Annotated in this window: 59 protein-coding genes (2 of these 59 cut by a window edge); 10 read left to right on the plus strand and 49 right to left on the minus strand. The window is 71.0% G+C overall.

All coding sequences use genetic code 11. The features are described from left to right. Positions 1–92, plus strand: the 3' portion of a protein-coding gene (locus ACZ7OH_RS09890; protein WP_470280500.1) for a carboxyl transferase domain-containing protein. 1240 nt of this gene lie to the left of the window's left edge; only the last 92 of its 1332 coding nucleotides appear in the window; its start codon lies beyond the left edge, outside the window; its stop codon occupies positions 90–92. 87 nt (positions 93–179) lie between these two features. Continuing rightward, a complete protein-coding gene (locus ACZ7OH_RS09895) occupies positions 180–1142 on the plus strand; it encodes a serine hydrolase (protein ID WP_470280867.1) in 963 nt (320 codons plus the stop codon). Positions 1143–1164: 22 nt separating this feature from the next. Here the strand turns inward: ACZ7OH_RS09895 and tsaE are convergent, their stop codons facing one another. From tsaE to glmS, 8 genes are read right to left on the minus strand one after another with little or no spacing between them, the layout of a single operon-like run. After that, on the minus strand, positions 1165–1626 hold the full coding sequence (tsaE, locus tag ACZ7OH_RS09900; protein ID WP_470280501.1) for a tRNA (adenosine(37)-N6)-threonylcarbamoyltransferase complex ATPase subunit type 1 TsaE: 462 nt from the start codon (positions 1624–1626) through the stop codon (positions 1165–1167). Further along, a complete protein-coding gene (locus ACZ7OH_RS09905; RefSeq protein ID WP_470280502.1) occupies positions 1623–2720 on the minus strand; it encodes an alpha/beta fold hydrolase in 1098 nt (365 codons plus the stop codon). Before ACZ7OH_RS09905 ends, tsaE begins: the two co-directional genes overlap by 4 nt. Next, positions 2717–3832, minus strand: a complete 1116-nt coding sequence (alr, locus tag ACZ7OH_RS09910; protein ID WP_470280503.1) for an alanine racemase — start codon at positions 3830–3832, stop codon at positions 2717–2719. Before alr ends, ACZ7OH_RS09905 begins: the two co-directional genes overlap by 4 nt. 28 nt (positions 3833–3860) lie before the next feature. Further along, the gene (locus tag ACZ7OH_RS09915) at positions 3861–4949 is read right to left on the minus strand and encodes an ABC transporter ATP-binding protein (RefSeq protein WP_470280504.1); all 1089 of its coding nucleotides are present in this window, start codon (positions 4947–4949) and stop codon (positions 3861–3863) included. 3 nt (positions 4950–4952) lie between these two features. Then, a complete protein-coding gene (xylB, locus tag ACZ7OH_RS09920) occupies positions 4953–6383 on the minus strand; it encodes a xylulokinase (RefSeq protein WP_470280505.1) in 1431 nt (476 codons plus the stop codon). After that, positions 6373–7209 carry a DeoR/GlpR family DNA-binding transcription regulator gene (locus tag ACZ7OH_RS09925; protein WP_470280506.1) on the minus strand — a complete coding sequence of 279 codons (837 nt, stop codon included), beginning with the start codon at positions 7207–7209 and terminating at the stop codon, positions 6373–6375. The genes xylB and ACZ7OH_RS09925 overlap by 11 nt, the downstream gene beginning before the upstream one ends. 56 nt (positions 7210–7265) lie before the next feature. Beyond that, positions 7266–8705, minus strand: coding sequence for an NAD(P)H-hydrate dehydratase (locus tag ACZ7OH_RS09930; RefSeq protein WP_470280507.1), 1440 nt, complete (start codon positions 8703–8705; stop codon positions 7266–7268). Positions 8706–8720: 15 nt separating this feature from the next. Next, complete coding sequence (gene glmS / locus ACZ7OH_RS09935) at positions 8721–10583, minus strand: glutamine--fructose-6-phosphate transaminase (isomerizing) (RefSeq protein ID WP_470280508.1); 1863 nt, start codon at positions 10581–10583, stop codon at positions 8721–8723. Between the two features lie 592 nt (positions 10584–11175). Here glmS and ACZ7OH_RS09940 point away from each other — a divergent pair. Then, positions 11176–12000, plus strand: a complete 825-nt coding sequence (locus ACZ7OH_RS09940; protein ID WP_470280509.1) for a dienelactone hydrolase family protein — start codon at positions 11176–11178, stop codon at positions 11998–12000. A 9-nt stretch (positions 12001–12009) separates the two neighbouring features. Here ACZ7OH_RS09940 and ACZ7OH_RS09945 read toward each other — a convergent pair whose 3' ends face one another. The 5 genes from ACZ7OH_RS09945 to ACZ7OH_RS09965 all read right to left on the minus strand — a co-directional run bounded on the left by ACZ7OH_RS09945 (position 12010) and on the right by ACZ7OH_RS09965 (position 17372). Beyond that, positions 12010–12525, minus strand: coding sequence for a hypothetical protein (locus ACZ7OH_RS09945; protein WP_470280510.1), 516 nt, complete (start codon positions 12523–12525; stop codon positions 12010–12012). 13 nt (positions 12526–12538) lie between these two features. After that, a complete protein-coding gene (locus ACZ7OH_RS09950; protein WP_470280511.1) occupies positions 12539–14971 on the minus strand; it encodes a WXG100 family type VII secretion target in 2433 nt (810 codons plus the stop codon). Continuing rightward, on the minus strand, positions 14971–15327 hold the full coding sequence (locus ACZ7OH_RS09955) for a hypothetical protein (RefSeq protein WP_470280512.1): 357 nt from the start codon (positions 15325–15327) through the stop codon (positions 14971–14973). The genes ACZ7OH_RS09950 and ACZ7OH_RS09955 overlap by 1 nt, the downstream gene beginning before the upstream one ends. A gap of 90 nt (positions 15328–15417) precedes the next feature. Beyond that, the gene (locus ACZ7OH_RS09960; RefSeq protein WP_470280513.1) at positions 15418–15696 is read right to left on the minus strand and encodes an acyl carrier protein; all 279 of its coding nucleotides are present in this window, start codon (positions 15694–15696) and stop codon (positions 15418–15420) included. A gap of 26 nt (positions 15697–15722) precedes the next feature. Further along, positions 15723–17372: a fatty acyl-AMP ligase gene (locus tag ACZ7OH_RS09965; RefSeq protein ID WP_470280514.1), complete on the minus strand. Its 1650-nt coding sequence runs from the start codon at positions 17370–17372 to the stop codon at positions 15723–15725. 14 nt (positions 17373–17386) lie between these two features. On the opposite strand from ACZ7OH_RS09965, the gene ACZ7OH_RS09970 reads away from it, so the two are divergent. Next, on the plus strand, positions 17387–18322 hold the full coding sequence (locus ACZ7OH_RS09970; RefSeq protein WP_470280515.1) for a cytochrome P450 family protein: 936 nt from the start codon (positions 17387–17389) through the stop codon (positions 18320–18322). Here ACZ7OH_RS09970 and glmM read toward each other — a convergent pair. The 3 genes from glmM to rplM all read right to left on the minus strand — a co-directional run bounded on the left by glmM (position 18308) and on the right by rplM (position 20800). After that, positions 18308–19642 carry a phosphoglucosamine mutase gene (gene glmM, locus ACZ7OH_RS09975; RefSeq protein WP_470280516.1) on the minus strand — a complete coding sequence of 445 codons (1335 nt, stop codon included), beginning with the start codon at positions 19640–19642 and terminating at the stop codon, positions 18308–18310. The two genes, ACZ7OH_RS09970 and glmM, sit on opposite strands and share 15 nt — an antisense overlap. A gap of 169 nt (positions 19643–19811) precedes the next feature. Continuing rightward, positions 19812–20333: a 30S ribosomal protein S9 gene (gene rpsI / locus ACZ7OH_RS09980; protein WP_364284751.1), complete on the minus strand. Its 522-nt coding sequence runs from the start codon at positions 20331–20333 to the stop codon at positions 19812–19814. 14 nt (positions 20334–20347) lie between these two features. Further along, positions 20348–20800 (minus strand): 50S ribosomal protein L13, encoded by a 453-nt coding sequence (gene rplM / locus ACZ7OH_RS09985; RefSeq protein WP_470280517.1) that lies wholly within the window; start codon positions 20798–20800, stop codon positions 20348–20350. A gap of 261 nt (positions 20801–21061) precedes the next feature. Between rplM and ACZ7OH_RS09990 the strand changes: the two genes are divergently transcribed. After that, positions 21062–21955: a hypothetical protein gene (locus ACZ7OH_RS09990; protein ID WP_470280518.1), complete on the plus strand. Its 894-nt coding sequence runs from the start codon at positions 21062–21064 to the stop codon at positions 21953–21955. A gap of 28 nt (positions 21956–21983) precedes the next feature. Further along, complete coding sequence (locus ACZ7OH_RS09995) at positions 21984–22667, plus strand: DUF4333 domain-containing protein (protein ID WP_470280519.1); 684 nt, start codon at positions 21984–21986, stop codon at positions 22665–22667. 181 nt (positions 22668–22848) lie between these two features. Here ACZ7OH_RS09995 and ACZ7OH_RS10000 read toward each other — a convergent pair whose 3' ends face one another. The 5 genes from ACZ7OH_RS10000 to eccCa form a co-directional block, all read right to left on the minus strand. Next, the gene (locus ACZ7OH_RS10000) at positions 22849–23139 is read right to left on the minus strand and encodes a WXG100 family type VII secretion target (RefSeq protein ID WP_470280520.1); all 291 of its coding nucleotides are present in this window, start codon (positions 23137–23139) and stop codon (positions 22849–22851) included. 56 nt (positions 23140–23195) lie between these two features. Further along, positions 23196–23522 carry a WXG100 family type VII secretion target gene (locus ACZ7OH_RS10005; protein WP_470280521.1) on the minus strand — a complete coding sequence of 109 codons (327 nt, stop codon included), beginning with the start codon at positions 23520–23522 and terminating at the stop codon, positions 23196–23198. Positions 23523–23775: 253 nt separating this feature from the next. Next, the gene (locus ACZ7OH_RS10010; protein WP_400900700.1) at positions 23776–24132 is read right to left on the minus strand and encodes a hypothetical protein; all 357 of its coding nucleotides are present in this window, start codon (positions 24130–24132) and stop codon (positions 23776–23778) included. An 18-nt stretch (positions 24133–24150) separates the two neighbouring features. Beyond that, positions 24151–26169 (minus strand): type VII secretion-associated protein, encoded by a 2019-nt coding sequence (locus ACZ7OH_RS10015; RefSeq protein WP_470280522.1) that lies wholly within the window; start codon positions 26167–26169, stop codon positions 24151–24153. Between the two features lie 109 nt (positions 26170–26278). Next, a complete protein-coding gene (eccCa, locus tag ACZ7OH_RS10020; protein WP_470280523.1) occupies positions 26279–30292 on the minus strand; it encodes a type VII secretion protein EccCa in 4014 nt (1337 codons plus the stop codon). Positions 30293–30595: 303 nt separating this feature from the next. On the opposite strand from eccCa, the gene eccD reads away from it, so the two are divergent. Further along, positions 30596–31960 (plus strand): type VII secretion integral membrane protein EccD, encoded by a 1365-nt coding sequence (gene eccD, locus ACZ7OH_RS10025; RefSeq protein ID WP_400900706.1) that lies wholly within the window; start codon positions 30596–30598, stop codon positions 31958–31960. A 20-nt stretch (positions 31961–31980) separates the two neighbouring features. Continuing rightward, positions 31981–33612 carry a S8 family serine peptidase gene (locus ACZ7OH_RS10030; protein ID WP_470280524.1) on the plus strand — a complete coding sequence of 544 codons (1632 nt, stop codon included), beginning with the start codon at positions 31981–31983 and terminating at the stop codon, positions 33610–33612. Between the two features lie 36 nt (positions 33613–33648). Here the strand turns inward: ACZ7OH_RS10030 and ACZ7OH_RS10035 are convergent, their stop codons facing one another. The 3 genes from ACZ7OH_RS10035 to eccB form a co-directional block, all read right to left on the minus strand. Next, complete coding sequence (locus ACZ7OH_RS10035) at positions 33649–34782, minus strand: WXG100 family type VII secretion target (protein ID WP_470280868.1); 1134 nt, start codon at positions 34780–34782, stop codon at positions 33649–33651. Further along, on the minus strand, positions 34782–35099 hold the full coding sequence (locus ACZ7OH_RS10040; RefSeq protein WP_400900710.1) for a hypothetical protein: 318 nt from the start codon (positions 35097–35099) through the stop codon (positions 34782–34784). The genes ACZ7OH_RS10035 and ACZ7OH_RS10040 overlap by 1 nt, the downstream gene beginning before the upstream one ends. A gap of 67 nt (positions 35100–35166) precedes the next feature. After that, on the minus strand, positions 35167–36807 hold the full coding sequence (gene eccB / locus ACZ7OH_RS10045) for a type VII secretion protein EccB (RefSeq protein WP_470280525.1): 1641 nt from the start codon (positions 36805–36807) through the stop codon (positions 35167–35169). A 612-nt stretch (positions 36808–37419) separates the two neighbouring features. Between eccB and eccE the strand changes: the two genes are divergently transcribed. Then, the gene (eccE, locus tag ACZ7OH_RS10050) at positions 37420–38655 is read left to right on the plus strand and encodes a type VII secretion protein EccE (protein ID WP_400900714.1); all 1236 of its coding nucleotides are present in this window, start codon (positions 37420–37422) and stop codon (positions 38653–38655) included. Next, the gene (locus tag ACZ7OH_RS10055) at positions 38652–39371 is read left to right on the plus strand and encodes a hypothetical protein (protein WP_086681370.1); all 720 of its coding nucleotides are present in this window, start codon (positions 38652–38654) and stop codon (positions 39369–39371) included. Before eccE ends, ACZ7OH_RS10055 begins: the two co-directional genes overlap by 4 nt. Positions 39372–39401: 30 nt before the next feature. Here ACZ7OH_RS10055 and truA read toward each other — a convergent pair whose 3' ends face one another. The 25 genes from truA to rplN all read right to left on the minus strand — a co-directional run. Beyond that, positions 39402–40247, minus strand: coding sequence for a tRNA pseudouridine(38-40) synthase TruA (gene truA, locus ACZ7OH_RS10060; RefSeq protein ID WP_470280869.1), 846 nt, complete (start codon positions 40245–40247; stop codon positions 39402–39404). Positions 40248–40320: 73 nt separating this feature from the next. Further along, on the minus strand, positions 40321–40869 hold the full coding sequence (gene rplQ, locus ACZ7OH_RS10065; RefSeq protein WP_400900716.1) for a 50S ribosomal protein L17: 549 nt from the start codon (positions 40867–40869) through the stop codon (positions 40321–40323). 41 nt (positions 40870–40910) lie between these two features. Next, entirely contained in the window at positions 40911–41981 is a 1071-nt protein-coding gene (locus ACZ7OH_RS10070) for a DNA-directed RNA polymerase subunit alpha (RefSeq protein WP_004558887.1), read from the minus strand. A 100-nt stretch (positions 41982–42081) separates the two neighbouring features. Beyond that, positions 42082–42687, minus strand: a complete 606-nt coding sequence (rpsD, locus tag ACZ7OH_RS10075; RefSeq protein ID WP_400900718.1) for a 30S ribosomal protein S4 — start codon at positions 42685–42687, stop codon at positions 42082–42084. A gap of 23 nt (positions 42688–42710) precedes the next feature. Continuing rightward, a complete protein-coding gene (gene rpsK / locus ACZ7OH_RS10080; RefSeq protein WP_004558885.1) occupies positions 42711–43118 on the minus strand; it encodes a 30S ribosomal protein S11 in 408 nt (135 codons plus the stop codon). A gap of 18 nt (positions 43119–43136) precedes the next feature. Beyond that, the gene (locus ACZ7OH_RS10085) at positions 43137–43322 is read right to left on the minus strand and encodes a hypothetical protein (protein WP_013222623.1); all 186 of its coding nucleotides are present in this window, start codon (positions 43320–43322) and stop codon (positions 43137–43139) included. Further along, positions 43319–43699, minus strand: coding sequence for a 30S ribosomal protein S13 (gene rpsM / locus ACZ7OH_RS10090; RefSeq protein WP_004558883.1), 381 nt, complete (start codon positions 43697–43699; stop codon positions 43319–43321). The genes ACZ7OH_RS10085 and rpsM overlap by 4 nt, the downstream gene beginning before the upstream one ends. Positions 43700–43908: 209 nt before the next feature. Next, complete coding sequence (rpmJ, locus tag ACZ7OH_RS10095; RefSeq protein WP_004558882.1) at positions 43909–44022, minus strand: 50S ribosomal protein L36; 114 nt, start codon at positions 44020–44022, stop codon at positions 43909–43911. A 33-nt stretch (positions 44023–44055) separates the two neighbouring features. Beyond that, on the minus strand, positions 44056–44277 hold the full coding sequence (gene infA, locus ACZ7OH_RS10100; protein ID WP_004558881.1) for a translation initiation factor IF-1: 222 nt from the start codon (positions 44275–44277) through the stop codon (positions 44056–44058). Positions 44278–44541: 264 nt separating this feature from the next. After that, positions 44542–45318, minus strand: a complete 777-nt coding sequence (gene map / locus ACZ7OH_RS10105) for a type I methionyl aminopeptidase (protein ID WP_470280526.1) — start codon at positions 45316–45318, stop codon at positions 44542–44544. Between the two features lie 44 nt (positions 45319–45362). Continuing rightward, positions 45363–45917 carry an adenylate kinase gene (locus ACZ7OH_RS10110; RefSeq protein WP_470280527.1) on the minus strand — a complete coding sequence of 185 codons (555 nt, stop codon included), beginning with the start codon at positions 45915–45917 and terminating at the stop codon, positions 45363–45365. Then, the gene (gene secY / locus ACZ7OH_RS10115) at positions 45914–47221 is read right to left on the minus strand and encodes a preprotein translocase subunit SecY (RefSeq protein WP_470280528.1); all 1308 of its coding nucleotides are present in this window, start codon (positions 47219–47221) and stop codon (positions 45914–45916) included. The genes ACZ7OH_RS10110 and secY overlap by 4 nt, the downstream gene beginning before the upstream one ends. A 255-nt stretch (positions 47222–47476) precedes the next feature. Beyond that, entirely contained in the window at positions 47477–48100 is a 624-nt protein-coding gene (locus tag ACZ7OH_RS10120) for a LysE family translocator (RefSeq protein ID WP_470280529.1), read from the minus strand. A 22-nt stretch (positions 48101–48122) separates the two neighbouring features. After that, positions 48123–49322, minus strand: coding sequence for a hypothetical protein (locus tag ACZ7OH_RS10125; protein ID WP_470280530.1), 1200 nt, complete (start codon positions 49320–49322; stop codon positions 48123–48125). 49 nt (positions 49323–49371) lie between these two features. Beyond that, positions 49372–49632, minus strand: coding sequence for a hypothetical protein (locus ACZ7OH_RS10130; protein WP_470280531.1), 261 nt, complete (start codon positions 49630–49632; stop codon positions 49372–49374). Between the two features lie 69 nt (positions 49633–49701). Beyond that, positions 49702–50148 carry a 50S ribosomal protein L15 gene (gene rplO / locus ACZ7OH_RS10135; RefSeq protein WP_372671240.1) on the minus strand — a complete coding sequence of 149 codons (447 nt, stop codon included), beginning with the start codon at positions 50146–50148 and terminating at the stop codon, positions 49702–49704. Next, positions 50145–50330 (minus strand): 50S ribosomal protein L30, encoded by a 186-nt coding sequence (gene rpmD, locus ACZ7OH_RS10140; protein WP_004558875.1) that lies wholly within the window; start codon positions 50328–50330, stop codon positions 50145–50147. The genes rplO and rpmD overlap by 4 nt, the downstream gene beginning before the upstream one ends. Before the next feature lies 1 nt (position 50331). Continuing rightward, entirely contained in the window at positions 50332–50976 is a 645-nt protein-coding gene (gene rpsE / locus ACZ7OH_RS10145; protein WP_086675494.1) for a 30S ribosomal protein S5, read from the minus strand. A gap of 34 nt (positions 50977–51010) precedes the next feature. Beyond that, positions 51011–51409 carry a 50S ribosomal protein L18 gene (gene rplR / locus ACZ7OH_RS10150; RefSeq protein ID WP_167379724.1) on the minus strand — a complete coding sequence of 133 codons (399 nt, stop codon included), beginning with the start codon at positions 51407–51409 and terminating at the stop codon, positions 51011–51013. A gap of 2 nt (positions 51410–51411) precedes the next feature. Continuing rightward, complete coding sequence (rplF, locus tag ACZ7OH_RS10155) at positions 51412–51951, minus strand: 50S ribosomal protein L6 (RefSeq protein WP_470280532.1); 540 nt, start codon at positions 51949–51951, stop codon at positions 51412–51414. A 16-nt stretch (positions 51952–51967) separates the two neighbouring features. Next, complete coding sequence (gene rpsH, locus ACZ7OH_RS10160) at positions 51968–52366, minus strand: 30S ribosomal protein S8 (RefSeq protein ID WP_400900735.1); 399 nt, start codon at positions 52364–52366, stop codon at positions 51968–51970. Between the two features lie 85 nt (positions 52367–52451). Then, entirely contained in the window at positions 52452–52637 is a 186-nt protein-coding gene (locus ACZ7OH_RS10165; RefSeq protein ID WP_004558870.1) for a type Z 30S ribosomal protein S14, read from the minus strand. Between the two features lie 4 nt (positions 52638–52641). Then, positions 52642–53205: a 50S ribosomal protein L5 gene (gene rplE / locus ACZ7OH_RS10170; protein ID WP_247015084.1), complete on the minus strand. Its 564-nt coding sequence runs from the start codon at positions 53203–53205 to the stop codon at positions 52642–52644. Further along, positions 53205–53519 (minus strand): 50S ribosomal protein L24, encoded by a 315-nt coding sequence (rplX, locus tag ACZ7OH_RS10175; protein ID WP_086675498.1) that lies wholly within the window; start codon positions 53517–53519, stop codon positions 53205–53207. The genes rplE and rplX overlap by 1 nt, the downstream gene beginning before the upstream one ends. Beyond that, positions 53519–53698 carry the final stretch of a 50S ribosomal protein L14 gene (rplN, locus tag ACZ7OH_RS10180; RefSeq protein WP_004558867.1) on the minus strand. The gene runs 189 nt beyond the window's last position, so only the last 180 of its 369 coding nucleotides appear in the window; its start codon lies off the right edge, out of view; it ends in the stop codon at positions 53519–53521. The genes rplX and rplN overlap by 1 nt, the downstream gene beginning before the upstream one ends.

The following is a 53698-nucleotide window of genomic DNA, read 5'->3' on the forward strand; positions in this document are numbered from 1 at the left end:
TGCCGGACATCGCCAACCAGCTGCACCTGCGACCCCAGGACCTGGTGGACCTGGGGGTGGCCCGCGCGGTCGTGAGTGAGAAACAGGGTTAGAACACTGTTTCTCACTCACGAGGGTTCATCCATTCGTGGTTGGATCTTGCGATGGGGTATCGACTCAACAGGCGAGCGGCGTTCGGCTTGGGGACCGCAGTCGTCGCCGGAAGCGTTCTGACCGGCTCTCCCGCGTTCGCGCAGGAAGCAGACATCGAGGCCAGCCCGGCCACACCGGACCGGGCCAGGCAGAAGGTGAAGCGCGTCTACGACACCGCGGCCGCTGAGGCAGGCGGCATCTGGAACTCCTACATCAGCGTGGCCGACCAGGCGGCCGTCGACGTGGCGTCCGACGAGATCGTCGAGGCGTACAGCGTCAACAAGGTGGCTGTCGCGGTCACCTTGATGGACAAGATCGACCGTGGCCTGCTCACGCTGGACCAGCAGGTCCAGGTGCCGGCGAGCATCGTCGTGCCGGGTGGTGACGGCATCATCATCCTGGACAAGGCGTACCCGAGCGCGTTCACGCTGGGCCACGTCCTGTCGCTGTTCCTCACGGTCTCGGACGACACGTGCGTCCGGCTGGTGGGGCTCGTCGTTCCGGCGGCCGAGATCAACCAGATCCTGGTGGCCAAGGGCTTCCCCAAGACCCAGGTCACGCCGGTGGCCAACCCGAACCGCTACTTCCTCGGCCAGACCACTCCGCGCGAGACCCACGACCTGCTGAAGGCGCTGGTCGCGGGCACCTTGCTGAGCCCGGCGTCGACGGACTACCTGCTGTCCATCCTGCGGTCGCAGGTGGCGTTCACCGACGGAATCCGCCGTGAGATGTCGTCCGCCGACCGGGCGAGGATCGCCACGAAGGCGGGCTGGCTGAACGACGGCCGCAACGAGGCGGGGATCATGTTCGACGCCGCCGGCAAGCCGGTGGTGATCTACTCGATGTTCGCGCACGGCCAGGCGAACCCGGAGGACTTCGGGGCTACGCACCCGGTCCGGCAGGCCAGCGCGAAGATGGGGCCGAAGTTCCTGCGCGCGGTCGACAAGATCGCGGGCGCCGGCACCAGGACCTTCCGGGCACCTGCCTACCAGCAGTACAACGGCGGCTGAGAGCGGCTACCTGGTGCGGGCGCTACGCCCGCACCAGGTCCGGAACCCGGTCGGCCCAGGTGCCGTGCGGTTCCAGCGTCACCTCGCGGACGTCGTCCTCGCGGCGGTCCAGGCGGACCACCAGGTAGTCGTCCGACAGCCGCTCCGCCGAGCCCTCGCCCCACTCGACCACGATCGCCGAGCGCTCCAGGTCCGTGTCCAGGTCCAGGTCGTCCAGCTGCGACAGGTCGCCGCCGAGGCGGTACGCGTCGACGTGCACCAACGGCACGCCAAGATCGCCCGCCGGGTGGACGCGGGCCAGCACGAACGTCGGGGAGCTGACGCGGCCGCCGACGCCGAGGCCGTCCGCGATGCCGCGGGTCAGCGTCGTCTTGCCCGCGCCGAGCGGCCCCGCGAGCAGCACCAGGTCACCCGCACGCAGGGAACGGCCGAGGACCCGTCCGAAGTCCATCGTTTCGTCGGGGGTCGGGAACACGAAACTCAACGCTGCCACCACCAGGTTCGCCGGGACGAGGATTCGCCGTCCGCACCGGAACAGCGTTGCAGGAGATCGATCAGATAGCTGTTCACCAGCTCGGGCTGCTCGAGCTGGACCATGTGGCCGGCGCCGCGGACGCGGACCAGCTCCGCGTCGGGCAGCTCGGCCGCGATCCGCTCGGCGTGCGAGAACGGCGTGAACCGGTCCGAATCGCCGCCGATGACCAGCACTTCCGCGTGCTTCAGCCCGGCCAGCGCGGCGTAGCGGTTGTGGCTGCCCAGGGTGTCGACGAAGTTAACGAGCCCGAGCACCGGCGTCACTTCCAGCATTTCGAGCATGAAGTCGACGAGCCGCGGCGCGACGTCGCGGCTGCCGAACGCCAGCCGCCGCACGGCCTGGCGCGTCAGCTGCCCGCCCGCCGCGCGGACGAACTCGACCAGCCCCGGCTGCCACCCGGCGAGACCGCCGGCGGCGCGCGTCAGCGGGTTGTACTTCGAGAGCAGCGAACGCGGCAACCCGCGTGCGCCCACTTCGCCCGCCGCGGTCGCGATGAAGGCGACGCCCTCGATCCGTTCTTCGAACAGTTCGGGGAACTCGGCGGCCAGCTCCATGATCACCATGCCGCCCATCGAGTGCCCCATCAGCACGATGGGCCCCTCCGGCACCACCGACCGCAGCACGACGTCGAGGTCGCGGGCCAGTTGCTCGATCGTCGAGTTCCCCGCGGACGCCGCGCCGGACAAGCCGTGGCCGCGGTGGTCGTAGTACACCTGACGCACGCGAGGCAGCCGAAGCGACTCGAGGTCACGGCGCTGGAAGTGCCAGCAACGCTTCGAAAGCGCGAAGCCGTGCACCCCCACGACGGTCAGTTCGGGCTTTCCGCCGTCCCCCGGGTCGATCTCCTCGACCGAAAGCGGCGTGCCGTCCTCGGCCGCGACCGTGGACGCACGGTCGGGCTTCAGCTCCCCCAGCGGCTCGTCCACGTACGGATCCTCACTGTGCCGCCGCTGCTGCGCGGCGACGATTGCGGCGGCGGCGGTCCCCGTGGCGAGGGCCCCGACCCCGCCGGCGATGGCCAGCAGTCGTCGTGAAGGTGTCACGAGCGGTCCCCCAGATACCGGCGCCGCACCCGCGGGCGGTACATCGAAGTGACGATCTCGTAGTCGATCGTGCCCAGCTTGTCGGCCCATTCGCGGGCGGTCGGCTCGCCCTGCGCACCCGCCCCGAACAGGACGACTTCGTCGCCCACAGACGGCTCGAAATCCCCGCAGTCGACGACGAGCTGGTCCATGCAGACCCGCCCGGCGACCGGCCGCCGCTGTCCGCCGAGCCAGACGTCCATCCGGCCGGACAGCGACCGCGGCACGCCGTCGGCGTACCCGGCCGGCACCAGCGCCAGGTTCGTGTCGCGCGGAGCCGTCCAGGTGTGCCCGTAGGACACCGACTCCCCGGCTTCGACGCGCTTGACGAGCGTGACCGCCGACCGGAACGTCATGGCCGGGCGCAGGTCTTCGGGCTGCGGCACCGGGTTCAGCCCGTACATCGCGATCCCGGGCCGGACGACGTCGAAGTGCAAGTCCGGCCGGGTGAGCAGGGCCGCGGAGTTCGCCAGGTGCCGCTTCGGGTCCAGCCCGGCCGCGCGGGCGGCGTCGTAGGCCTCGGCGAACCGCTTGGCCTGCAGGTCGGTCGCCGGGTGGTCCGGCTCGTCCGCGCACGCGAGGTGGGACCAGATGGCGACGACTTCGACCCGCGGTTCGGCGGCCGCCGCTTCGACCAGCTCGGCCCAGGCGGCCGGCGGGCAGCCGTTGCGCGAGAGCCCGGTGTCGATCTTGAGGTGCACACGCGCCCGGGTACCCGCGGGAGCGGCACCGGCGATGCGGCGTAGCTCACCCAGCGAGCTGGCCGCCAGGTCGACGCCGGCTTCGATGCCCGGTGCGAAGTCGACGTCCGGGCTGTCCAGCCAGCTGAACAGCCGGGTGGTGATCCCGGCCTCGCGCAGGGCGAGGGCTTCGCCGAGCGAGCAGGTGCCCAGCCAGGTGGCGCCGGCCTCGACCGCGGCGCGCGCCACCGGCAACGCGCCGTGGCCGTAGGCGTCGGCTTTGACCACGGCCATCACTTCGGAGCCGGGCGCGCGGGCGCCCAGCAGGGTGAGGTTGTGGCGGATCGCGTCGAGGTCGATGTCGACCTGGGCGCGGGGGAAACTGGAGGACATAACGCCTCCAGTTTCCCATGACCCGAGGTCAGGGCAGGCGCAGCCCGGACGTGGCGGAGAACACGTGCAGCTCGTCGGGGCGGATCCGCAGGTTGAGCGTGTCGCCCATGGCGGGGGGCGTGCGCGGGTCGACCCGGGCGACGACGTTGGACTTGTTGTCGGCCGCGTCGGTCTCGGCGAGCTTGCCGTAGACGTAGGCGTCCGAGCCGAGCTCCTCGACCAGGTCCACCTTGATCGGCAGGGTGCCTTCACCGGTGGCGACCTCGAGGGCCTCCGGCCGGAAGCCGAGGGTCACGGTGTCGCCGTCGGCCGCGGCGATGGTCTCGCGGGTCAGCGGCACCCGCGCGCCACCGACCTCGGCGCCGTCCGCCGTCAGCTTCGCGGTGACGAGGTTCATCGCCGGGGAGCCGATGAACCCGGCGACGAAAGCGTTTGCGGGCCGGTCGTACAGGGCGCGCGGGGTGTCGCACTGCTGCAGCAGGCCGTCCGACAGCACCGCGACGCGGTCGCCCATCGTCATGGCCTCGACCTGGTCGTGCGTGACGTACACCGTCGTGACGCCGAGGCGGCGCTGCAGCGCGGCGATCTGCGTACGCGTCGAGACGCGCAGCTTGGCGTCGAGGTTCGACAGCGGCTCGTCCATCAGGAAGACCTGCGGCTCCCGGACGATCGCGCGGCCCATCGCGACGCGCTGGCGCTGACCACCGGAGAGCGCCTTCGGCTTGCGGTCGAGGTAGTCCACGATGTCCAGCAGCTTCGCGGCCTCGAGGACCTTCTGCTTGATCTCGGACGCGGGGCGGCCGGCGATCTTCAGCGCGAAGCCCATGTTCTGGGCGACCGTCATGTGCGGGTACAGCGCGTAGTTCTGGAACACCATCGCGATGTCGCGCGAGCGCGGCGGCAGCTGCGTCACATCGCGGTCGCCGATCCAGACGGCGCCGTCGTCGATGTCCTCGAGGCCGGCGAGCATGCGCAGGCTGGTCGACTTGCCGCAGCCGGACGGGCCGACCAGCACCAGGAACTCGCCGTCGGCGATCTCCAGGTCCAGCGCGTCGACCGCGGGGCGCTCCGAACCCGGGTAGCGCCGGGTCGCCTTGTCGTAGGTGATGGAAGCCATCGGTCAGTCCTCTCCGAGATTCCGCCGGACCCCGTACGCCGCTTCGCGGGCTTCGAGGTGGCGCTGCTGGATCCGGTGGCCCTCGGCGCGCTGCGCCTCGGTCGGCTCGTCCAGCTCGAGCCGGAGCTTCTGGTTCTTCTGCCAGGACGGGGGTTCCGCGCTGGAAGCCAGGGCCCAGGCCGCCTGGCGCGCCGCCCCGATGGCGACGTACTCGGCGACTTCGGGCAGCTGCACGGGAAGGCCGAACACCAGCGGCGCGACCGCGCGAACGGCGGCCGACTGCGCGCCCCCGCCGATCAGCAGCACGCGCTGAACGTCGAGCCCGTGCGCGCGCACGGCGTCGAGGCCGGCGGCGAGGCCGCAGAGCATGCCTTCGACGGCGCTGCGCGCGAGGTTCTGCGGGGTCATGTTGTTCCTGGTCAGACCGCTCAGGGAGCCGGTCGCGCCGGGAAGGTTCGGCGTGCGCTCGCCGTCCAGGTAGGGCAGGAAGGTCAGGCCCCCGGCGCCCGGTTCGGCGGACAGGGCGAGCCGGTCGAACTCGCTGAGCGTCGCGCCGAGCATCGACGCCGTCGCGGTGAGGACGCGGGCGGCGTTGAGCGTGCAGGCCAGCGGGAGGAAGCGGCCGGTGGCGTCGGCGAACCCGGCGACCTCGCCGCTGACATCGGCCGCGCCGGTCTCGGCGACGCCGAACACGGTGCCGCTGGTGCCGAGCGAGACGACGGCGTCACCGGGCTTGAGCTCCAGCCCGAGCGCGGCGGCCATGTTGTCGCCGGTGCCCGCCGAGACGAGCACTCCATCCGAGGTGTGGCCGGCGGCGTCGGCCGGGCCGAGCACGGTCGGCAGCTCCGGCGTCCGGCCGCCGAAGGCGTGGCTCAGGACGTCGAGGCGGTAGGCGTTGTCGGACGGCGAGAAGTAGCCGGTGCCGGACGCGTCGCCGCGGTCGGTGACCGGGTCACCGCCGGTGAGCTTCCAGGTCAGCCAGTCGTGCGGGAGCAGCACGCGGGCGACGCGGTCGGCGAGCTCGGGCTCGTTGTCGGTCAGCCAGCGCAGCTTCGTGACGGTGAAGCTCGCGACCGGCACCGAGCCGACGGATTTGGCCCAGACCGACGGGCCGCCGAGCTCGTCGATGAGGTCGAGGGCCGAGCGCGCGGAGCGGGTGTCGTTCCACAGCAGCGCGGGCCGCACGACCTCGCCGTCGTCGTCGAGGGTGACCATGCCGTGCTGCTGACCGCCGACGCCGATGGCCTTGACGTCGTCGAGCAGGCCCTTCGTGGCCTCGCCGAAGGCAGCCCACCAAGCGGCGGGGTCGACCTCGGTGCCCTCCGGATGCGGCGCGCGGCCGGTGCGGACGATCTCGCCGGTTTCGGCGTCGCACACGACGACCTTGGTCGACTGCGTGGACGAGTCGATGCCGGCGACCAGCTCAGCTGTCATAGGGCTGCCCCTCTGCGACGTGTTCGACGATCTCGATCGTGGTGCCCGCGTTGAGCGCGGCCTCGATCTCCTCGGTGGGCGTGGCTTGGCCCGTGATCAGCAGGTCGTAGTCGCCGACGTCGCCGTGCGCGTAGGTGGCGGTCCGGCCGAACTTCGAGTGGTCGACGACGAGGACGTTCTGGTTCGCGACGCGGAGGGCGGCCTTCTTGAGCTCGGCGTAGTCGCGGTCGGGGTGGAAGAGCCGCCCGACCGCGACGGCGGTGACCGAGACGAACGACACGTCGGCGCGGATGGAGTCGAGCAGGTTGAGGACCTCGGGGCCGGCGCAGGAGTCGTACTCGGGCGAGTACCGGCCGCCGGCGAGCACGACGTCGTTCTTCGGGCCCAGCAGGCGCGCGGCGTGCAGCGAGTTGGTGACGACGGTGAGCGCGTCGATCTCGGCGAGGCGCTTGACCAGCGGCAGCAGGGTCGTGGAGTCGTCGACGAAGACGGTCTGCCCGGGCTGCACGTGGTTCGCGGCGGCTTCGCCCAGGGCGTCTTTCTCGCCGTGGTGGAGCGTGTCGCGGAAGCGGGCGGCGGTCTCGATGGTGAGGGCCGGGTAGGCCTCGACCTTGCCGCGCAGCTTGCGCAGGAGGCGGCGTTCGGCCAGGTCGTCGAGGTCGCGGTGCATGGTCATCAGGCTGACCTTGAACCGCGAGGTCAGGTCGTCGATGCGGGCTTCGCCGTGCTCGATGACGTGGTCGAGGATGTCCTGCCGCCGCTGTTCGACGACGGCATCGGACGGCCGGGTCTTCCGGTCTCCCGATGATGCTGTGCCGCCGCTCACACGGCATTCTTACCAGATTTATCGCCCGGAGTTAACAGAGAACTCGATAACTCTTCTCAGGACGTTAGAGAGCGGATCGACCGGATGGCCTCGGGGATCGCGTGGACCAGGCCGGATGCCGACGTCGGAGCGTTCTGGGCCGCGATCGCCCCGGCCAGCGAGTGCACGTGGGCCGCCATCGCCGCCGCCAGCCACGGGTCCAATCCCGCCGCCAGCAGGGACCCCACCAGGCCCGACAGCACGTCGCCCGAGCCCGCCGTCGCCAGCCAGGCGCCCCGGGGCGTGTTCACCGCTACCCGGCCGTCCGGGGCCGCGATCACCGTGACGTGCCCCTTCAGCAGCACCACCGCGTCGTACTTCTTCGCCGCTTCGCGCGCCGCCGTCACGCGGTCCGCGCCCGGCTTGCGGCCCATCAGCCGCTCGTACTCGCCCGCGTGCGGGGTCAGGACCAGCGGCGTGTCCGGGTCGCGCGCGTCCAGGACGTCCGGGGACTTCGCGATGATCGTCGTCGCGTCGGCGTCCGCGCACACCGGGACGCCCTGGCCCAGCACGTGCCGCAGGACGTCGCGACCCTCCGACCCCGTGCCGATGCCCGGCCCGACCGCCCACGCCTGGACGCGCCCGGCGTCCGCGACCGTGCCCGTCGCGATGATCTCCGGCCACTGCGCCCGGACGACGTCGGCCGCGTGGCCGGCGTAGCGGACCATGCCCGCCGTCGCGCGGACCGCCGAGCCCGCGGCCAGCACCGCCGCGCCCGGGTACGTCGCCGAGCCCGCAGCGATGCCCACGACACCCTGGGTGTACTTGTCGTCCTCGGGTCCCGGGATCGGCCAGGCCGCCGCGACGTCCACGATGTCGAGCCTTCGCAGGTCCGGCTCGGCCAGCTCGAGGCCGATGTCGACCAGGACGACTTCACCGCAGTGGGCGGGCGCGAGCGCGTGCACCGGCTTGAGCGCGCCGAACGTGACGGTTTTAGTCGCCTTCACCGCGGGGCCGTCGACCGCGCCGGTGTCCGGGTCGACGCCGCTGGGCAGGTCGACGGCGACGATCGGTGCCTCGACCAGTTCGACGAGCCTCGCCGCATCCGGACGCAAGCCGCCTTTGCCGGAGATCCCGACGATCCCGTCGACCACGACGTCAGCCCGTTTGATCCACTGTAGACTGTCCTCGGCGGACACTACGCGGCCACCGGCCCGCTTGAGCGCTGCCAGCCCCTTGGCGTGTGCCTTCTCGGGCTTGAGCAGGATCGCCGTGACGGCGACCCCGCGCTTCCGGAGGAAGGCTCCCGCCCAGAGCGCGTCGCCGCCGTTGTCCCCGGAGCCGACCAGGAGCACGACCCGGCGGCCGGAAACGCCGCCGGTGTGGTCTTCGAGCAGGTCGGCGATCTGCACCGCCAACCCGAACGACGCCCGGCGCATCAGCTCGCCTTCGGGCGTGACGGCGAACGCCCTGGCCTCCGCCTCGCGAATCCGTTCCGTGGTCCAGATTCCCTGCACGGCGAAGGCCTCCCGCTACTCGACAGTCACGGACTTCGCCAGGTTACGCGGCTTGTCGACGTCGTACCCGCGGGCGCGGGCGATCTCCGCGGCCAGCACCTGCAGCGGCACCGTGGACACCAGCGGCTGCAGCAGCGTCGGCACCGCGGGGACCTCGATGAGCTCGTCGGCGAACGGCCGGACGGTCTCGTCACCCTCTTCGGCGATCACGATCGTGCGGGCGCCGCGGGCCTGGATCTCGCTGATGTTCGAGACGAGCTTGGAGTGCAGCACCGCGCGGCCCTTGGGCGACGGCATCACGACGACGACCGGCAGGCCGTCCTCGATCAGCGCGATCGGGCCGTGCTTGAGCTCGCCGGCCGCGAAGCCCTCGGCGTGCATGTACGCGAGTTCCTTGAGCTTCAGCGCGCCTTCGAGGGCGACCGGGAAGCCGACGTGGCGGCCGAGGAACAGCACCGCCTTCGAGTCCGCGATCCGGCGGCCGAGGTCGCGCACCTGGTCCACAGTGGACAGTACCTTCTGGACGGCCGCGGGCATGGCCTCCAGCTCGGCGAACTCGCGGGCGACCTCGTCCGGGTACTTCGTGCCGCGGGCCTGCGCCAGCGCCAGGCCGACCAGGTAGTTCGCCGCGATCTGGGCGAGGAACGCCTTGGTCGACGCGACGCCGATTTCGGGCCCGGCGTGGGTGTAGAGCACCGCGTCGGACTCGCGCGGGATCTGCGCGCCGTTGGTGTTGCAGACGGCCAGGACGCGCGCCTTCTGCTCGCGCGCGTGCCGGACGGCTTCGAGCGTGTCCGCCGTCTCGCCGGACTGGGAGACGGCGACGACCAGCGTGTCCCGGTCGAGGACCGGGTCGCGGTAGCGGAACTCCGAGGCCAGCTCGACCTCGACCGGCAGCCGCGTCCAGTGCTCGATGGCGTACTTCGCGACCAGGCCGGAGTGGTAGGCCGACCCGCAGGCGACGACGAAGACCTTGTCGACGTCGCGCAGGTCCTGGTCGGAGATGCGCTGCTCGTCGAGGATGATGCGGCCGGACTCGAAGTGGCCGCGCAGCGTGTTGGCCAGCGCCTCCGGCTGCTCCTCGATCTCCTTGAGCATGAAGTACTCGTGGCCGCCCTTTTCGGCGGCGGAGAGGTCCCAGTCCACGGTGAACGGCTTGGCCTGGGCGGCGTCGCCGTGGAAGTCGGTGACCTCGTAGCCCTCGCGGGTGATGACGACGAGCTGGTCCTGGCCCAGTTCGACGGCCTCGCGGGTGTGCTCGATGAAGGCGGCGACGTCGGAGGCGACGAAGTGCTCGCCTTCCCCGACCCCGACGACCAGCGGCGACGACCGCCGCGCGGCGACGATGGTGTCCGGCTGGTCGGCGTGCGTCACGACCAGGGTGAAGGCGCCTTCGAGGCGCCGGCAGACGGCGGCGACGCTGGCGGGGAGGTCCCCCTTGGTGTCGCCCTCGGTGTAGGCGCGGGCGACGAGGTGCGCGGCGGTCTCGCTGTCGGTGTCGCTGGCCATCTCGACGCCGTCGGCTTCCAGCTCGGCGCGGAGGGTGGCGAAGTTTTCGATGATGCCGTTGTGCACGACGGCGACGCGCTGCGAGGCGTCCCGGTGCGGGTGCGAGTTGCGGTCGATCGGCGCGCCGTGGGTGGCCCAGCGGGTGTGGCCCATGCCGGCGGTACCGGTGAAGCTTTCGCGACCGACCTTGTCGAGCTCGGCCTCCAGGTTGGCCAGCCGGCCGGCCTTCCGCTCGACGGTCAGCGCGCCGGCGCCGTCGAGGACCGCGACACCGGCCGAGTCGTACCCGCGGTACTCCATGCGCCGGAGCCCACCGAGGACGACGTCCAGAGCCGGGCGGTGCCCGACATATCCCACGATTCCACACACGCTCTCCAGCCTAACGAGGGATGGTTGGCGGGTTGACGGGGTCCGGAAAGGTCTCTTGACCTGGGCGAATGGGGCGAGAGGTGGTCCGGACCAATGCTGGGTCACCCACACGTGTGTGCTCGTTGACCCGCCACCCCGACGCCCGATTGTGACTACGGACGGCAGCACCGCGTCAAGGCGGGAAAGATGCCTTGACCCGGCGTTGCCGTCCGTGTTCTGGCTTCGGATCGGGGTGGGGGGGGGGAGGGGGCTGGGTGGAGTGCCGGTTCTGCTCTCCGGCTTCCGGTCTCCTGACTCCGTGCCCGCCCCAGCGGGCGACGCCCGCCCAGCAGGTGAGCACCGCAGGGGGCGAGCACCGCAGCAGGCGGCTCGCGTCGCGGCGCGAGCTGCCGGTCTCCTGACTCCGTGCTCGCCCGAGCGGGCGACGCCTGCCCAGGCGGCGAGCACCGCAGGCGGCGAGCACCGCAGCGGGCGGCTCGCGTCGCGGCGCGCCGGGCGGTCGAGCCCACCGGCGCGCGAAAAGCTCCTCACCGCGGCGGCGCGCCGGGCGGCGGGCGCGCCTCACCAGCGGCCGGGCGCTAGGGTTCCGGGCATGGCCAGCAAGCCCAAGCAGCTGCTCGCGGAGTTGACGCACCCGGGTCCGCACGAGGTCCTGCGGGGCAACCTCGCCCTGGTCGGGCTGCCCGGCGTCGTCTACACACCACGCGCCGGGCTCGGGTTGCCCGCCATCGCCTTCGGGCACGGGTGGCTGCAGCCGCCCGATCGGTACCGGCAGCTGCTGCACCACCTCGCCAGCTGGGGCATCGTCGCCGCCGCGCCCGCCACCCAACGGGGGCCGCTCCCCTCGCACCGGCTGCTCGCCGCCGATCTGCTGACCACCCTCGACGTCGTCACCACCGTGCGGCTCGGGCCGGACGGCATCAGCGTCGACCCCGCCAAGCTCGGCCTCGCCGGGCACTCCACCGGGGGTGGCTCCGCCGTCCTCGCCGCGGCTCAGGACGCCCGGTCCGAAAACCCCCGGATCAAGGCCGTCGCGACCATCACCGCCGCCCAGACGATGCCGCCCGCCACCGAGGCGGCCAAGGCCATCACCGTCCCCGGCCTGCACCTCGCCGCCGAGGAGGACCTCGTCGCCCCCAAGGTCGGGCACGCCGAGGCCATCACCGACGCCTGGGGCGGCGAAGACGTCCAGCTGCGCACCCTCGGCAAGTCGACCCACCTGGGCGTCACCGAGGGCAAGCACTGGTCGCAGCTGATCATGCACGGCAAGCCGCACCGCAAGACCCAGCAGCTCACGCGGGCCCTGTTCACCGCGTTCTTCCTCACCCACCTGACCGGCACCGACAAGTACCGGCCCCTCCTCGAAGCGGACGTCAAGCGCGCCCCCATCGAGCGCGAGGAAGAACCCGCGCACTGACGCGGACGGTCAGTCGACCAGCCAGGAGTTGTTCGAGAAGTCGTCGTCGTCGAAGGACTCGACGCGGGCGTGGCGGCCCGTGCGGCGGGGTGCCGGCGGCGCGGGTTCCGCCGACGGCGGCGGCTCCGGCACGGCGCCGTGCGCCGGCTCGGGCCGCTCGGGCACCGACGGCGCGATCGGCGGAGGCGGCGGGGCCGCCTCGGGCCGCGGCTCCGGCCGCGCGTAGCTCGCGAACTCGTCGGCTGGGGCCGTTTCGTCGTCTTCGGGGCCGAACGACATCCGGTGGTCGCGGTCGGCGAGTGCCTTCTCGGTCAGCCAGCCGCCGGACTTCTGCTGCCGCTTGTTCAGCTCCTGCATGCGTTCGATGTAGCGCGCGTGCACCGCCGCGTCGCGCTTCAGCGTCTCCATCGCCGCGGCCTTGCCCTCTTCGACGTGCCGTTCGCGCAGCCCCCGCTGTTCCTGCTGTTCCCGGGTGGCCATGGCCAGCGCGTTCATCGCGGCCGCCAACCTGTCCGCAGCACTCATCGGCGCCTACCCCTCATCGCTCGTAGCTGATTGAACGGTCGCCGTCGTCGTCCAGCGATCCGCTGATCCGCCCGCCGGACCCGCGGGTCTCGAAGACCGCGCCTTCGACGCGGTACTGGCTCGGGCCGCGCTGCTGGTCGCCTCCACCGCCGCCGCCGGGTGTCCCGCCCATCATGCCGCCCATCATGCCCATGCCGGGCATCGAGCCGCCCGCCGAGGCGCCGCCCGCCGGCGCCATCGCGTGGTCCATCCCGGTGGGCGTGGCGCCGAGCCCGACGTCCGCCGAAGCCACCGGCGCGGTGGCCCCGGTGGCGGCACCCGGTTCGAGTGCGGTGCTCTCGCCCGTGATGGCGTTCCCGAACCCCGCCGTCGTGGTCGCGTCCGCGGCGCTGCCGCCACCGCCGGCCGCTGCAGTACCGCCGCCGCCCGCGGTCGCCTCGGCGGTCACGGCGCCGGCGTCCACGCCACCAGGCGCGGTGAACCCGCCGGTCGCGGCGGCGGTCGCCGGAGCCGGCTGACCGTCGGCGGTCGCCGGCATCGTGGTGACCTTCTCCGGCTTGCCGTCCAGGCCGACCGGACCGGCCTTGTCGCCGCCCTTGTCCGCCCCGGCGCCCTTGTCGTGACCGTCGGTCTTGTCGTGACCGCCGGCCGGGTCGTGGCCGCCGGTCTTGTCGTGACCGCCGGCCGGGTCGTGGCCGCCGGCCTTGGCGTCGCCGCTCTTCTCGTCGTCGAGGGTGTACTTGGTCGGCTCACCCTTGCCGTCGTCGACCGTCACCACAGTGGGCCCGTTGGGGCCGTCCGGCCGCTCGGCGGTGATCTTGAGGTTGCCGTCCTGGATGTGGATCTTGCCATCCGGGCCCGGGTGGTACGCGCCGTCCGGCCCCGGCTTGCCGTCCTTCGCGCCCTGCGGGCCGAAGTCGCCGTGCTTGCCGTCCTTGCCGTCGGCCCCGGCGGCGCCGTCCTTGGCCTCGCCGCCCTTCGGGTCGTCGAAGTCGAGCTTGTAGTCCTTCGGGTGCCCCTTGCCGTCGTCGACCTTGACGTCCATCTTGCCGTCGTGGTCGGGCTCGGTCATCGAGATCTTGTTGTCGCCCTTTTGGACCGTGACGCTCTCGTGGTCGACGTCCTTGATCGCCGCGCCGGTCTTGGGGTCGATCGGGTAGGGCTGTCCGGTGTCCGGGTTGACTTCCAGCGGCTTGCCGGTGATGGGGTTGGTGCCGTCACCGGGCTTGTGCTCCGGCTGGGTGGCCGGTGGCACGGAAGCCGACGGCGTCGTCGTACCGCCGCCGCCGGTGCCGCCCCCACCGGTGCCGCTGCCGCCACCGGTGCCCGTCCCGGTCCCCGTGCCCGTCCCGGTCCCCGTGCCGGTTCCAGTCCCTGTGCCGGTTCCGTTGCCGTTGCTGGGTTTCGGCGCGGCCGCCGGGTCGGGGAACGGGTTCGTGTAGTCGGCCATGAACCGCGTCAGGGTGTGGAAGTGCTGGTTGATCGTGTCGGTGGCGTTCTTGCACAGCGCGTTGAAAGCGTCGTGACGCCCCCCGAAATCGGCCGCGAAGCTACCTTTGAGCCACTGCTTCGCCGCGCCGATCGCGTATTCCTTGTTGTCGTCGTTGAGGCCCTTGTCGTCGTCCTCCAGCCGCTGCTGGAGGTTGTTGCCCGGGCACACCGAGTCCAGCCAGCCCGCGATGTCCTTCAGCTTGTCCTTCGAGTCGACCTTGCCGTTCGCGACCTCGACGACCTGCCGCGCGATGTACAGGGGTGCGGTGGCAACCGTGTCCGAACGCAGCTTCAGCACCTCGTCGACCTTGGTCTTCACCGCGGTGTAGATGTGCGTCATGGTTTCGGGCACGAGCTTCCCGATGCCCTCCATCTGCGTCAGCAGTTCCTGGGCGTCGGGCTGGATGCGCTGCTCGTACTTGACCTTGGCCGCCGTGGCGCCCTGGCCCTTCCAGTCGTGGAACAGCGTGCTCAGCGAGTTCGTGGCGTCGGTGCGGGTCTGGTCGACGACCCCGTGCGCCTTGGTCATGTCGTCGACCTCGTCGAGGAACTTCTGGAAGTCGATTTCCCGGTTCTCGTGGAACTTGTCCCGGATGTCCTTCTGGGGGTCGATGGGGCCCGGGCAGTCGGGCATCTTGTTCCAGATCTGGTCGGCCCACTGCGCGAAGAAGTCGAGCGCCGGGTTGCCGAGGTCGAGCACCTCGTCGGACTTCGTGACGCCGACACCGCCGGCCGCGGGAGGCGTCTGGGCCTGCAGATCCTTCTCCGCCTTCGCGGTGGCATCGCTCTGCGTCTTGTCGGCCTGCGCGTTCGAGTCGTGTTCGGCCTTGGCCTTGGCGTAGGCCTGCTCGGTGTTCCCGAACATGAACGAGCTCAGGAGGTCGTTCTTGGTGCCCGCGGTGACGTACGGGTCGTCGAGCATGGCCTGGATCTCGGCCTGGGTGGGCTTGGCCATCAGTTCGCCCCCGCCTTCTTCGCGGCCGCCGCCTGCTGCTCTTCGTTCGAGGAGTACGACGTCGCGGCCGTGCCGACGCCGCCGCCGAGCTGGGTCAGCTGGCCCGCGTACCCCTTCATCGCCGCGCCGATGCTGTCGATCCCGGCCTTGTATTCGTTGAAGTACTGGCCGTGGACGCGGCCGAAGGACTGCTGGGTCAACGGGGTGGGCGCCACCTTGCCCGCCTGGCCGGTGGTCTTCTCCGCGGCGCGTTCGAGCGCGGTCTGCGCCGTGAGCATCGCGTCTGAACTCGCCTGGTAGCCGCCGTCCGGCATGACCAGCGCCCCCTCCTCGTAGGTGAAACCCTTCGCCCGCACTGTCCCCAGTACGACGCACGCCGGCGCCCCGCGGTGCCGTCGCACATGCACACAAAATGTACCGAGCGGCCATCCGGGCCGCCCGGGCCTTCACCCGGTCCGCTGCCCCAGCCGCACCACGGGCCGGTCACCCTCGACGGTGTCCGCGAGCACCTCGGCGGCGTTGCGGACGTCGACCAGCCGGTCCAGCTCGTCGAGGTCGATTTCCAGCCCGAATTCGACCTCGACCTCCACCAGCAGCCGGACCCGCTGCCGTGAATCGACGCCCAGCTCGGCGAACGGCGTGTCCGCGTCGATGGTCGCGGGGTCGACGTCGAACACCCGGCACACGAGGGCGGTGATCCGGTCGAAGTACTCCGCGGCGGGCATCCACCGATTGTGACGCATGCGCGCACTCAGCGGGGCCGTTTGGCCCAAAAGCGGGTCCGGGCCGCCGACCGGGACACCTTCCCGCTGGAGGTCCGCGGCAACGCACCTGGCTTGACCAGCAGGAATTCGTGCAGGCGGAGGTCGTGACCGGTGGCGACGGCCCGCCTCGCCGCCCGCGCCACGTCGTCCTCGGCCACCCCGGCGCCCACGGCACCCCGGGCGCGTTCGGCGACGACCACCAGCTTCTCCCCCGCCGGGTCGTCCACGCCGAACGCGGCGATCCGGTCCGGTCCCAGCGTGGGGTGGGCCGCGGCGACCGTCTCTTCGATGTCCTGCGGGGTGTGGTTGCGTCCGTCCACGATGATCAGGTCGCGGATCCGCCCGGTGACGTAGAGCCGCTCGCCGTCCCAGCGCCCCAGGTCGCCGGTGCGCAGCCAGCCGTCCTCGCCGTCGAGCCGTCCGCCGAACACCTCGGCGGTCAGTTCGGGACGCCGCCAGTAGCCGTCGGCGACGTTGGGCCCGTGCACCCAGATCTCGCCGGTCTCGCCGTCCGGCACGGCGACACCGCGTCCGGGGTCGACGACGCGCACCCGCTGACCGCACGGCCGGCCCGCGGAGACCAGTTCGCGGCCGGCCACCTCCGTCGTGACCGGCCCGTGCCCGTCGCCGCCGGCGACGAAGACGGTCCCTTCGGCCAAGCCGTACGAGGGCCGGTACGCCCCGCGGGGAAACCCGTGGGGCTCGTACGCGGCGAGGAAAGCTTCGACGGTCGCCGCGCGCACGGGTTCGCTGCCGTTCAGCGCGACGTGCACACCGGAGAGGTCGAACTCACGGCGGCGGGCCTTGGGCACGGCTTCCACCAGCAGGTCGTAGGCGAAGTTCGGGGCGGCGGTGAGCGTCTTCGGGTACGCCGACATCATCGTCAGCCAGCGGGCCGGGCGGCGGACGAACTCCAGCGGCGCCAGGAACACCGACCGCCCGCCGCTGTGCACCGGCCCGCAGACCAGCTGGATCAGTCCCATGTCGTGGAAGAAGGGGATCCAGCCGACGCAGGTGACCGCGGAATCGACGGCATAGGCGGCGCACACCTGCCAGCAGGCGGCCGCCAGCGCGCGGTGGCTGATCACCACCCCGGCCGGGGACCGGGTGGTGCCGGAGGTGTACTGCAGGTAGGCCGGGTCTTCGGGGCGAACCGCGGCCGGCGGGAACTCCCCGGCCCCGGGCAGGGCGTCCACCGCGACGACCGCACGCGGCCGCGGCACCCCGGCCAGCTCGCGCACCTTCTCCAGCAGCGGCTCGGAGGTCAGCCAGACGGCGGCGTCGCAGTCGTTCAGCGCGCCGGTGAGCCGCTCGCGCTGCGCCCGCAGGTCCGGCGCCGACAGCGGGACGGCCACGGCACCGGCGTAGAGCGCGCCGAAGAACGCGACGACGTACGACAGGTCCTGCCGCGCGATGATCGCGACCCGCTCGCCCGGCGCCACCTGTTCGCGCAGCGCCGCGGCGACGGCGCGGACCCGCACCAGCAGCTCGGCCCAGGTCAGCGTGCGCTCGGCGAGCTCGGCCCCGCCGGAGCAGTCGAGCTGGGTGTAGGCCGGGCGCGGGTCGGCGGCGCGGCCGGCCAGCCGGAGCGTCAGCGGGGTCGCCAGCACGTCTTCGGGAACCTCGTCCGGCACCACGGCATCATACGGAGGTGGACGACTTCCTCGTAGTGGACGGGCGCGCGGACCGGGCCGCCGTGCTCCGCGACCCGCGGCTGAGCTCGAGCCCGGACACCTCGGTCCCCGCGAACCTGCTGTTCATGGACGGCGAGGACCACCGGCGGCTGCGGGAGGTCGTCAAGGAGGTCATCGGGCTCGTCGAGCCGCTGCCCGCCGAGGTCGGGGCCGGCATCGAAGAGATCGTGCGTGGGCTGGCGGACCGGGCCGAGTTCGACCTGGTCGCCGACTTCGGCCGGCCGGTGGCCGCGCTGGTCGCCGCCGCGGTGCTGGGCGCGGGGCCGTTCGACGACCGGTTCCTCACGGCGCTGTCGAAGACCACGGCCAACCTGAACGTGTGGTCGGGCGAGGCGTCGCCCGCCGGCGACGTCGCGGCGCTGCGCGTGGCGATGTTCTTCCTGAAGGCACCCGACACCGGCAGCGGCGGGCTCGCCCTGCTGCGCCGCGCGCACGCGGAGGGGCGGATCAGCGAAGACGAGCTGATGGTGACGCCGGTGATGCTCGCGCACGCGGCGTACGAGAACTCGATGAACTTCCTCGCGCTGGCCGGGCTGGGCCTGGTGACGACCCCGCGCGAAGACCTCGGCGCGGCCGGGGTGCGAGCCCTCGTCCAGGAGATCGCCCCGACTCGCTACGCGGCCCGGCGGGCGACGGCCGCCGCCGAGATCGCGGGCCGGCCGCTGGCGCCCGGCGAGAAGGTGGCCGTCCCGCTGGGCGACGGCCTGGCGTTCGGCCTCGGCCGGCACGCCTGCCCCGGGTCGCGGGTGGCGGTGGCGGAGGGCGAAATCGCCCTGCGCGCCCTCGCTCGAATCCTCACGCCGGACCACACCGTCACCGAAGTCGGGTGGAAGACCCACCCGGTGTTCCACGGCCTGGCGAAGGCCGTGGTCACCCGGTCAGGAAACCGCTGAGACGACGCCGGCCAGGCGGTCGGCGGCGGCTTGGGCCGTGGCTTGGGCCGTGGCCTCGACCATCACGCGGACCAGCTGCTCGGTGCCGGACGGGCGCAGCAGCACCCGGCCCTCCTCGCCCAGCTCGGCCTCGACCTCGCCGACGGCGTCGCGGACCTCGCTGGAGTCCGCCACCGCCGCCTTGTCGGCGACCGGGACGTTCACCAGGACCTGCGGCAGCCGGTTCATCACCGCGGCCAGGTCCGCCAGGGACTTGCCCGTCTCGGCCATCCGGCTCATCAGGCGCAGCGCGGTCAGCAGGCCGTCGCCGGTGGTCGCGTGGGCCGGCAGCACGACGTGGCCGGACTGCTCGCCGCCCAGCGCGTAGCCGCTCGCGCGCAGCTCCTCGAGGACGTACCGGTCGCCCACCGCCGTCGTGACGACGGTGACGCCGTGGGCCTTCATCGCCAGGTGCAGGCCGAGGTTGCTCATCACGGTCGCGACCAGCGTGTCCTTCACCAGCTCGCCGGCCTCGGCCAGCGCGAGGGCCAGCACGGCCATGATCTGGTCGCCGTCCACGAGCTCGCCCGCGGAGTCGACGGCCACGCAGCGGTCGGCGTCGCCGTCGTGGGCGATGCCCAGGTCGGCGCCGTGCGCGACGACCGCCTCGCGCAGCTTCTCGGGGTGGTTCGAGCCGCAGTGCTGGTTGATGTTGATGCCGTCGGGCTCCGCGTGCAGCGCGACGACCTCGGCGCCGGCGCGGCGGTAGACCTCGGGGGCGGCGGCCGACGACGCGCCGTTCGCGCAGTCGACGACGACCTTCAGCCCGGCGAGCGAGTGCGGCGTGGCGCCGAGCAGGTGGGTGGCGTAGCGGTCGAGGGCGTCGTCGACGTCGTGGACGCGGCCTACGCCGGCGCCGGTCGGGCGAACCTTGCCGTCCGCGAGGCCGGCCTCGATCTCGTCCTCGATGCCGTCGGGGAGCTTGTGCCCGCCCGAGGCGAAGAGCTTGATGCCGTTGTCGGGCATCGGGTTGTGCGACGCGGAGATCATCACGCCGAGGTCGGCCTCGAGCGAGCCGACCAGGTAGGCGACGGCGGGCGTCGGCAGGACGCCGACGCGCAGGACGTCGGCCCCGGCGGAGGTGAGGCCCGCGACAACCGCGGCCTCGAGCATCTCGCCGCTGGCGCGCGGGTCGCGGCCGACGACCGCGACCGGCCGGTGCGAGCGGTCGTGCGCGGCGAGCACGCGGGCGGCGCTGGCCGCCAGCGCCAGGGCCAGCTCCGGCGTCAGCTCGGCGTTGGCCAGGCCACGTACCCCGTCGGTACCGAACAGGCGTGCCATCGATCGACCTCCTTGTGGAATGACCACGACAACCTAGCGACGTGGGCGGACCGCTTTCCGCCACCCCCGAGTGTCGCTCCGCGCCGCGAAGACGAAACACCCCTGAAAACACCGGAGCGCCCATCCGATGGACGGATGGGCGCTCCGGTGGGTTGCGCCAGGGGCGCGATCAGCGCTTGCTGTACTGCGGGGCCTTGCGGGCCTTCTTGAGGCCGTACTTCTTCCGCTCCGTGGCGCGCGCGTCACGGGTCAGGAAGCCGGCCTTCTTGAGGGCCGGGCGGTCGTCGGCGTCGACCTCGATGAGCGCACGGGCGATCGCCAGGCGCAGCGCGCCCGCCTGACCCGAGACGCCGCCACCGTGCAGGTTGGCGAAGATGTCGAACGAGTCCGGCTTCTCGACCAGGACCAGCGGGTCCTTGATGAGCTGCTGGTGCACCTTGTTCGGGAAGTACTCCTCGAGGGTGCGGCCGTTGAGCTTGAACTGGCCGGTGCCCGGGACGACCCGCACGCGGACGACGGCCTCCTTGCGGCGGCCGACGGTCTGCGCGTTGCCGCCGGCGGCCCGCGACGGGCGCGGCGCGGCAGCGGACTCGCTGGTGGCGACCGGGGTCTCACTGGTCGCGACGGCGCCGGTCTCGGTCGCCTCGGTGGCCTCGACGACCTCGGGGGTCTCGGTCTCGGTGCTGGTCACAGACTGTTCCTCACTCACTGCGCGACCTGCGCGATCTTGGTGATCTCGCGCGCCTGCGGCTGCTGCGCGGCGTGCGGGTGCTGCGGGCCGGCATACACCTTCAGCTTCTTCGCCTGGGCGCGGCCGAGCTTGTTCTTCGGCAGCATGCCCTTGACGACCTTCTCGACGAGGTGCTCGGGCTTGGTGGCGAGCAGCTCGCCGAACGAGCGCTTCCGCAGACCGCCCGGGTAACCGCTGTGCCGGTAGGCGAACTTCTGCTCGCGCTTGTTACCGGTGAGCGCGACCTTCTCGGCGTTGACGATGATGACGAAGTCACCGGTGTCCACGTGCGGGGCGTAGGTCGGCTTGTGCTTGCCGCGCAGCAGCGTGGCGACCTCGGTCGCCAGCCTTCCGAGCACGACATCCTCGGCGTCGATCACGTGCCAGGCACGAGTGAGATCGCCGGGCTTGGGGCTGTACGTGGGCAAGGGTCTACCTCGTCGTCAACATTGCGTGTGGGTTCTGTGCGGGCCTAGCGCTTACGCGCCGCAGCGCACAACGACATGTAAAGATACCCGCACGCCCACCGCACCCGTGCATCGGGGTGGGTGGAGACGCCCGGCGGGACCTTCGACCGGCCCGGGCGCAGCAAGACTGTACCCGGTTTTCCCGCCGAAGTGCCCGCACGCGCCGCGCCGACACGCGAGGATGAGACGATCCGGGCGGCACCACTCGAGCGGGGGACGCGCATGAGCAGACGACCGACGGCGATCTTCGTCCTGGGCGCCGTCCTGGCCCTGGTCAGCGCCTGCGGCACGGCGAAGGCGGGCACCGCGCTGCCGAAGGGCGACGACGCGGCGGACTACGTCGGCGCGAAGTTCGAGCAGGTCATCGGCAAGCTCGGGAACGCCATCACCGACACGCGCGACGTCACCAACTCGCTGGACGCCTACTTCAAGTTCGACGACAAGTGGATCCACAGCACCGTGACGTCGGCGCGCACCGGCAGCCCGGAGAGCCGGGCGGTGCGGCACGGGTCGCAGAAGAACCCGGACGAGATCATCGACACGTACACGCCCGCCGACGGCTCGGTCGAGTACACCTACCTCGGCCCGATGTACGTCCAGAAGGGCGTCTCGCCGACGGCGTGGGTGTCGATGCCGAAGCCGGAGGCCGGCCTGGTCCAGCCGTGCGTCTGGGGCGGGGTGCTGACCCCGTGCCGGATGGCGGACTCGACCGTGGACGCCTACCAGGCCGACAAGCGCGCGGTCCGCGGGGCGAAGAGCCTCGGCGACGGGAAGACCGCGCTGACCGTCAACGTGCCGTTCGGCGTCTTCGTCAAGAACAAGGTCGAGATCCTGCCGCCGAGCATCACCGACCAGTTCGGGCCGGAGCTGAAGAAGGCCGTGGTGCCGAGCACGATCACGCTGAACCCGGACGGCAGCCTGGTCTCGTTCGTGATGGACGCCAAGTTCTCCGGCGACGGCCACAACATCGAGCTCAAGTACGACTTCCGGTTCACCGGCAAGGCGAGCCTGCAGGACATGCCGAAGCTGCCGGACGCGTCGCAGATCACGGTGCTGCCCGACCGGGCGGCGATGAACGACTTCTACCGCCGGCTCGGCGAAGCGCAGGGCCAGTGACCACCGCCACGACCCGAGGTGAGCACCGATGACCCAGCCACCCGACCCGCAGCAGCCGCAGTGGTGGCAGCCGCCGGCCCACCCGCCCGCCGGGTGGCAGGAGCAGCAGGCGACCGGCCCGCACGGCGGGCAGTGGCAGCAGAACGCCGACCCGGGCGCGGCTTCCGGTTCCTACACCGGCCAGTGGGCCCCCGCGCAGCAGCCGGGTGGTTCCGGGTCGTTCTCGGGACCGTGGCAGCCGGGACAGCCGGGCAGCGGTCCGTGGCAGCAGCCGGGCACGCCGGGTGGCGGCCAGGCGGCGCAGTTCCCGCCGCCCGCTCAGCAGCAGTACGGCGGCGGGTTCCAGCCGGCGCAGTACGGCGGCTTGGGCGCGTTCGCGGCGAAGCCGGAGAAGAAGCCGAAGTCGAAGAAGCCGGCGCTGATCGCCGGCGCGGTCGTCCTGGTGCTCGTCGTCGGCGGCGGGGCCGCGTGGCTCCTGGGCGCGTTCCGCGGGAACGTGCTCGAGCAACAGTCCCTTCAGGACGGTGTGGTCAAGGTCCTGAACGAGAGCTACGGCGAGCCGGACGTGACGAACGCGCAGTGCCCGGCGAACGAAGCCGCCGAGAACGGCACGACGTTCGACTGCACGGTGAAGATCGGCGGCCAGGACAAGAAGGTGACGGTCCGGGTGCTCAACGACCGCCCCGAGTACGAGGTCGGCGCACCGCACTGAGTTTTCCCTTGCCGCGCAAAAGAAAACGGCGGGCCCCGCACCGGAGTGCGGGCCCGCCGTGGTTTCCGCGGTTACCAATCCGACCGGAAGTAGGCCGGCCCCCGAGTGGCACGCAATCGCTGCATCGGAAGCCATCGGCCGTAGCTGTAGTCGGATTGGTAACGAACGGCGCAGTAGCGGCTCAGAAGAGGCCTTCGACCGCGTTGTCCGTCGACTGGTAGCCATCGGCGATCTGCGGCAGGGCGGCGGCGATCTGCGCCAGAACCTGCTTCAGGTCCTCGAACTTCTGGTCCCAGGTGCGCTGGGCCTGGTCGTACTGCTCCTTGGCGGAACCGGTCCAGGTGGTGACCAGCGGCTTGAGGTCGTCCTTCAGGCGGTCGAAGGCCTGCTGCAGCTCGCCACCGGTGCTGCGGCAGTCGTCCGCGGCCGCGTGGATGGTGGCGTAATTTACGACAATGCCGGGCTGAGACATCGGATGCTCCTTTGAGGGTCTGAAAAGTCCGTGAGTGGGAAGAGGTCGGTTCGGGGTCAGCCGAGCGCGTCGAAGCCCTTGTTGACGGCCGACAGGATCTCCTGCTGCTGCTGCTCGGACTTCTCGTACTTCGAGCCCGCCTCGCGGAGGAGGTCACCGATGCGCTGCAGGGCCTGGTTCATCTGGCGGGCGTCGTCGTCGAAGCGGCGCATGACGTTGTCGAACGCCTTCTGCGCGTCACCCTGCCAGCCGGCGCGGGTGGCCTCGATGCGGTCGCGCAGCGTGACGAGGTTGCTGTCCATGCCGGCGCGCACCTCGGTGACACGGCCTTCGGCCTCGGTGAACTGCTGAACTGTCCCCTGGAATCCGGAACCGGCGCTCATACCGGAACCCCCTTCTGAAGAGTGGTGGTTGGCCGTACCAAGCTTGTTCGTTGTACGGCCCTACGACGCAGACCCTGCCACGTCCGGTTCCCCCTTGTCGTGCTTTGCCCGCAAGTAGTTGCTTGCGTGAACGCTCCTCGCGGGAACCGATCGCGACGGGTATTCCGCGAACGCCTCGACCCGGCGACTCGTCACCCGGAAAAGCGTTCTCCACCAGCGTGGTTAGCACACGCACAGCAATCGGCGCCGGCGTTCAGCCGTCGCGTTTCATGATTCGCATCTGGGAAAAGTCTTCGTCCTCGTCACCCGTTCGAGGGGCACGAGCGGTGGATTGCGAACGCGAAGGAACCGAATCGGCGGGATCGGGAACCGCCGGAACCGACAACCCGCGGGCGCGGCGGAACCGTTCGGCGGCGGCGCGCAGCGTCCCGGGTGTGGGGTCGCCGGACTTCGCGCCGCGGCCGCCGCGCTTCAGCAGTTCGACGTTTTCGCTGTGGTGCCGGTGCGTGCGCGCCTTCGCGTTGCCGGCGACGCGCCGGGCGTGCGTCACCGCGTCTTCGCCGGTGCGCCGGAAGGCCGCCGCGGCGCTGTCGAACTCTTCGGACGGCACCGGGTGCCCCCCTTTCTCTCAGCCGACGATCTCGACCGTGCGCACGGCCTGCGTGCACGCGGCGGCGACCTGGTCGCGCAGTTGCGCCGTGGCGTACTGGCACCCGACGTGGACGCGGATCTTCCCCTTCGCCACGACGTACCAGTCGACCTGGAGGTCGGGGCGGTTCGGCTTGCTCTCGTGGTACCCGATCACGGTCTTGCCCGCGTAGGACAGGCTCGGGTTGAACCCGCTCCAGCGGTCGGTGTCGGTGTCCGCCGTGCGCTTCAGCTCGTCGGCGAGCTTCTGCGGGTTCGCCGTCGCGTCGTAGTCCATGACGTACTCCTGGGCGACCAGGAGGTCGTTGCCGTCACGGGACTCCTGCGGGTGGATGACGACCTGCTTGTCGGCAACCCGGTCGTCGGTCTGGACCCAGTCCTCCGGCGCGATGAACTTGAAGTCGTACTGCGAAAGCGTCCGGCCCGTCTCGGCCTGGGTCCCGGAGTCGCGGAACACGAAGATCCCGGTGACGACGAGCGCGGCCACGACGGCCACGGCGACGCCGACGATCCCCCAGAGCTTCCCGCGCCCCTTCTTCTCCGGCTGGGCGGGAGCGCCGCCGGGGCGGTTGGGGGTGGGGAGCCCTTGGGCGGGCTGGCCGGCGGCCGGGGTCCACGGCCGGGCCGCCGGCTGCCCGTGGGGCGGCGACGGCGGGGCCGCGCGGTTCGGGAACCCGGCGGCCCCGGGCGGCATGGCGGCGGCCGTGCGCGGCGGCGCCGGGCGCTGGTCCGAGGGGCGCGGGGCGACGTCGCCGGGTCGGACGACCTCGGTGCGCTGCGCCGCCGGGCTGTGGGCGCCGCCGGGCACCGCGCCCAGCCGCGCCATGGCTTCGCCGGGCAGCGCGCCCGTGCGGTCCGGGTCGACCAGCACCGCCCGCAGCGCGCCGCGCGCGACGACCGTCTCGGGCTGGTCGAGGCTCGTCGGCACGACGCCGGTGCGCTCGTGCACCAGCCGCGAGATCATCGGGATCCGGCTCGACCCGCCGACCAGGAAGATCGCCGTGAGCTGCTTCGGCCGCAGGCCGGCGTCGCCGATCGCCGCGACCGTCAGCTCCACCGCGCGGCCCAGCGGCGCCGCGATCAGCCGCTCGAGGTCTTCGCGCGTGACGTGCGCGTCGGCGAACGGCGGGGGCATCGGCACGTCGGTGTAGGCGTGGCGCGACAGCGTTTCCTTGGCGCCCCGCACGTCCTGGCGCAGCACGCGGCGGCGGCGCCGGTCGACCATCTCGCGCCCTTCGACGAGCTGCCGCCACGCGTCTTGGTCCGCGCCCGCGACGAGCGAGCCGACGTGCTCCAGCAGCGCCTGGTCGATGTCCGCGCCGCCGAACGCGGGGTCGCCCCGGGTGGCGAGCACCTGGAAGCCGCCGCGCTGCGGACGGCCGGCCCGGTCGCGCGCGGCGTCCGGCGGCAGCCGCCGCACCACGCTGACGTCGACCGTGCCGCCGCCGAGGTCGAGCACCGCGAGCGCGTCGCCGGGGCGGCCGCTGAACTCGACGGTGCGGTCGTTCGTCACGTCCTGCGGCGCGAACGTCGCCGCGTGGTAGACCGCCGCCGCGACCGGCTCGGGCACCAGCGCGACCTCGCGCGCCAGCCCGCCCGCGGCCTGCCGCAGCAGCCGGGTGCGGATGGCGCCCCAGTCCGCGGGGTGGGTCAGCACCAGCAGGTCGACCTCGGCCTCGCCGGCGAGCCGGCGCGCCTCGGCGACCGCGCGGCCCAGCACGGCGTGCACGACGTCGGTGACGCGCAGGACGCTGTCACCGAGCAGCAGGTCGCCTTCGTCGATCCGGCGCTTCGGATTCGGCTCGTACCGCGAGGGGTCGACGGCTGCCTGCCGCTCGGCCTCCTGGCCGACGAAGAGCGTGCCGTCCGCCGCGGCGAACACCGCCGAGGACATCAGCGGCTGGCCGTCGATCACCACGACCTGCGGGTCGCGCCCGTTCACCGAGGCGACGACGCAGGTGCTCGACGTCCCGAAGTCCACCGCAACCCGGACCGTCACCAGCAGCTCCCGAAGACAACACAGCAATGTTCCCCCGCGCCCGGCCGGCCAGGCGCGCCCTCGGGGAGGAACCTACCCACCTCGCCGAGAGCGCGTCCGGCCACCGTCGTCAGTCGGGGTTGATCCACGACACCTGGATGAGCTGCTTGCCGGCCTTGCGGGTCAGCAGGTTGCCCCGCCCCGGCGGCATCGCCGACGGCTTGATGTTGCCCACCAACGCGCCCTCGTCGCGGGAACCGTTCATCACCATGCCCGGCGCCGCGATCTCCTTCAGCTTGCCGATGATCGGGTCATACATCGCCTTCGACGCACCACCCGTGCGCCGCACCACCACCAGATGCAGACCCACGTCCTTCGCCTGGGGCAGGAAGTCGGAGATCTTCCGCAGCGGGTTATTGCTGGAGGTCGCGACCAGGTCGTAGTCGTCGACCAGGATGAACAACTCCGGCCCCTTCCACCACGACCGTGTCTTCAGCTGCTCCTGCGTCACGTCCGGGCCCGGCAGGCGCCGGGTCATCGAGTTGAAGACGTCGCCGACCATGCTCTCCAGCTGCGCCGCCGACACCGCATACCCCAGCAGCGAGTCGCCCTGCACATACCCGAGCATCGTGCGCCGGTAATCCACCAGCAGGATCAGCGCTTCCTTCGCGGTGAACCGCTCGGAAATACCGCGGGCGATCTGACGCAGCAGGTTCGTCTTCCCCGACTCGCCGTCGGCGAAGGCGTAGAAGTGCGGCTCGGCGTTGAAGTCCAGATAGATCGGCTGCAGATCCTCCTCGTTGACGCCGATCGGGATCAGCTTCGAATCCCGATGCGCGTCGAGCTGGAGCACCTCCTCATAGGTGATCATCTCCGGCAGCAGCCGCACCTGCGGCGCCACCCGGCCCCGCCACGCGGCCTTGATCTTCGCCACCGCGTCCGCCACCCCGGCCGCGATCGTCTCCGGGTCGCTGGAGCCGTCGATCCGCGGGAGACCGCCGAGCATGTGCAGCTTCTCCCGGGTCAACCCGCGGCCTGGGCGCCCGGTCGGGATGTTCACCGCGACGCGGCGGTCGATGTCGGACTCGGTCGGGTCACCGAGGCGCAGCTCGAACCGGGTGCCGATCATGTCCTTGATCGCCGGGCGGATGTCCGCCCACCGGTTGGCGGCGATCACCACGTGCACGCCGTAGGACAGACCCTGCGTCGCGATCCGGGTGATGGTGGTTTCCAGCTCTTCGAAGTCATCGCGCAACGCCCGCCAGTTGTCGACGATGAGGAACGCGTCGCCGAACGGGTCCTGATCCGCGCGGATCTCGCCGCGGCGTTTGCGGTTGCGGAACTCGGTCATCGAGTCGATCCCCATCGCCCCGAACCGGCCCTCCCGCTCCGTCAGCAGGGTGGTCAGCTCGGCCACGATCCGCCGCGCCTTGTCCGGCTCCCGACGCGCGACCGCGACGCCGCCGACGTGCGGGAGGTCGGCCAGCCCGGCCAGGGTGCCGCCACCGAGGTCCAGGCAGTAGAACTGCGCCTCCTCCGGCGTGTGCGTCAACGCCATCGACATGATCAGCGTCCGCAGCATCGTCGACTTCCCCGACTGCGGGCCGCCGACGATCACGCCGTGCCCGGCCGCGCCGGAGAAGTCCGCCCACAACGGGTCACGCCGCTGCTCATACGGCCGGTCGATGATCCCCAACGGCACCTGCAACCGGCCGTTGCCGAAAAACCCGACCGGGGACAGGCCCCGGTCATCGGTCGGGTTCAGGTTCGGCAACAGGGTGTCGAGGGAGTTGGGGTCCTTCAGCGGCGGCAGCCACACCTCGTGCGCGGGCGGGCCCTGCCCGATCAGCCGCGACACGATCACATCCAGCTCGGATGGTTCGACCGCCTCCTCCGACTGCGGGGGCGCAGCCACCGGGGCCGCTTCGATCTGCTCCGGTTCCGGTTCCTTCGGCAGCTCGACGAAGTCCGGGACGAACAGCTGCGGGCGTTTGTCCGCCCGCACCACCGTCGCCGCCGGACCCGCCGCCTGGATCCCCGCCGGCCGGTAAGGCCCGGAGACGTAGGAGGCCTTGAACCGCACCAGCGTCGAGGTGTCGTACTTCAGGTAGCCGCCGCCGGGGACCGAGGGCAGCTCGAACGCGTCCGGCACCCCGATCGCCGCCCGGGACTCCGCCGCGGAGAACGTCTTCAACCCGATCCGATACGACAGGTGCGAGTCCAGGCCGCGCAGCTTGCCTTCCTCCAGCCGCTGGGAGGCGAGCAGCATGTGCATCTGCAGCGACCGGCCCAGCCGGCCGATCGCGACGAACAAGTCGATGAAGTCCGGCTTCGCGGCCAGCAGCTCGGAAAACTCGTCACACACGATGAACAACGCCGGCAGCGGGTCGAGGTCGGCGCCGTTCTCGCGGGCTTTCTCGTACTCCCAGACGTTCTTGAAGTTGCCGCCGTTCTTCAACGCTTCCTGGCGGCGGTTCATCTCGCCGGCCAGCGCGTCCTTCATCCGGTCGACCAGGGTGACCTCGTCGGCGAGGTTGGTGATCACCGCCGACACGTGCGGGGCCTTGTCCAGCCCCAGGAACGTCGCACCACCCTTGAAGTCGACCAGGACGAAATTCAGCGTCGAGGACGAATGCGTGGCGAGCATGCCCAGCACCAGGGTGCGCAGGAACTCCGACTTACCGGACCCGGTCGCGCCGATGCACAACCCGTGCGGACCCATCCCTTCGGCGGCGGCTTCCTTGATGTCCAGCTCCACCGGCTGCCCGTATTCGCCGACGCCGAACGGGACGCGGTAGCGGTCCCGGATCGGACGCGGCCGCCACGCTTGCTGGACGTCGAAGGTCATCGGGTCGCCGGGGATGCCGAGCAGTTCCAGCAGCGACGGGTTGGACAGCAGCGGCTCTTCGTCGCCGACGTCCTGCCCGGCCGCGCCACCGACGCGGTAGGGCGAGATGAGCCGGGCCAGCGACTCGGTCTCGACCAGGCTGAGCGTGTCCGGGCGACCGAACCACTCCACACCGCCGGCGCTGCGCGCGCCGAGGCGGTCGGGTTCGACGACCAGCCGCAGGCCGCGGCGGGCGGCGAGGTTGCCGATGGAGTCGGACAGGTCGACCAGCGTGACGCCGACCAAGCCCTCCTCGAGGATGATCTGCTCTTCGCGGGTCACCTCGGCGTCGTCCACGATGATCACGACGTGCGGCTGGTCCGGCGCCGGGGTGGCGTTGCGGGAGAACCGCTGGCGGTCACGCAGTTCTTCGTCGAGCCAGTTTTCGATCTGGGCCAGCGAACCGGCCATCATGCGGAGCTGGCCGATGCCGTCCGACAGCGTCGGGTGCTGGGCGTGCGGCAGCCACTTCGCCCACTCCCACTCCTCCTTCGCCCGGCCCGCGGTGGCGATCGCGACCAGCACGTCGTCGGGGCTGTGGAAGGTGACCATCTGCGCGAGCATCGCGCGGGTGAGGCCGCGCGTCAGCGCCCGGTCGCCCTGCATGCTCACCGCGGCGAACCCGCGGAGGGTGATCTGGGTCGGCAGGTCCGGCACGATCGAGTGCGCGCGCACGAACCGGCGCAGCGCGAGGGTGGCGATCGGCTCCAGCTCGTCGACCGGCCCGGTCTGCGGCGGGACCAGCCGCGTCGCGAGGCGGTGCGAGCTGCGCCCGACGCGCAGGTGCAGGAAGTCCTGGTCGTTCTGGCGGCGTTCCCACATCCGGCGGCTGGCGGCCAGCGACCAGAGGGACTGGGGGTCGGGGTGCACCCACTCCAGGGCCGCGCGCTGGTCGACCATCGCCTCACGGGCCCGGTCGCGCATCTGGCCCAGGTAGCGGAGGTAGTCCTTGCGGTCTTCGTCCATCTCGGCGCGCTTGGCGCCGCCGCCCTTGCCCCCGCCGCCGGCCATCATCCCGAGCGTGCCGACGACCATCATGCCGCCCATGGCCATCATCATCGGGTTCCGGTTGCTGGCCTGGAACATGAAGACCATCATCCCGAGCGACGCGACGATCATGACGACCGGAAGCGCCTTCATGACGATGTTCCCGGGGATGACGCGCGGCACCTCGGGCGGCGGCTCGAGGTGCACCTCACCGCCCGGCGGACGCGGTGCCGCCAGCCGCGGCGACTTCTTGAACTGCAGCGTGCTCATCGAAGGACCCCTCATTCAAACTCGACGATGGCGGCCACCGCTTGGTGCGAACAACCTATCGAACGCCGCGGACGAATTCCGGCGGATGCCGGAAGACCTCATGAGCGCTGCCCCACCCTCGCCCGGCGAGTGTAGGGCCCACCACCGACAGTAACGCCGAGTTCCGCGAACCGACCTGCCGCTGCCGGTGATTTTCGGACGTTCGGTGATGCCCGCACCGGGGTTCGGTATAAGTTCCCCCGGGAGCAGTCTCGACCGAGCGGGGGCAGTGCAGTGGCTACGGGCACGACAGTTTTCAGCAGGGTGACGGTCGTCGCGCCGTCCACCCGGATCGACGTGGCGTTGCCCGCCGACGTCGCGGTGGCCGATCTCCTGCCGATGCTGCTGGACATGGCCAAGGAGTCGTCGCCGGACGGCGGGGCACGCCACGGTGGCTGGGCGCTCGCCAAGCTCGGGGACGCCCCGCTGGACCCGAGCCGGACGCTCGCCTCGCTCGGCGTCGTCGACGGGGAGCTCCTGCAGCTGCGCAAGCGCAACGAGAACCCGCCGCCGCCGCTGTACGACGACGTCGTCGACGCCATCGCCGAGTCCTCCCCCGACAGCTTCCGCCCCTGGACCAAGGAGACGGCGAACCGCTTCGGGCACATCGCGGGCGGGCTGGCGCTGGTCGCCGCCGCCATCGCGCTGTTCATGAGCGGCTCGCTCTACGGCGGCAACGCGCTCGGCGCGGCCATCGCGGGCGGCATCGGCGCGATCGCGTGCGTCGCGGTCGGCGCCACGCTCGCCAAGGCCTACGGCGCGGAAGCCACCGGCGTCCTGATCGCCGCGGCCGGCGGGCTGCCGCTGGCCTTCGTCAGCGGCTTCTACATCGTGCCCGGCCTCTCCATGCGGGCGAACCTGCTGCTCGGCGCGGTCCTCGTGATCATCGTCGCGTCGGTCTGCATCATGGTGATCGGCGCCGGCATCACGACGTTCATCGCCGCCGCGACCGCGGGCACCTTCGGCGCGCTGGCCTTCCTCTTCGGCACGCTCGTCGCGCACCCGGCGGCCGGCATCGCGGCCGGCACGGTCGCGGTCGCCCTCGCCTGCATCTCGATCCTGCCGCGCGCCACGATCTGGCTCGCGAAGCTGCCGCTGCCGCACGTCCCGAGCAACGCCGAAGAGCTGAAGGAAGACTCCGGCTTCCCGGACTACCGCGCGATCGAGCGCCGCACGGCGATCGCGCACAACTACATGACCGGCCTGATGATCGGCTGCGGCGCCACGGTCGCGGTGTCCGCGATCATCGCCGCCACCGCGCCCGGCGCGTTCGGGATCATCCTCGGCGTCGTCGCGACGCTCGTGCTGCTCCTGCGCGCCCGCGCGTACGCGAACGGCAGCCAAGCGATCGCCCTGCTGACCAACGGCCTCGTCGCGGCGACCGGGATCGGGATCGGCTGGCTCGTCACGGCCAGCGCGCAGAACCGCCTGCTCTACGTCTTCGGCGTGCTGATCCTGCTGGCCGCGGGCGCGCTCGTGGTCGGCGTGATCTTCCCGAACCAGCGCTTCTCGCCGCCGCTGCGGCGCACGGTCGAGATCATCGAAGCGATCTGCATCGCCTCCGTGCTCCCGCTCGCCCTGGGTGTGATGGACCTGTACACCACCCTGCGGCACCTGAACTTCAAGTGACCGGATCGGGTGAATCTCCGATGGCACCAGGACGCCGTTTCGGCACGACCCGGCGCACCACGACGGCCCTGATCGCCGGCACGCTCGGCATCCTGGCCCCGGTGGGCGCGACGATCCCGGTGTGGGCCCAGTCGGCCCCGGCCGACGGCTACGTCGCGACCCCGCCGCCGGTCGACATGACCAAGCTGCCCGCGGACACCCGGCAGCCGGACAAGAAGTACAAGCAGTCGAAGGGCTGCGTCCAGCGCAGCACGCTCGGCCAGAACATCGTCCTGAAGAACCGGCCGTGGGGCCAGGACTACCTGCAGATCTCGAAGGCGCAGGAGATCGTCAAGGCGGCCACCGGGAGCGCCGGGGGCAACATCCGGGTGGCGGTCGTCGACACCGGCGTCACCCAGCACCCGTGGTTCCAGGGCCGGGTCAAGCCCGGCGGCGAATACGTCTCGAAGGTGGCCGGGAAGGGCGACGGCCTCGAGGACTGCGACGGCCACGGCACCGAGGTCGCCGGCATCATCGCGGCCAAGCCGGACAACCCGGAGGTCGGGTTCGTCGGCGTCGCCCCGGACGCCACGATCGTGTCCTACCGGCAGCTGAGCGAGAACTACGAGCCCGACACGTCGACCTCGACCCCGAACCCGCCGCCCGGCACGTCGAGCGGAGCGCCGTCTTCGGGCACGCCCACCGGTTCGCAGTCTTCGCTGCCGCCGAGCACCCAGGGCGGTGGCGGCGGCTCCGGTCAAGGGGACGGCGACCGGACGTCCCCCGGGCAGTCGAACGGCGGGCGCCAGCTGGAGAAGGCCGGCACGGCGGGCACGCTGAAGACGCTCGCCGAGATCATCCACGGCATCGCCGAGCGGCACGAGGCCGACATCATCAACATGTCGGTCGACAACTGCCGCGCCGCCGACGGGCGCATCACCGACGGCGAGCAGCAGGTCCAGGCCGCCGCCAGCTACGCCGCGTCGCAGGGCATCGTGATCGTCGCCGCCGCGGGCAACGCGACGGACACCTGCCCGCAGAACGACCAGCCGGACGCGCGCAAGCCGAGGACGATCGTGACGCCGCCGTGGTTCGCCGACGACGTGCTGTCGGTCGGGGCGATCGACCAGACCGGCGGCGTGGCCCCGTTCAGCGTGCACGGCCCGTGGGTCGGCGTCGCGGCGCCGGGGACGCAGATCATCTCGCTCGACCCCGCCGAGAACTCCGACGGCCTGGCGAACCTGACGTTCGAGAGCGGCGACAAGGCCAGCGAAATCCAGGGCACGAGCTTCGCGGCGCCGTACGTGGCGGGCCTCGCGGCGCTGGTGAAGGCGAAGTACCCGAGCCTGGACGCGAAGGGCATCATCAACCGCATCAAGGAGACGGCCCAGCACCCGGCGGCCCCGGGCGGCCGGGACAACTTCGTCGGGTACGGCGTCATCGACCCGGTGGCCGCGCTGACCCAGAGCCTGCCGTCCGAGGTGGGCAAACAGGCGCCGATCCCCGCCCCGCAGATGGCCCAGCTCCCGCCGTCGAACGACAGCAACTCGACGCCGATGATCGTGGCGCTGGCCGGCACGGGCGGTGGCCTGGTGGCGTTGCTGATCACGCTGTTCGTGATGCGCACGATCCGCCGCAGCCGCCCGGCCGACACGGGCACCACCCGCCGCTGAACGCAGTCCGGCCCGCGTTTCGACGCGGGCCGGAGTTCACATCGCGGGTGGGGCCGGCGGTTTCTTCTGCTTCGGTGCGTTCTCGTCCTCGCCGATCACCGGCGGGGCCACCAAACCCGGCTCCCCCAGCAACTCCGCCGGTGTCGTCGTCGGACGCGTCTTGGACTGGCGACGGCCGCCGCCACCTCCGCCGCCGCCGAACGCGCCGAAGCCCATCATCGGCATCATCGGCATGCCCGACGCGTTGTGGTTGGCCGCGCTGTCCTGGGCCGGTGCCGGCTGGGGTGCCGCGTCCGCGGGCGGGGCAGCGTCCGGCTTTCCGACGCCCGTGTGCTTCGGCTCAGCCGGGTCCCCGCTCGCCGACGACGGCGTCGTCACCTCGTCGGAACCGGCGTCGGAACCTGCCGGGGAAGCAGCGGCAGTAGCCCCGGCAGCAGCCCCGGATTCCGTCTCCTGCAAGCGGAATCGCTCCTCCGGGTACCGGTGCGCGATCTCGATGCTGCGCGCGGTCGCGTCCGGGTCGTCGACGCCGTCGCAGAGCCGGTCGAACGCCTCGAGGACGTCCCGCGCGGTCTCGTACAACGCCTTCGCCGAATCCTGCGTCTCCCGCAGCTGCGCCCGCGCGCGCTTGGTGCCGCCACTGGGCAGCGTCATCGTCTCGGAGATCAGGTCCGCGGCGTCGACGAGAACTTCGGCGAGGTCGACGACGACGTGGCGAAGCGTGGTCACCAGCTCGTCGAGCGCGCCGGCGAGGACCGTCAACGCCTCCTGGAGGTCACCGCCCGCGGCGCCGATCTCGCGCATGTACGCGACGAAAGAGTCGGCGTCCCGGCCCGCCCAGCCCGCGTCGAGACGGCCTAGGCGGTCGTCGAGCCGCGCGGACACCTCGGCCGCCGCCGCGGCGGCCGAGCGCAGCCGCCCGGCTTCCGCGCCGAGGTCACCCCAGCGGCCGATCAGCGGGCGGAAGTACGTCTCGACGGGGTCGATCACGCCCAGCTGGTGCGCGACATCCGTCAGGTAGGCCAGGTACGGCTCGGCGGTGGCGGCGATCTCGTCGCCTTCCGCGTCCGGGGCGAACGCCACCGCGGGGGCGGTGGCCACCGGGGCGGCGGCCCGCTTCGCCAGCGGGTGCGGGATGGAGTCCGTGGAACCCTCCGGCTCGGCGAACATCATTCCGGCCTGCCCGCGCGCTCGATCAGCGCCGCCGCCTCCGCGTCCTGCCCGCTGTGGCGGACCGTGACGTGCCGCAGCGCCTCCGCGGCCGACTTCAGCGCCTCGGCGCCGTCGACCAGCTGACGCCGCAACGCGCCCGCCGCGCGGCCGTACGACTCACCGAGGCCGATTTGGGCCCCCAGAGCCCCGTAGGACTCGCCGGAGACGCCCTCGCCCCCGACGTCCGCCGCGGCCGCGTGCAGGTCGTCAGCGGCCTCCTCGGCCGTCCGGGCGTAGTCGGCGACGACCACGCCGTCCATCCTCAAGCCGGCCATGGCACCTCTCCGCTCAGCAGAAGACCCTTCGGGCGTGAGACGTCCGCCGCCGCCCGATGGTTCCGCCTCAGCCGCCCGCCTGCTGCGTCTGCGTCGGGAACGAGCCCGCGTTCGGGTCGATCGGCACGGAGTCGAACTGCTTGAGCACGTCCTGGGTGTTCAGCGACGAGCCGGTCGGGAGCAGGCCGATGATCGACTCGGGCGCGGGCTGCCGGTTGTTCAGCCCGATCGCGTCCGCGGTCGCGGCGTCCGGGACGCTGTAGCGCACTCCGCGGTCGGAGATCAGCTGGATCGCGCCCTTGCCGAAGCTGGCCTGGCCGGTGGCGGACTGCACCACCGCGGCGAAGCCCGGCTGCAGGTAGAAGCCGGTGATCGGCACGCGGTTCGGGCCCGGCGTGGTGACCTTGGTCGTGGCGAACTTGGCGCCGTGGCCGTTCTGGCCCGGCAGCTGGTTGTCGATGTACACCGACGTGTGGCCGTCGCGGTTGGCGCCGTCGCCGACCACCGACCAGCCGAGGCACGCGACCGGGGAGTTCTTGGTCGCGTCGAGGACCGTCGGCACCGAGCGCGGGAAGTCGTCGACCGGGATGTAGCCCTGGTCGCCGGTCCGCAGCACGCGGACGCCGGACAGCTTGTCGAGGCCGAGGATCCGCGGCTGGCTCGCACTGCCGTGCTTCGCGACGCGCATGACGTCGGCGACCGCCTGCGACACCTCCTGGATGCCGGTCGTGGTGATGGCCCAGTACTGGGCCTGCGCACCCGTGGGCTGCGTGGAGAAGACCTCGCCCGGGGCCAGCCCGTCGAGGTCGGCCGGGGGCGCGCCGTCCGGGATCCGCGGCGGGGCCAGCGGCGAGACCTCCGGGATCGCGTTCAGCAGGCCCTGGGTGATCTTCCGGGGCTTCTGGTTCAGCAGCTGCAAAGCCGTCAAGACGGCGTTGTGCGAGTCGCTGGTGTCGATCTCGGCGCGGACGGTGTTGGCGTTCGGGCGGTTCTGCGTGCTCGGCAGGCGGTAGATCAGGTAGGTCTTGCCGTTGTCGGCCGCCGCCAGCAACGCTTCCTTCTCCCCCAGCTCGGTGCCGAGGCCGCTCGGCGCGACGCCGCCGAAGACGTAGGTGTCGGTCTTGCCGATGTCCGGGTTCGGCTGCGTCGGGTCGAGCAGAACCTGGTCGCACACCGCCCAGTTGGGGGAAATGCGCTGGGAATCCGACGGCATCAGCTGCGGTCCGTCCGGAATTCCGGTCAGTTTTCCGCGCGGAATGTCCTTCAGCTGCTCATCGGAAACGACCGTGGGGTTCTTCACAGCCGCGGCGCTCGGCGCGGCCGGCGCCGGAGCCGCCGGCGCCGTGCCGGGGTTCCCCGCGCTCGGTTGCTTTTGCTGGGCCAGCAGGAGAAGCCGGGCCGACGCCAAGTTGAACGTCGGGACAAGGGTCTTCGGGTTCCCCATCACCACGTAGACCGTGCCGGACTGTTCGCCGATCACGATGTTCCCGGCCTCGGGCACCGACGGCGCCGGGCTGAGCAGCCCCCAGACGACGAACACGATCATGCCGAGCGCGCCCAGCACGACCCCGACGATGGTGGCCCTCGTGTGGGTGCGCATCGGGTCGTGCAGCATCACGGCGTCCCGCCGGACCAGCGCCGACTGCATCCGCCGTAGGACGAACTGATACGCCTGAACCTGAGACTTAGTCGTGGGTGTTGATGGCATTCTCGACCTACAGCTCTCCCCGTCGCGGTACGGTTCCGCAGGATAGCCGTACGGGGACCGTCTGGTGTGGGGTTTCTACCAACTCAAGCTAGTGTCGGGCACCCCGGGACCCGGCTTCCGGGTACGCAGCAAGCACGAGGGGAAGAGAAAGCGCGGATGTCCGTCACCAACCCTCCACGTCCGCCTGGCCCGCCCGGGCCCCCGCCGCCCGGCCGCCAGCCGGGCCCGCCGCCGCGTCCGGTGAGACCAGGTGGCCCCGGCGGTCCCGGAGGTGTCCCGGGCGGACCCGGTGGCGGCCCCGGCGGACCCGGCATGCCCCCGCGCGGCCCCGGCGGTCCCGTTCCCGTTCCTGGTGGGCCTGTCATACGGCCCGGCGGTCCTGGCGGCCCCACCGGTCCTGGCGGCCCCACCGGTCCTGGCGGCCCCACCGGTCCTGGCGGCCCCGGCGGACCTGGCGGCCCCGGCGGACCTGGCGGCCCCGGTGGCCCTGGTGGGCCCGGCGGTGGCGGTCCCGGTGGACCCGGCGGCCCCGGCGGTGGCGGTCCGGGTGGCCCCGGCGGTCCCCAGGGACCCGACGACGGCCCGGCCACTCCCGCGCCCAGCCCGGTGCGGATGGCTCCGCCCGCCCGGCGGCGCTCCTCGGGCGTCAACCTCGGCCCGCTGCCCGTGGCGAACCTCGTCGTGCTCGAGGTCGGCCTCGCGGTCGGGCTCGTGCTGCTCGCCATCGACATGTCGCTCAAGTGGGTCGGCGTCGGCATCGTCGGCTTCGCCCTCATCGTCGCGCTGCTGCGCTGGCGCGGCCGCTGGTTCACTCAGTGGATCGGCCTGACGCTGCGCTACTCCTTCCGGTCCCACGACCGCGTCGCCGAACCGCTGCCGCCGAGCACCGTCGAGGAGCTGGCCGCCGAAGAGACCACGGTGACCGGTCCCGACGACGCCCGTGTGAACCTGCTGCGCGTCGCGGTCCCGGACCTCGTCGTGGCGCACGGCGTCGACCACGAGCGCCAGCAGGTCGGCCTCGCCTGGAACGACGGCACCTGGACGGCGGTGCTGCTCGTCGAGCCGACGCCGGCGCTGATCACCCAGGCCGGTGGCGCGCCCAGCCTGCCCCTGTCGGCGCTCGCGCCCTGCCTCGAAGACCGCGGCGTGGTCCTCGACTCGATCCAGGTCATCTGGCACTGCTACCCGGGCAGCGCGGCGCTGCCGGCGGACTCGCCCGCGCTCAGCTCCTACATGGAGGTGCTCGGCCCGCTGCCCGCGGCGGCGCGGCGGACGACGTGGGTGGCGATCCGGCTCGACCCGAAGCGCTGCCCGGCCGCGATCCGCGAGCGCGGCGGCGGCGTCGTCGGCGCCCATCGCGCGCTGATCGGCGCGCTTTCGCGGGTGCGCAACGCGCTGGAGTCCCAGGGCGTGCCGACCCGGCCGCTCGACCCGGACGAGCTGCTGCGCGCGAGCATTTCGGCCGCGGAGCTCACCGCGGTCGCCGGTTCGCCGAGCAAGGTGACGCTGCAGGAGCGCTGGTCCGGCGTGACCGCGGCCGGCATCGGCCACGCGAGCTACGCGATCACCGGCTGGCCCAAGGGCAAGATCACCGGCAGCCTGAACGCGCTGACCAGCGTCCGCGCGCTGTCGGCGACGCTCGCGATGTCGATCTCCCCCGCGTCCGACGAAGGCAAGATCGGGTTGCGCGGGGTGGTCCGGCTGAGCGCGCGCAACCCGCGTGAGCTCGAAGCCGCCGACCAGCGGCTGCAGGGGCTGTCCGAGCGGCTGGACGTCGGCCTGACGCCGCTGCGTGGGCTGCAGGTTTCGGCGTTCGCGGCGACGCTGCCGATCGGAGGGACAGCATGAGTTCGCGGATGCGTGACGCCGGGCAGAACCTCGGGGTGGCGCCGGAGTTCACCGTGGACCCGGCGATGCTCGACGCGGTCAGCCCCTCGGGTGACCGCGGTGGCATCGTGCTCGGCTCGGGCCTCAAGGGCGAGCCGCTGACGATCTCGGCGCTGCGTTCGACGCCGACGCGCATCGTGCTGGTGGGCGGGCTGTACCTGGCCCGCCAGGTGGCGATGCGCGCGATGGCGGTCGGCGCGTGGGTCGTGGTCGCGACGGGACGCCCGACCGAGTGGCAGGTGCTGTCCCGCGCGGCCGGCACCCGCGACGGCCGGCCGTCGCCGCTGGTCCAGATCCGCCGGCTGTCCCCGGTCGAGCTGCCGCGGCCGTCGGAGGACGCGCCGCTGCTCGTCGTGACGGACGGCGGCCCGACCCCGCAGGACCTGTTCCCGCCGAGGTCGCCCTGGCAGACGACGGTCTACGTGCTGCCGTACCTGCACCCGCAGGCGGGCGCGACGGCCAACGCGGCGGACCTGGTGCTGATGCAGCGCCTCCCCGCGGGTCAGGCCGAGCTGGCGGCGCGGATCTGGCGCCTGCCGCCCCAGATGATGCGCCAGCTGACGACGTTGCAGGACGACCAGGTGGTGGCCCTCGGCCGCAACCTGTGGCGGCCGCTGCGCCTGGTGACGACGGGCAAGGAGCAGCAGCTCCTGGGCCCGGTCCGCCGCGGCGACTGACCCACCCCGTCGTGAGTGGTTATTCGGGCTCTAACCCGAATAACCACTCGACGGTGAAGTGCGGACGTTGCGGGTTTGGGCCGCGCGGGCCGCGAGTTCGGCGTCGGGCGGGTAGTCCACGCCCAGCAGCGTCAAGCCGTGCGCCGGGGCGACCGCGCTGTCGCGGATGCCGCTCTCCAGCACCTTCGCCGGCCACGTGTCGCTGCGGCGGCCGTCGCCGACCAGGAGCAGGACGCCGACCAGGCTGCGGACCATCGAATGGCAGAACGCGTCCGCCGATACGCGGACCTCCAGCAGGTGCTCGTCGACCCGCTCCCACTCCAGGCGCTGCAGCTCGCGGATCGTCGTGCCCGTGTCGCGCTGCTTGCAGTACGCGGCGAAGTCGTGCAGGCCCAGCAGTTCGGCGGCCGCGGCGTTCATCGCGTCCGTCGACAGTGGACGGTTCCAGGCCAGCGTGTCGTGGCGGCGCAACGGGTCCACACCCCAGGGCGCGTCCGAGACACGGTAGCGGTAGTGCCGGCGGATGGCCGAGAACCGCGCGTCGAAACCCTCGGGCGCGATCCGGGCACCCAGCACCCGGACGTCGCCCGGCAGGAGGCGGTTCCACCGGCCCGTCATGCGGGCCAGGTCCGGGATGCCCTCGGGGGACACGGGAATCCGCCCCGAGGGCGCGGAAAGGGGCACCACGTCGACGTGCACCACCTGGCCCGTCGCGTGCACCCCGGCGTCCGTGCGGCCCGCGACGACCACGGACTTGGGCACCGAGGCCCCCGGCGGCTGCCGCTGCAGGGCCTCCTCCAGCAGCGCCTGGACCGTCCGGCGGCCCGGCTGGCGAGCCCAGCCCGAGAAGTCCGTGCCGTCGTAGGAGACGTCCAGGCGCAGACGAACGAGCCCGCCCTCCCCAGCGGGAGTGGCGGGCTCGTCCGGTGTCGAATCTGCCGTCAGGACGTCAGTCCTTCTTGGCGTCCGCGTCGTCCGAAGCCGGGGCCTCGGTCTCCGCGGTGGTGTCCTCAGCCTTGGCCTCCTCGGCAGCGGCGGGGGCCTCCTCGGTCGAGGTGGTCTCCTCCGCGGCCGGAGCGGCGGGCTTCTCGTCCTTCGCGAACTTCGTCTTGCGAGCGCGCTCGGCTTCCGAAGTCACCGTCTTCTCGGCCACCAGCTCGATGACCGCCATCTTGGCGTTGTCGCCCTTGCGCGGCATCGTCTTGGTGATCCGGGTGTAGCCACCTTCGCGCTCGGCGAAGTGCGGGCCGATCTCCGCGAACAGCTTGTGGACGACGTCCTTGTCGCGGACGACGCGCTGCACCTGACGGCGGTTGTGCAGGTCGCCCCGCTTCGCCTTGGTGATCAGCTTCTCGGCCAGCGGGCGGACCCGCTTCGCCTTCGCCTCGGTGGTGGTGATCTTGCCGTGCTCGAACAGCTGCGTGGCCAAGTTGGCCAGGATCAGCCGCTCATGCGCGGACGACCCGCCGAGCCGGGCTCCCTTGGTAGGGGTGGGCATTGGTTCTCCTAGTTCAGCTCACAGCGTCCAGGCACACGGCCTCAGAGCTGCTCGGTCTCTGCGTAGTCCTGGCCATCGTCGTGGCCGTCCGAAATCCCGTCGGCGATGCCACCGACACCCTCCGACCAGCCTTCACCGTCGTAGCTGGCGGCCGCCGCGGTCGGGTCGAACCCGGGCGGGCTGTCCTTCAGCGCGAGGCCGAGGCCGACGAGCTTGAGCTTGACCTCGTCGATCGACTTGGCGCCGAAGTTGCGGATGTCGAGCAGGTCCGCCTCGCTGCGCGAGACGAGCTCGCCCACCGTGTGGATGCCTTCGCGCTTGAGGCAGTTGTACGACCGGACGGTGAGGTCCAGGTCCTCGATCGGCATCGCGTAGGCGGCGATGGTGTCCGCCTCCTGCGGCGACGGGCCGATCTCGATGCCCTCGGCGTCGACGTTCAGCTCGCGGGCGAGACCGAACAGCTCCACCAGCGTCTTGCCGGCCGACGCGACCGCGTCGCGCGGCGTGATCGACGGCTTGGTCTCGACGTCCAGGATCAGCTTGTCGAAGTCGGTGCGCTGCTCGACACGGGTGGCCTCGACCTTGTAGGTCACCTTGAGCACCGGCGAGTAGATCGAGTCGACCGGGATCCGGCCGATCTCCGCGCCCGCCTGCTTGTTCTGCAGGGCCGGAACGTAACCGCGGCCGCGCTCGACCACGAGCTCGATCTCGAGCTTGCCCTTGCCGTTCAGCGACGCGATGTGCAGATCCGGGTTGTGCACGGTGACACCCGCCGGCGGCACGATGTCGGCCGCCGTGACCTCACCCGGGCCCTGCTTGCGCAGGTACATGGTGACCGGCTCGTCCTCTTCCGAGGACACCACGAGCTCCTTGAGGTTCAGGATGATGTCGGTGACGTCTTCCTTCACCCCGGGAACGGTGGTGAACTCGTGCAGCACGCCGTCGATGCGGATGCTCGTCACGGCCGCGCCCGGGATGGACGACAGCAGCGTACGACGCAGCGAGTTGCCGAGCGTGTAGCCGAAGCCGGGCTCCAGCGGTTCGATGGTGAACCGGGAGCGGGTCTCGTTGACCGTCTCTTCGCCGAGAGCCGGCCGCTGGGAAATCAGCATTCCTTGTTTTCCTTTCCAGACGACGCCCGCCATATGACGTCGAAGGGATGGCGCGGCGGCGGCGCACCTGTCGCGCCGCCGCCTGTCCGACGGTGCCGGACTACTTCGAGTAAAGCTCGACGATCAGCTGTTCCTGGACCGGAACATCGATCTGCGCACGCTCCGGCAGCTGGTGGACCAGCACGCGGAGGTTGGACTGGACGACCTGCAGCCACGCCGGGATCGGGCGGTCGCCGAAGGACTCCTTCGCCACGACGAAGGGCAGCATCGAGAACGACTTCGGCCGCACGTCGATGATGTCCCACTTCGAGACCTGGAACGAGGGAACGTTGACCTTGACGCCGTTGACCAGGAAGTGGCCGTGGCTCACCAGCTGACGCGCCTGACGGCGGGTGCGGGCGATGCCGGCGCGGTAGATCACGTTGTCCAGGCGGGACTCGAGGATCTGCAGCAGGTTCTCACCGGTCTTGCCCGGACGCCGGACGGCTTCCTTGTAGTACCGGACGAACTGACGCTCGAGAACGCCGTAGGTGTAGCGAGCCTTCTGCTTCTCCTGCGACTGCAGGAGGTACTCGGACTCCTTGATGCGCCCGCGGCCGTGCTGGCCCGGCGGGTAGGGGCGACGCTCGAAAGCCTGGTCGCCGCCGATGAGGTCAACCTTGAGGCGACGCGAAATACGCGTCGCGGGGCCGGTGTAACGAGCCATTTCTTCTTACTCCTCCCCGTTCCTCAGACCCGGCGCCGCTTGGGCGGGCGGCAGCCGTTGTGAGGCTGCGGGGTCACGTCCTGGATGGTGCCGACCTCGAGGCCGGCCGCCTGCAGCGAGCGGATCGCCGTCTCGCGGCCCGAACCCGGGCCCTTCACGAAGACGTCGACCTTCTTCATGCCGTGCTCGGCGGCCTTGCGGGCAGCGTTCTCGGCGGCCATCTGCGCGGCGAACGGGGTGGACTTGCGGGAGCCCTTGAAGCCCACGTGACCACTCGACGCCCACGCGATCACGGCACCGGTCGGGTCCGTGATCGAGACGATGGTGTTGTTGAAGGTGCTCTTGATGTGCGCGTGACCGTGCGCGACATTCTTCTTTTCCTTGCGGCGGACCTTCTTGGCCCCGGCCGCAGTACGAGACTTCGGTGGCATGTTCTGAGGGTTCTCCTGTTAGCGCGCGTTCTCTTGGTGAGCGGCGACCGCTTCGGCCTGGCCGCGCCGGATGATCGATCCGGCGTCGGTGTACAGGTTGCGGAGCGCCATCGGGCGGGCGTAGAGCGCCTTGGGCGAGACACAAGCCGAGCCGCGGCGCTGAACGCCACCCATCTGCACGACCTTCTTGCCCTGGACGCTCACTTCTTGCCAGCCTTCTTCTTGCCGGCGACCGTCTTCTTCGGACCCTTGCGGGTACGGGCGTTGGTCTTCGTGCGCTGACCGCGGACGGGAAGTCCCCGGCGCCAGCGAAGGCCCTCGTAGCACCCGATCTCGATCTTCCGACGGATGTCGGCGTTCACCTCGCGGCGAAGGTCACCCTCAACCTTGAAGTTCTCTTCGATGTACGTACGCAGCTTCGCGAGGTCGTCATCGCTGAGGTCTTTGACGCGGGTGTCCGCGTTGAGCTCGGCAGCCTTGATGAGCTGCTTCGAGCGGGTACGGCCGATGCCGTAGATGTACGTAAGCGCGATCTCCAACCGCTTCTCGCGGGGGAGGTCTACGCCAGCGAGTCGTGCCATTGGCGCTGATGCTCCTTCGTAGGTTTCCTCTTCAGGTCTGCTCCCCGTCCGGTTCCGGGACCGACTCGCCTGTCGTGCCCTCGGCTTGCGCCTCGGGTGTCCCAGCCCCGGCCTGAAGTCCGGGGGTGAACCGGGCCATTCGCGTGGCCCGGCAGGTGCGGGGAGGTTGTGTAGCCGTCAATCCACTCTGCTCGAGTGCAGGTGGGCGATCAGCCCTGCCGCTGCTTGTGCCGCAGGTTCTCGCAGATCACCATGATCCGGCCGTGCCGGCGGATCACCTTGCACTTGTCGCAGATCTTCTTGACGCTCGGCTGGACCTTCACGTCTTCTGCTCTCCTAGTAGCTGCTCTTCGTGATCACTTGTAGCGGTAGACGATGCGACCACGAGAGAGGTCGTAGGGCGAGAGCTCCACGACAACCCTGTCCTCGGGCAGGATGCGGATGTAGTGCTGCCGCATCTTGCCGCTGATGTGTGCCAGGACCTTGTGACCGTTCTCCAACTCGACGCGGAACATCGCGTTGGGGAGCGGCTCGACTACGCGGCCTTCGACCTCGATGGCCCCGTCTTTCTTCGCCATGTCCTCCGCATTTCCTTGTCATCAACCGTCTGTCGCCACACCTGATCAACTCGAGCACTAGTGCTGGGTCGGGTGTTGCGTGGCACACTGGTGCCCGGCTCCCAAGAACGTGAATTCACGAGCGCGCAGGATCCGGGCACGATAAGTGCGCCGACTTGACAGTGTACGCATGTCGTGTCGCGACCCCCAAACCGGGGGTGACCATGCTAAAGGACCGTGCAGGTGGACGTGATCACGATCACCCCGAGTGGGTGAATGCGCAGGTCAGGCGTCTTCGGCGGCAGTGAGCACCCAGGGGCCGTCTTCGGTGATCGCCACCGTGTGCTCCCAGTGGGCCGCGCGGGAGCCGTCGGCCGTGACGACCGTCCAGCCGTCGTCCAGCTCGTGGGTCTCGCCGCCACCGCCGGTCAGCATCGGCTCGATCGCCAGCGCCATGCCGGCCTTCAGCCGCGGGCCCTTGCCCGGCTTGCCGACGTTCGGCAGGAACGGGTCCATGTGCATCTCGCGGCCGATGCCGTGGCCGCCGTACTCGACGATCATCCCGTACTCGATGCCGTCGTCGCGGCCCGCGCGTTCGGCGGCCGACTGGACGGCGTAGGAGATGTCGGTCAGCCGGGCGCCGGCGCGGACCGCCTCGATGCCGGCCCACATCGCCGCTTCGGTCGCCGCGGACAGCGCCAGGTCGGCGTCGGAGACGGCACCGATGGCCAGGGTGACGGCCGAGTCGCCGTGCCAGCCGTCGAGGATCGCGCCGCAGTCGACGGAGATGATGTCGCCGTCGGCCAGCACCTGCGTCTTCGCCGGGATGCCGTGGACGATCTGCTCGTTCACCGACGCGCAGATCGACGCCGGGAAGCCGTGGTAGCCCTTGAACGACGGCACCGCGCCGGCGTCCCGGATCGTCTGCTCGGCGAGCTCGTCGAGCTCGGCCGTGCTGACACCCGGTTTCGCGATGGCGCGGACCGCCGCGAGCGTGCGGGCGACGACGAGCCCCGCGGCCCGCATCGCCTGCAGCTCGTCCGGGGTCTTGACCTCGATCATGCGCCCACGGCGGAGCACTTGCAGAACACGCAATCCTCCGAGGTTCACGTGCGGTCGCGCAGCGCTTTCAGCACCCGGCCGGAGACCTCGTCCACGCTGCCGACGCCGTCGACGCTGACGAGGATGTCGGCGTAGTACTCCAGCAGCGGCGCGGTGTCCGACACGTAGATCTGCTGGCGGCGGCGGATGACGTCTTCGGTGTCGTCCGCGCGGCCACGGGACATGAGCCGCCCGACGACGACGTCCTCGGGCACCTGCAGCTGGATCACGGCGTCGAGCGAGACGTCGGCGTCGCCCAGGATCTCCCCGAGCACCTCGGCCTGCTTGGTGTTGCGGGGGAAGCCGTCGAGCAGGAAGCCGGCCTTCGCGTCCGGCTCCGCCAGCCGCTCGCGGACCATCTCGTTGGTCACCGAGTCGGGCACGAGCTCGCCGGAGTCGAGGTAGCGCTTGGCCTCCTGGCCCAGCGGGGTCTCCTGGCCGACGTGCGCGCGGAACAGCTCGCCCGTGGAGATGTGCGGGATGCGCAGCTGCTCCGACAGAGCCTCCGCCTGCGTACCTTTGCCCGCGCCGGGCGGACCCACGAGAACCAGCCGCGTCACTTCAAGAACCCTTCGTAGTTGCGCTGCATCAGCTGGCTTTCGATCTGCTTCACGGTGTCGAGCCCGACACCGACCATGATCAGCACAGCCGTGCCACCGAACGGGAAGTTCTGGTTGTTCCCGCTACCGGTCACCGACAGGAAGAAGTTCGGAAGGATCGCGATGATGCCCAGGTACAGCGAACCGGGGAGGGTGATCCGGCCCAGGACGTAGCTCAGGTACTCGGCCGTCGGGCGGCCCGGGCGGATGCCCGGGATGAACCCGCCGAACTTCTTCATCTCTTCCGCACGCTCGTCCACGTTGAACGTGATCGTGATGTAGAAGTACGTGAAGAAGATGATCAGGCCGAAGTACAGCGCGATGTGCACCCAGCTGGACTGGTTCACGATGTAGTTCTTGATGAAGACCTGCCAGCCGGAGTTGCTGTTCTGGTCGCCGACGAGGCGGCTGATCAGGTCCGGCAGGTACAGCAGGGACGACGCGAAGATGACCGGGATGACGCCGGCCTGGTTCACCTTGATCGGCAGGTAGGTCGACGTGCCGCCGTACATCCGGCGGCCGATCATGCGCTTGGCGTACTGCACCGGGATCCGGCGCTGCCCCTGCTCGACGAAGATGACGCTCGCGATGATCACGAGCCCGAAGATGCAGATCATCGTCAGCGCGATGCCACCGCCGTTGGACAGGATGTTCCCGCCCTCGACCGGGATGCGCGCGGCGATGTTCAGGAAGATCAGGACGGACATGCCGTTGCCGACGCCGCGTTCGGTGATCAGCTCGCCGAGCCACATCATGACGGCGGTGCCCGCGGTCATGGTGATGACGATGATCGCCAGCGAGTAGACGCTGTTGTCCGGGATGATCGGCGACTGGCAGTCCGGGAAGAGCTGCTTGCGGTCCGCGAGCGCGACCACGCCGGTGGCCTGCAGGATCGCCAGCGCGACCGTCAGGTACCGGGTGTACTGGGTCAGCTTGCCCTGGCCGGACTGGCCTTCCTTCTTCAGCTCCTCGAACCGCGGGATGACCACGGTCAGCAGCTGGATGATGATGCTCGCCGTGATGTACGGCATGATGCCGGTCGAGAAGAGCGACAGCTGCAGCAGCGCACCGCCGCTGAACAGGTTCAGCAGCTGGTAGACGCCTTCCTGCTGCGCCTGGGAACTACAGGCCTGGACCGCCCCGTAGGAGATCCCGGGTGCCGGAATGGTCGCACCGATTCGGTAGACCGCGACGATGGCTAGCGTGAACAGGATCTTCTTGCGTAGATCCGGCGTCGCGAGAGCCGAGCGGAAGGCGCTGAACACGCGGGGGACCTCCTCGGCGTCGTCGGCCGTCCTCAACCGACGATCGGCTTGGCCGGCACGGTGGCCGGCGGGAACACACAGCACTACTGGCACGCAAGCCAGGAACGCTTCGGGGCACACTCGTCCCGAAGCGTGTCGCCGACTCTAACAGCTTCACAGCGCGTGTCCGCAGTCCGTGTGCGTTTTCCGTACCAAGGTTGCTCCGGCGGGTTGATCCACATCGCCGTCTTGGCCGTATTCCTTGACAGATCGGGCTCAGGCGTTGGACGTCGCGAGCACGCCGGCGAGGCCGACGAGGACCACGCCGGTCCCCCGGTCCACGGTGCGCCGGGTCCGCCGCGTCAGCTCGATCGACTTCAGGCCGGCGCCGACGCCGACGTAGACCGAACCGGCCAGGAACTCGGCCAGCAGGTAGACCGCGCCGAGCAGCGCGATCTGCGCCGGAAAGGGCCCGTGACCTGCGTCGATGAACTGCGGGACGAACGCGGTGAAGATGAGGATGGCCTTGGGGTTGGTGAGCGCGACGCCGAACTCCTTGCGCGTCACGCGCCAGGCGGACGCGGGTCGCGTGTCCGGTTCGGGGACGTCCGTTTCGCCCCGGAATGTCGACCACAGCAGGCGCACGCCGAGGTAGAGCAGGTAGGCGGCACCGGCCCACTTGATGATCGTCAACGCGGTCTCGGACGCGGCCAGCAGCTGCCCCAGCCCGGCCGCGACGGCGGTGATCAACAGGGTGAAGGCGGCCAGCCGGCCGGCCAGCCCGGCGAGGCCGCGGCGGACACCGTGCGTCATCCCGTGGTGAAGACCGAGCAGGTTGTTCGCGCCGGGCGTAAGCGCGATGAGGACAGAAGCCCCGAAGAAGACCAGTAGCCACGACACGTCTTTACGGTAACGGCCGGGGTCAACCGGGTTCTTCGGGCGGGAGGACGGTGATGGCGACGCCGCTCGGCGGGGTCGGGGTGTCGGCGTAGGCGAGGGTCGGGTCGGCCCAGCTCCTGCCCGGCAGCGCGGCGACGACCGCCGCGACGGCGGCCGAGGCGGTGGCGGCGATCAGCAGCCACATGCCGGCGGTGGTGGTGACCTCGAGGTCCATGCCATCGGCCATGGCGGACCACCCGAGCCCGCTCATCCCGACGGTGAGGACGACCCCGCCGGTGAAGAAGGCCCCGGCACCGATGAGCCACCGCCCGCGGCGAGGCCGCGCGAAGGCGGTGAAAGCGGCGACGGCGAGCAGGACGACGGCGAGGATCACCGGGATGCCGAGGGGCGAGGAGGCCTGGTCGGCGGCTTCTTGCCCGGGGATTTCGATCCGGCTGCCCCAGGCGGTCTGGGTGACGGTGAGCTGGGCGTCGAAGTACCGCTGCCGGACGTTGACGTGCTGCTGGAGGCGGAAGAGCGGCAGGAAGAGCCCCCCGGCGGCCATGAGCGCGGCCGCGGCGGTGAGGGCCGGTGGGAGGAAGCGCCGGAGCCTGGAGGTGCCGGCAGGTGCTTCGGGGGCGGCGGGTGGCTGCGGCGCGGGTATGGGGGTCGCGCCGGGTAGGTGGGCGACCGGGAACGGCAGCGGTGTGGCCGGTGGGGGTGCTTGCGGGGCTTGGGTGGGGAAGGCGCTCGGCGGGGCTGCGGCTTGTGCGGGGAACGCGAGCGGATTCGCACTCGGCGGGGTGGCGGACTGGGCCGGGAAGTCCAGCGGATTCGCGCCCGGCGGAGCCGCGGCCTGCGCAGACGAGGCGAGCAGATCCCCGCTCAGCGGGACCGAAGCTTGCGCCGGGAAGGCGAGCGGATCCCCGTTCGGCGGGGCCGTCGCCTGCGCGGGAAAGTCGAGCGGATTCGCGCCCGGCGGAGCCACGGCTTGCGCCGGGAAGTCGAGCGGATCCCCGGTGGACGGGGCTGGACCCTGCGCCGGGAAGGCGAGCAGATCCCCGCTCGGCGGGGCCGGTGTCTCCACCGGGAAGTCGAGCGGATCCCCCGCCGGCTCGACCTCCACCGGGAAGCTCAGCGGCGACCCCGCTCCCGGCTCCACGCCCGCGACCTTCGGCGCCTCCACCGGGAAGCTCAACGGCGACTCGGGCGGCTCGGGCGGCTCCTGCGACGGTCTGTCCACCCCTCCGATCCTCCGTCCGGACCCGCACCGCGGCAAGGAACCTGTCCGGTCAGTCCGCTTCGGGCGGGAGCACCGTGATCACCACTCCCGACGGCGGCGTCGGCGTGTCCGCGTACGCCGCCTCCGGGGTCCGCCCACGCCCGGCGCCCCGCTGGCTCAGCGCCGCCCCCGCCGCCAGCAGGGCCCACGTCCCGGCCGGGGCGTGGTCGAGACCCGGGAACGAGTAGTCGATCCGCCAAGCCCGCAGCGTCGTTCGCGCGATCCGCGAAGGTTCCAGCCCCACGAGCGCTGGTGCCACGAAAGCCCGCACGGGTAACCCCCTCGGAAACGCCGAAGGCCCGCCTGGCGAACCAGACGGGCCTTCGAACGAGAAACCAGCTCAGTTGGTGGTGGCGGAGCCACCAGCCGCTTCGAGCTTCTCCTTGGCGGAGCCGGAGAACGCGTCGGCGGTGACGTTCAGCTTGACGCCGTTCACGTCGCCGTTGCCGAGGACCTTCACCAGCTTGCCCTTGCGGACGAGACCGCCCTTGACGAGCTCGTCGGCACCGATGGTGCCGCCGTCCGGGAAGACGCGGGCGATGTCGCCCACGTTCACCGGCTGGTACTCGGTGCGGAAGCGGTTCTTGAAGCCACGCAGCTTCGGCAGCCGCATGTGGATGGGCATCTGCCCACCCTCGAACCCGGCGGGCACGTTCTTCCGGGCCTTGGTGCCCTTCGTACCGCGACCGGCCGTCTTGCCCTTCGAACCCTCACCACGACCGACGCGCATCTTCTCGCGCTTGGCGCCCGGAGCCGGACGCAGGTGGTGGATCTTGATGGCCGTCATGCCTGGACCTCCTCGACCTCCACCAGGTGGCGGACGGTGTGGATCAGCCCGCGCACCTGGGGGGTGTCTTCACGCACGACGCTCTGGCGGATCTTGCGCAGCCCGAGGGTGCGCAGCGACTCGCGGTGAGCGTGCTTCGTGCCGATCTTGCTCTTGACCTGGGTGACCTTGAGCTGAGCCATGTCAGACCCCCTGGCCCGCGCGCTGGCGCAGCATCCGGGCCGGGGCGACGTCCTCGAGCGGGAGACCGCGGCGGGCCGCGACCTCTTCGGGACGCTGCAGACCCTTCAGGGCCGCCACGGTCGCGTGCACGATGTTGATCGCGTTGTCGGAGCCGAGCGACTTCGACAGCACGTCGTGGACGCCCGCGCACTCCAGCACCGCGCGCACCGGGCCACCGGCGATGACGCCGGTACCGGCGGACGCCGGACGGAGCAGCACGACACCGGCGGCCTCCTCACCCGTGATCGGGTGGGGAATGGTGCCGCCGACGCGGGGAACGCGGAAGAAGTTCTTCTTCGCTTCCTCGACGCCCTTGGCGATGGCCGCGGGAACTTCCTTGGCCTTGCCGTAGCCGACGCCGACCTGACCGTCGCCGTCGCCGACGACCACCAGGGCGGTGAAGCTGAAGCGACGACCACCCTTGACGACCTTGGCGACGCGGTTGATCGTCACGACCTTCTCGAGGTGCGGGGTCTTGTCCTGGGCCGCCCCGCCACGACCGCTGTCGCGCCGGTCACGGCGGTCGCGACGGTCACCGCGGTCGTTGCCGCCCTGCCCGCCGGGTCCACCCTGGCCGCCGCCGAATTGCCGTGTACGTCCCGGCATCAGGCTTTCCTTCCGTTAACAAGCTTCTGCATCGTCAGAACTCCAACCCCGCCTCGCGGGCGGCGTCGGCGAGCGCGGCGATGCGGCCGTGGTAGGCGTTGCCGCCACGGTCGAACACCACAGCCGAGATCCCGGCGTTCTTGGCACGCGCGGCGACGAGCTCCCCGACCTTGGCGGCCTTGGCCTTCTTGTCGCCGTCGAGCGCCCGGACGTCCGCCTCGAGGGTGGACGCCGACGCCAGCGTGTGGCCGGCCAGGTCGTCGATGACCTGCACGGCGATGTGCCGCGAGGACCGCTTGACGACCAGGCGCGGACGCTGGTCCGTGCCCGAGACCTTCTTGCGGAGGCGGAAGTGCCGACGGGCCTTCGCGACGCGGCGGCGGGTCGAGATGTCCTTGCCCACCGGCTTGCGCTTCGTAGTCGTGTCGCTCATGATCACTTACCCGTCTTTCCGACCTTGCGGCGGATCTTCTCGCCCTCGTACCGCAGGCCCTTGCCCTTGTACGGGTCCGGGCGCCGCAGCCGGCGGATGACCGCCGAGATCTGGCCGACCTTCTGCTTGTCGATGCCGGAGACCGAGAACCGGGTCGGGCTCTCCACCTTGAAGGTGATGCCGTCCGGAGCCTCGATCTTCACCGGGTGGCTGTAGCCGAGGGCGAACTCGAGGTCCGAGCCCTTGGCCTGCACGCGGTAACCGACACCGTGGATCTCGAGCTTCTTCTCGTAGCCCGAGGTCACACCCACGACCAGGTTGTTCACCAGGGTGCGGGTGAGGCCGTGCAGAGCCTTGCTGGTGCGCTCGTCGTCCGGGCGCTTGACCAGCAGGGTGCCGTCGTCGTCGCGCTCGACCGAGATCGGCTCGGCGACGGTGTGCTCCAGGGTCCCCTTGGGGCCCTTGACGCTGATGTGCTGACCGTTGATGGTCACCTCGACCCCGGAAGGGACGGCGACCGGCAGCTTTCCGATGCGTGACATGCCTGTACCCCTTCCCTTACCAGACGTAGGCGAGGACTTCGCCGCCCACGCTGTTGCGCTTGGCCTGCCGGTCGGTCTGCAGGCCACCGGACGTCGAAATGATCGCGATGCCCAGGCCGCCGAGCACGGACGGCAGTTCGTTCGATTTGGCGTAGATCCGCAGACCGGGCTTGGAGACGCGCCGCAGGCCGGCGATGCTCCGCTCACGGTTGGGGCCGTACTTGAGCTCGACGACCAGGTTCTTGTGCTTCTCGCCCGGCTCGTCGTGGTAACCCGCGATGTAGCCCTCGCGCTTGAGGATCTCGGCGATGTTCGCCTTGAGCTTCGAGTGCGGGAGCTTGACCTCGTCGTGGTACGCCGAGTTCGCGTTGCGCAGACGTGTCAAGAAGTCTGCGATGGGGTCGGTCATCGTCATGGTGACCTGTCAACCTTTCTCGCCCTGGTTCCCCGCCCCCGAAGGGGCGGGGCCTGTGGCGAACTGGAGTTATAGAAAGAAGCTCTTACCAGCTGGACTTGCGGACGCCGGGCAGCTCACCCGCGTGCGCCATCTCGCGAAGGCAGATCCGGCAGAGCCCGAACTTGCGGAACACGGCGTGCGGGCGGCCGCACCGCTGGCAGCGGGTGTAGGCGCGCACGGCGAACTTCGGCTTCTTCGCGGCCTTGTGGACCAGTGCTTTCTTGGCCATCGGCTCAGTTCTCCTTGAACGGGAAGCCGAGCTTGCGCAGCAGCGCCCGGCCCTCGTCGTCGTTCGTAGCGGTCGTGACGACGGTGACGTCCATGCCGCGGGGGCGGTCGATGGAGTCGGGGTCGATCTCGTGGAACATCGACTGCTCGTTGAGACCGAAGGTGTAGTTGCCGTGGCCGTCGAACTGCTTCGGCGAAAGCCCGCGGAAGTCGCGGATACGCGGCAGCGCGATGGTCAGCAGCCGGTCGAGGAACTCCCACATGCGGTCGCCGCGCAGCGTGACGCGCGCGCCGATCGGCTGGCCCTCGCGCAGCTTGAACTGCGCGATGGACTTGCGAGCCTTCCGGACCTCGGGCTTCTGGCCCGTGATCAGCGCGAGGTCCTTGACCGCGCCCTCGATCAGCTTGCTGTCACGGGCGGCGTCACCGACGCCCATGTTCACGACGACCTTCACCACGCCCGGGATCTGGTGGACGTTGGCGAAGGAGAACTCCGCCTGCAGCTGGCCCTTGATCTCTTCGCGGTAGCGCACCTTGAGGCGGGGCGCGACCTTCTCTGCGGTGGTCATCAGATGTCCTTACCGTTCCGGCGCGAGATCCGGACCTTCTTGCCGTCCTCGCCGATGCGGTAACCCACCCGGGACGGCTTGCCGTCCGAGTCGACGACCATCACGTTGGAGACGTGGATCGGGGCCTCCTGCGTGACGATGCCACCGGACTGCGCACCGCGCTGGGTCTGGGTGATCCGCGTGTGCTTCTTGATCCGGTTCACGCCCTCGACCAGCACGCGGTCGCGCTCGGGGTAAGCCTGGATGACCTTGCCCTTGGCGCCCTTGTCCTTGCCGGCGATGACGACGACCGTGTCGCCCTTCTTCACCTTCATCACAGCACCTCCGGCGCGAGCGAAATGATCTTCATGAACTTTCGGTCGCGCAGCTCGCGGCCCACCGGGCCGAAGATGCGGGTGCCCCGGGGCTCGTTGTCGTTCTTGATGAGCACGGCGGCGTTCTCGTCGAACCGGATGTAGGAACCGTCCGGACGACGGCGCTCCTTGACCGTGCG

It is taken from the genome of Amycolatopsis sp. NPDC114478 (genome assembly GCF_055633805.1).

What these genes read in the sequence shown, in the direction of transcription:
- rplX (WP_086675498.1), bottom strand. Translation starts at nt 53,519, where the DNA reads ATGAAGGTGAAGAAGGGCGACACGGTCGTCGTCATCGCCGGCAAGGAC.
- ACZ7OH_RS10005 (WP_470280521.1), bottom strand. Translation starts at nt 23,522, where the DNA reads ATGAGCGCCGGTTCCGGATTCCAGGGGACAGTTCAGCAGTTCACCGAG.
- map (WP_470280526.1), bottom strand. Translation starts at nt 45,318, where the DNA reads ATGATCGAGGTCAAGACCCCGGACGAGCTGCAGGCGATGCGGGCCGCG.
- ACZ7OH_RS10030 (WP_470280524.1), top strand. Translation starts at nt 31,981, where the DNA reads ATGGCACCAGGACGCCGTTTCGGCACGACCCGGCGCACCACGACGGCC.
- rplE (WP_247015084.1), bottom strand. Translation starts at nt 53,205, where the DNA reads ATGACCACCGCAGAGAAGGTCGCGCCCCGCCTCAAGGTGCGCTACCGC.
- ACZ7OH_RS10000 (WP_470280520.1), bottom strand. Translation starts at nt 23,139, where the DNA reads ATGTCTCAGCCCGGCATTGTCGTAAATTACGCCACCATCCACGCGGCC.
- rpsE (WP_086675494.1), bottom strand. Translation starts at nt 50,976, where the DNA reads ATGCCGGGACGTACACGGCAATTCGGCGGCGGCCAGGGTGGACCCGGC.
- rpsH (WP_400900735.1), bottom strand. Translation starts at nt 52,366, where the DNA reads ATGACGATGACCGACCCCATCGCAGACTTCTTGACACGTCTGCGCAAC.
- rplR (WP_167379724.1), bottom strand. Translation starts at nt 51,409, where the DNA reads ATGAGCGACACGACTACGAAGCGCAAGCCGGTGGGCAAGGACATCTCG.
- rpsK (WP_004558885.1), bottom strand. Translation starts at nt 43,118, where the DNA reads ATGCCACCGAAGTCTCGTACTGCGGCCGGGGCCAAGAAGGTCCGCCGC.
- ACZ7OH_RS10165 (WP_004558870.1), bottom strand. Translation starts at nt 52,637, where the DNA reads ATGGCCAAGAAAGCACTGGTCCACAAGGCCGCGAAGAAGCCGAAGTTC.
- rpmD (WP_004558875.1), bottom strand. Translation starts at nt 50,330, where the DNA reads ATGGCTCAGCTCAAGGTCACCCAGGTCAAGAGCAAGATCGGCACGAAG.
- ACZ7OH_RS09995 (WP_470280519.1), top strand. Translation starts at nt 21,984, where the DNA reads ATGACCCAGCCACCCGACCCGCAGCAGCCGCAGTGGTGGCAGCCGCCG.
- ACZ7OH_RS10040 (WP_400900710.1), bottom strand. Translation starts at nt 35,099, where the DNA reads ATGGCCGGCTTGAGGATGGACGGCGTGGTCGTCGCCGACTACGCCCGG.
- ACZ7OH_RS09945 (WP_470280510.1), bottom strand. Translation starts at nt 12,525, where the DNA reads ATGAGTGCTGCGGACAGGTTGGCGGCCGCGATGAACGCGCTGGCCATG.
- eccB (WP_470280525.1), bottom strand. Translation starts at nt 36,807, where the DNA reads ATGCCATCAACACCCACGACTAAGTCTCAGGTTCAGGCGTATCAGTTC.
- ACZ7OH_RS10035 (WP_470280868.1), bottom strand. Translation starts at nt 34,782, where the DNA reads ATGTTCGCCGAGCCGGAGGGTTCCACGGACTCCATCCCGCACCCGCTG.
- ACZ7OH_RS10055 (WP_086681370.1), top strand. Translation starts at nt 38,652, where the DNA reads ATGAGTTCGCGGATGCGTGACGCCGGGCAGAACCTCGGGGTGGCGCCG.
- ACZ7OH_RS09990 (WP_470280518.1), top strand. Translation starts at nt 21,062, where the DNA reads ATGAGCAGACGACCGACGGCGATCTTCGTCCTGGGCGCCGTCCTGGCC.
- eccE (WP_400900714.1), top strand. Translation starts at nt 37,420, where the DNA reads ATGGCTCCGCCCGCCCGGCGGCGCTCCTCGGGCGTCAACCTCGGCCCG.
- infA (WP_004558881.1), bottom strand. Translation starts at nt 44,277, where the DNA reads ATGGCGAAGAAAGACGGGGCCATCGAGGTCGAAGGCCGCGTAGTCGAG.
- glmM (WP_470280516.1), bottom strand. Translation starts at nt 19,642, where the DNA reads ATGGCACGCCTGTTCGGTACCGACGGGGTACGTGGCCTGGCCAACGCC.
- ACZ7OH_RS09940 (WP_470280509.1), top strand. Translation starts at nt 11,176, where the DNA reads ATGGCCAGCAAGCCCAAGCAGCTGCTCGCGGAGTTGACGCACCCGGGT.
- alr (WP_470280503.1), bottom strand. Translation starts at nt 3,832, where the DNA reads ATGTCCTCCAGTTTCCCCCGCGCCCAGGTCGACATCGACCTCGACGCG.
- ACZ7OH_RS10070 (WP_004558887.1), bottom strand. Translation starts at nt 41,981, where the DNA reads ATGCTGATTTCCCAGCGGCCGGCTCTCGGCGAAGAGACGGTCAACGAG.
- rpsM (WP_004558883.1), bottom strand. Translation starts at nt 43,699, where the DNA reads ATGGCACGACTCGCTGGCGTAGACCTCCCCCGCGAGAAGCGGTTGGAG.
- ACZ7OH_RS09915 (WP_470280504.1), bottom strand. Translation starts at nt 4,949, where the DNA reads ATGGCTTCCATCACCTACGACAAGGCGACCCGGCGCTACCCGGGTTCG.
- rplF (WP_470280532.1), bottom strand. Translation starts at nt 51,951, where the DNA reads ATGTCACGCATCGGAAAGCTGCCGGTCGCCGTCCCTTCCGGGGTCGAG.
- ACZ7OH_RS09960 (WP_470280513.1), bottom strand. Translation starts at nt 15,696, where the DNA reads ATGCCCGCCGCGGAGTACTTCGACCGGATCACCGCCCTCGTGTGCCGG.
- rplQ (WP_400900716.1), bottom strand. Translation starts at nt 40,869, where the DNA reads ATGCCCACCCCTACCAAGGGAGCCCGGCTCGGCGGGTCGTCCGCGCAT.
- xylB (WP_470280505.1), bottom strand. Translation starts at nt 6,383, where the DNA reads ATGACAGCTGAGCTGGTCGCCGGCATCGACTCGTCCACGCAGTCGACC.
- ACZ7OH_RS09950 (WP_470280511.1), bottom strand. Translation starts at nt 14,971, where the DNA reads ATGGCCAAGCCCACCCAGGCCGAGATCCAGGCCATGCTCGACGACCCG.
- rplO (WP_372671240.1), bottom strand. Translation starts at nt 50,148, where the DNA reads ATGACGGCCATCAAGATCCACCACCTGCGTCCGGCTCCGGGCGCCAAG.
- eccCa (WP_470280523.1), bottom strand. Translation starts at nt 30,292, where the DNA reads ATGAGCACGCTGCAGTTCAAGAAGTCGCCGCGGCTGGCGGCACCGCGT.
- rpsD (WP_400900718.1), bottom strand. Translation starts at nt 42,687, where the DNA reads ATGGCTCGTTACACCGGCCCCGCGACGCGTATTTCGCGTCGCCTCAAG.